This is a genomic window from Micromonospora sp. NPDC049275 (genome assembly GCF_043197115.1).
Taxonomy (GTDB): domain Bacteria; phylum Actinomycetota; class Actinomycetes; order Mycobacteriales; family Micromonosporaceae; genus Micromonospora.
On the sequence record NZ_JBICSN010000013.1, the window covers coordinates 111,748 to 169,292 of the forward strand.

At 70.9% G+C, this 57,545-nt stretch carries 47 protein-coding genes and 2 pseudogenes (2 of these 49 only partly in view); 27 read left to right on the forward strand and 22 right to left on the reverse strand.

Annotation, left to right across the window (positions count from 1 at the left end; translation table 11 throughout):
* From ACGFIE_RS27915 to ACGFIE_RS27950, 8 genes and pseudogenes are all read left to right on the forward strand, one after another.
* On the forward strand, positions 1-4,559 hold the 3' portion of the coding sequence (locus ACGFIE_RS27915; protein WP_393300047.1) for an RHS repeat-associated core domain-containing protein. 2,407 nt of this gene lie to the left of the window's left edge; 4,559 of the gene's 6,966 nt are visible here — the last part of the coding sequence; its start codon lies off the left edge, out of view; its stop codon occupies positions 4,557-4,559.
* Positions 4,560-4,917: 358 nt separating this feature from the next.
* A complete protein-coding gene (locus ACGFIE_RS27920; protein ID WP_393300050.1) occupies positions 4,918-6,381 on the forward strand; it encodes an efflux RND transporter periplasmic adaptor subunit in 1,464 nt (487 codons plus the stop codon).
* Positions 6,378-7,217: pseudogene (locus ACGFIE_RS27925) on the forward strand (ABC transporter ATP-binding protein); the annotation flags it as partial. The gene ACGFIE_RS27920 and the pseudogene ACGFIE_RS27925, both read left to right, overlap by 4 nt.
* Positions 7,218-7,336: 119 nt before the next feature.
* Entirely contained in the window at positions 7,337-8,521 is a 1,185-nt protein-coding gene (locus tag ACGFIE_RS27930; RefSeq protein ID WP_393300053.1) for an ABC transporter permease, read from the forward strand.
* A 210-nt stretch (positions 8,522-8,731) separates the two neighbouring features.
* Complete coding sequence (locus tag ACGFIE_RS27935; protein ID WP_007465625.1) at positions 8,732-8,941, forward strand: helix-turn-helix domain-containing protein; 210 nt, start codon at positions 8,732-8,734, stop codon at positions 8,939-8,941.
* A gap of 214 nt (positions 8,942-9,155) precedes the next feature.
* Positions 9,156-9,257: a 30S ribosomal protein bS22 gene (locus ACGFIE_RS27940; RefSeq protein WP_007465623.1), complete on the forward strand. Its 102-nt coding sequence runs from the start codon at positions 9,156-9,158 to the stop codon at positions 9,255-9,257.
* Positions 9,258-9,378: 121 nt separating this feature from the next.
* Positions 9,379-10,455 (forward strand): NAD-dependent epimerase/dehydratase family protein, encoded by a 1,077-nt coding sequence (locus ACGFIE_RS27945; RefSeq protein ID WP_393300056.1) that lies wholly within the window; start codon positions 9,379-9,381, stop codon positions 10,453-10,455.
* 259 nt (positions 10,456-10,714) lie between these two features.
* Positions 10,715-11,572 carry a lysophospholipid acyltransferase family protein gene (locus ACGFIE_RS27950; RefSeq protein ID WP_393300169.1) on the forward strand — a complete coding sequence of 286 codons (858 nt, stop codon included), beginning with the start codon at positions 10,715-10,717 and terminating at the stop codon, positions 11,570-11,572.
* A gap of 1 nt (position 11,573) precedes the next feature.
* Here ACGFIE_RS27950 and ACGFIE_RS27955 read toward each other — a convergent pair whose 3' ends face one another.
* The 3 genes from ACGFIE_RS27955 to ACGFIE_RS27965 form a co-directional block, all read right to left on the reverse strand.
* On the reverse strand, positions 11,574-12,443 hold the full coding sequence (locus tag ACGFIE_RS27955; RefSeq protein ID WP_393300059.1) for an HAD family hydrolase: 870 nt from the start codon (positions 12,441-12,443) through the stop codon (positions 11,574-11,576).
* 134 nt (positions 12,444-12,577) lie between these two features.
* The gene (locus tag ACGFIE_RS27960; RefSeq protein ID WP_393300062.1) at positions 12,578-13,465 is read right to left on the reverse strand and encodes a DUF5667 domain-containing protein; all 888 of its coding nucleotides are present in this window, start codon (positions 13,463-13,465) and stop codon (positions 12,578-12,580) included.
* A 281-nt stretch (positions 13,466-13,746) separates the two neighbouring features.
* Positions 13,747-14,709, reverse strand: a complete 963-nt coding sequence (locus ACGFIE_RS27965; protein ID WP_393300065.1) for an ECF subfamily RNA polymerase sigma factor, BldN family — start codon at positions 14,707-14,709, stop codon at positions 13,747-13,749.
* A 575-nt stretch (positions 14,710-15,284) separates the two neighbouring features.
* Here ACGFIE_RS27965 and ACGFIE_RS27970 point away from each other — a divergent pair.
* From ACGFIE_RS27970 to ACGFIE_RS27980, 3 genes are read left to right on the forward strand one after another with little or no spacing between them, the layout of a single operon-like run.
* Positions 15,285-15,905, forward strand: a complete 621-nt coding sequence (locus tag ACGFIE_RS27970; protein ID WP_393300068.1) for an AMP-binding protein — start codon at positions 15,285-15,287, stop codon at positions 15,903-15,905.
* On the forward strand, positions 15,895-16,149 hold the full coding sequence (locus ACGFIE_RS27975) for a glutaredoxin family protein (protein ID WP_234582371.1): 255 nt from the start codon (positions 15,895-15,897) through the stop codon (positions 16,147-16,149). Before ACGFIE_RS27970 ends, ACGFIE_RS27975 begins: the two co-directional genes overlap by 11 nt.
* Before the next feature lie 20 nt (positions 16,150-16,169).
* On the forward strand, positions 16,170-16,835 hold the full coding sequence (locus ACGFIE_RS27980; protein WP_363684467.1) for an HAD hydrolase-like protein: 666 nt from the start codon (positions 16,170-16,172) through the stop codon (positions 16,833-16,835).
* On the opposite strand, the gene ACGFIE_RS27985 is transcribed toward ACGFIE_RS27980, so the two are convergent.
* Positions 16,816-17,469, reverse strand: coding sequence for a response regulator transcription factor (locus tag ACGFIE_RS27985; protein ID WP_030329744.1), 654 nt, complete (start codon positions 17,467-17,469; stop codon positions 16,816-16,818). The genes ACGFIE_RS27980 and ACGFIE_RS27985 overlap by 20 nt on opposite strands.
* A 58-nt stretch (positions 17,470-17,527) precedes the next feature.
* Positions 17,528-18,823: a sensor histidine kinase gene (locus ACGFIE_RS27990; RefSeq protein ID WP_363684465.1), complete on the reverse strand. Its 1,296-nt coding sequence runs from the start codon at positions 18,821-18,823 to the stop codon at positions 17,528-17,530.
* Positions 18,824-19,205: 382 nt separating this feature from the next.
* Between ACGFIE_RS27990 and ACGFIE_RS27995 the strand changes: the two genes are divergently transcribed.
* From ACGFIE_RS27995 to hemB, 5 genes are read left to right on the forward strand one after another with little or no spacing between them, the layout of a single operon-like run.
* A complete protein-coding gene (locus ACGFIE_RS27995; protein WP_363684463.1) occupies positions 19,206-19,976 on the forward strand; it encodes a redox-sensing transcriptional repressor Rex in 771 nt (256 codons plus the stop codon).
* The gene (locus ACGFIE_RS28000; RefSeq protein WP_393300074.1) at positions 19,973-21,370 is read left to right on the forward strand and encodes a glutamyl-tRNA reductase; all 1,398 of its coding nucleotides are present in this window, start codon (positions 19,973-19,975) and stop codon (positions 21,368-21,370) included. The genes ACGFIE_RS27995 and ACGFIE_RS28000 overlap by 4 nt, the downstream gene beginning before the upstream one ends.
* The gene (hemC, locus tag ACGFIE_RS28005; RefSeq protein ID WP_393300077.1) at positions 21,367-22,335 is read left to right on the forward strand and encodes a hydroxymethylbilane synthase; all 969 of its coding nucleotides are present in this window, start codon (positions 21,367-21,369) and stop codon (positions 22,333-22,335) included. Before ACGFIE_RS28000 ends, hemC begins: the two co-directional genes overlap by 4 nt.
* The gene (locus tag ACGFIE_RS28010) at positions 22,332-23,912 is read left to right on the forward strand and encodes a uroporphyrinogen-III synthase (RefSeq protein ID WP_393300080.1); all 1,581 of its coding nucleotides are present in this window, start codon (positions 22,332-22,334) and stop codon (positions 23,910-23,912) included. Before hemC ends, ACGFIE_RS28010 begins: the two co-directional genes overlap by 4 nt.
* 22 nt (positions 23,913-23,934) lie before the next feature.
* Positions 23,935-24,918 (forward strand): porphobilinogen synthase, encoded by a 984-nt coding sequence (hemB, locus tag ACGFIE_RS28015; protein WP_393300083.1) that lies wholly within the window; start codon positions 23,935-23,937, stop codon positions 24,916-24,918.
* Here hemB and ACGFIE_RS28020 read toward each other — a convergent pair.
* Both ACGFIE_RS28020 and ACGFIE_RS28025 read right to left on the reverse strand, forming a co-directional pair.
* On the reverse strand, positions 24,869-26,395 hold the full coding sequence (locus ACGFIE_RS28020; protein WP_393300086.1) for a DHA2 family efflux MFS transporter permease subunit: 1,527 nt from the start codon (positions 26,393-26,395) through the stop codon (positions 24,869-24,871). The genes hemB and ACGFIE_RS28020 overlap by 50 nt on opposite strands.
* 8 nt (positions 26,396-26,403) lie before the next feature.
* A complete protein-coding gene (locus ACGFIE_RS28025; RefSeq protein WP_393300089.1) occupies positions 26,404-26,979 on the reverse strand; it encodes an NADPH-dependent FMN reductase in 576 nt (191 codons plus the stop codon).
* Positions 26,980-27,036: 57 nt separating this feature from the next.
* Between ACGFIE_RS28025 and ACGFIE_RS28030 the strand changes: the two genes are divergently transcribed.
* Entirely contained in the window at positions 27,037-27,384 is a 348-nt protein-coding gene (locus tag ACGFIE_RS28030) for a MerR family transcriptional regulator (RefSeq protein ID WP_393300092.1), read from the forward strand.
* 141 nt (positions 27,385-27,525) lie between these two features.
* Here ACGFIE_RS28030 and ACGFIE_RS28035 read toward each other — a convergent pair whose 3' ends face one another.
* From ACGFIE_RS28035 to ACGFIE_RS28045, 3 genes are all read right to left on the reverse strand, one after another.
* Positions 27,526-30,804, reverse strand: coding sequence for a lamin tail domain-containing protein (locus ACGFIE_RS28035; protein ID WP_393300095.1), 3,279 nt, complete (start codon positions 30,802-30,804; stop codon positions 27,526-27,528).
* 92 nt (positions 30,805-30,896) lie between these two features.
* Positions 30,897-31,913 (reverse strand): GNAT family N-acetyltransferase, encoded by a 1,017-nt coding sequence (locus ACGFIE_RS28040; RefSeq protein ID WP_393300172.1) that lies wholly within the window; start codon positions 31,911-31,913, stop codon positions 30,897-30,899.
* A gap of 72 nt (positions 31,914-31,985) precedes the next feature.
* The gene (locus ACGFIE_RS28045) at positions 31,986-33,494 is read right to left on the reverse strand and encodes a lytic murein transglycosylase (protein ID WP_393300098.1); all 1,509 of its coding nucleotides are present in this window, start codon (positions 33,492-33,494) and stop codon (positions 31,986-31,988) included.
* A 38-nt stretch (positions 33,495-33,532) separates the two neighbouring features.
* Between ACGFIE_RS28045 and ACGFIE_RS28050 the strand changes: the two genes are divergently transcribed.
* Together ACGFIE_RS28050 and ACGFIE_RS28055 are read left to right on the forward strand one after the other, a co-directional pair.
* Positions 33,533-33,742 (forward strand): zinc ribbon domain-containing protein, encoded by a 210-nt coding sequence (locus tag ACGFIE_RS28050; protein ID WP_393300101.1) that lies wholly within the window; start codon positions 33,533-33,535, stop codon positions 33,740-33,742.
* A gap of 153 nt (positions 33,743-33,895) precedes the next feature.
* Complete coding sequence (locus tag ACGFIE_RS28055; RefSeq protein ID WP_393300103.1) at positions 33,896-36,733, forward strand: ATP-binding protein; 2,838 nt, start codon at positions 33,896-33,898, stop codon at positions 36,731-36,733.
* Positions 36,734-36,848: 115 nt separating this feature from the next.
* On the opposite strand, the gene ACGFIE_RS28060 is transcribed toward ACGFIE_RS28055, so the two are convergent.
* Entirely contained in the window at positions 36,849-37,388 is a 540-nt protein-coding gene (locus tag ACGFIE_RS28060; protein ID WP_393300106.1) for a phospholipase, read from the reverse strand.
* 174 nt (positions 37,389-37,562) lie between these two features.
* Positions 37,563-39,221 carry a glycoside hydrolase family 10 protein gene (locus ACGFIE_RS28065; RefSeq protein ID WP_393300109.1) on the reverse strand — a complete coding sequence of 553 codons (1,659 nt, stop codon included), beginning with the start codon at positions 39,219-39,221 and terminating at the stop codon, positions 37,563-37,565.
* Positions 39,222-39,516: 295 nt separating this feature from the next.
* Between ACGFIE_RS28065 and ACGFIE_RS28070 the strand changes: the two genes are divergently transcribed.
* Entirely contained in the window at positions 39,517-41,013 is a 1,497-nt protein-coding gene (locus ACGFIE_RS28070; RefSeq protein WP_363684436.1) for an amino acid permease, read from the forward strand.
* A gap of 42 nt (positions 41,014-41,055) precedes the next feature.
* Here ACGFIE_RS28070 and ACGFIE_RS28075 read toward each other — a convergent pair whose 3' ends face one another.
* Genes ACGFIE_RS28075 through ACGFIE_RS28095 form a run of 5 tightly spaced genes read right to left on the reverse strand, consistent with a single transcriptional unit; the run spans position 41,056 to position 46,824 of the window.
* Positions 41,056-42,081, reverse strand: a complete 1,026-nt coding sequence (locus tag ACGFIE_RS28075; protein ID WP_393300112.1) for a glycoside hydrolase family 43 protein — start codon at positions 42,079-42,081, stop codon at positions 41,056-41,058.
* Entirely contained in the window at positions 42,078-42,935 is an 858-nt protein-coding gene (locus ACGFIE_RS28080; protein ID WP_393300115.1) for a carbohydrate ABC transporter permease, read from the reverse strand. Before ACGFIE_RS28080 ends, ACGFIE_RS28075 begins: the two co-directional genes overlap by 4 nt.
* 10 nt (positions 42,936-42,945) lie before the next feature.
* Entirely contained in the window at positions 42,946-43,914 is a 969-nt protein-coding gene (locus ACGFIE_RS28085; RefSeq protein WP_393300117.1) for a carbohydrate ABC transporter permease, read from the reverse strand.
* Between the two features lie 6 nt (positions 43,915-43,920).
* Complete coding sequence (locus ACGFIE_RS28090; RefSeq protein ID WP_393300120.1) at positions 43,921-45,249, reverse strand: ABC transporter substrate-binding protein; 1,329 nt, start codon at positions 45,247-45,249, stop codon at positions 43,921-43,923.
* A 60-nt stretch (positions 45,250-45,309) separates the two neighbouring features.
* Positions 45,310-46,824, reverse strand: coding sequence for an alpha-N-arabinofuranosidase (locus ACGFIE_RS28095; RefSeq protein WP_393300123.1), 1,515 nt, complete (start codon positions 46,822-46,824; stop codon positions 45,310-45,312).
* 147 nt (positions 46,825-46,971) lie between these two features.
* Here ACGFIE_RS28095 and ACGFIE_RS28100 point away from each other — a divergent pair, with 147 nt between their 5' ends.
* Positions 46,972-47,997: a LacI family DNA-binding transcriptional regulator gene (locus tag ACGFIE_RS28100; RefSeq protein WP_393300126.1), complete on the forward strand. Its 1,026-nt coding sequence runs from the start codon at positions 46,972-46,974 to the stop codon at positions 47,995-47,997.
* An 82-nt stretch (positions 47,998-48,079) separates the two neighbouring features.
* Here ACGFIE_RS28100 and ACGFIE_RS28105 read toward each other — a convergent pair whose 3' ends face one another.
* From ACGFIE_RS28105 to ACGFIE_RS28115, 3 genes and pseudogenes are all read right to left on the reverse strand, one after another.
* Positions 48,080-48,805 carry a methyltransferase domain-containing protein gene (locus tag ACGFIE_RS28105; protein WP_393300129.1) on the reverse strand — a complete coding sequence of 242 codons (726 nt, stop codon included), beginning with the start codon at positions 48,803-48,805 and terminating at the stop codon, positions 48,080-48,082.
* Between the two features lie 145 nt (positions 48,806-48,950).
* Positions 48,951-49,196, reverse strand: a pseudogene (locus tag ACGFIE_RS28110) (hypothetical protein); the annotation flags it as partial.
* A gap of 38 nt (positions 49,197-49,234) precedes the next feature.
* On the reverse strand, positions 49,235-50,872 hold the full coding sequence (locus tag ACGFIE_RS28115; RefSeq protein WP_393300131.1) for an ABC-F family ATP-binding cassette domain-containing protein: 1,638 nt from the start codon (positions 50,870-50,872) through the stop codon (positions 49,235-49,237).
* A gap of 62 nt (positions 50,873-50,934) precedes the next feature.
* Between ACGFIE_RS28115 and ACGFIE_RS28120 the strand changes: the two genes are divergently transcribed.
* The 4 genes from ACGFIE_RS28120 to ACGFIE_RS28135 all read left to right on the forward strand — a co-directional run bounded on the left by ACGFIE_RS28120 (position 50,935) and on the right by ACGFIE_RS28135 (position 53,188).
* Complete coding sequence (locus ACGFIE_RS28120; RefSeq protein ID WP_393300134.1) at positions 50,935-51,705, forward strand: ROK family protein; 771 nt, start codon at positions 50,935-50,937, stop codon at positions 51,703-51,705.
* 89 nt (positions 51,706-51,794) lie between these two features.
* Positions 51,795-52,163 carry a tetratricopeptide repeat protein gene (locus tag ACGFIE_RS28125; RefSeq protein ID WP_393300137.1) on the forward strand — a complete coding sequence of 123 codons (369 nt, stop codon included), beginning with the start codon at positions 51,795-51,797 and terminating at the stop codon, positions 52,161-52,163.
* Positions 52,164-52,284: 121 nt separating this feature from the next.
* Positions 52,285-52,539, forward strand: a complete 255-nt coding sequence (locus ACGFIE_RS28130; protein WP_007465523.1) for a Smr/MutS family protein — start codon at positions 52,285-52,287, stop codon at positions 52,537-52,539.
* Positions 52,540-52,621: 82 nt separating this feature from the next.
* Positions 52,622-53,188, forward strand: a complete 567-nt coding sequence (locus tag ACGFIE_RS28135; protein WP_393300140.1) for an NUDIX hydrolase — start codon at positions 52,622-52,624, stop codon at positions 53,186-53,188.
* Here the strand turns inward: ACGFIE_RS28135 and ACGFIE_RS28140 are convergent, their stop codons facing one another.
* Positions 53,189-54,598, reverse strand: coding sequence for a helix-turn-helix domain-containing protein (locus tag ACGFIE_RS28140; RefSeq protein ID WP_393300143.1), 1,410 nt, complete (start codon positions 54,596-54,598; stop codon positions 53,189-53,191).
* 148 nt (positions 54,599-54,746) lie between these two features.
* Between ACGFIE_RS28140 and ACGFIE_RS28145 the strand changes: the two genes are divergently transcribed.
* Positions 54,747-55,073 carry a hypothetical protein gene (locus ACGFIE_RS28145; RefSeq protein ID WP_393300146.1) on the forward strand — a complete coding sequence of 109 codons (327 nt, stop codon included), beginning with the start codon at positions 54,747-54,749 and terminating at the stop codon, positions 55,071-55,073.
* Between the two features lie 20 nt (positions 55,074-55,093).
* Here the strand turns inward: ACGFIE_RS28145 and ACGFIE_RS28150 are convergent, their stop codons facing one another.
* Positions 55,094-55,243 (reverse strand): hypothetical protein, encoded by a 150-nt coding sequence (locus ACGFIE_RS28150; RefSeq protein WP_393300149.1) that lies wholly within the window; start codon positions 55,241-55,243, stop codon positions 55,094-55,096.
* Between the two features lie 1,465 nt (positions 55,244-56,708).
* Between ACGFIE_RS28150 and ACGFIE_RS28155 the strand changes: the two genes are divergently transcribed.
* On the forward strand, positions 56,709-57,545 hold the 5' portion of the coding sequence (locus tag ACGFIE_RS28155; RefSeq protein ID WP_393300152.1) for a pentapeptide repeat-containing protein. 114 nt of this gene lie beyond the right edge of the window; 837 of the gene's 951 nt are visible here — the first part of the coding sequence; the start codon lies at positions 56,709-56,711; the stop codon falls past the right edge of the window.

Below are 57,545 nucleotides of genomic sequence, written 5' to 3' on the forward strand. Positions count from 1 at the left end.
ACTACCGGGGCATGAGCAGGAACAACAGCACCACGGTCGTCAACGTCACCGACAGCGCCGGCGGGGTCCACGAGGATGTGGACCAACTCGCCGGGCGTGCCCTTGAGGCAACCTCCTACCTGGGCGACGGCGGCCCGATCGACGGTTCGTCGATCACCTCGTACTGGGTGTCGGACGCGACCGCGACCCGTACCCGCACCGGCCTGCCGGCGCTGACCGCGACCTTCACGGCGCCGGTACAGACCTGGCGGCGACAGGCGGTCACATCCGGCGCCAGCACCACCTGGCGCTACAGCCAGACCGACATGTCGTACGACGCATCGATCACCTCGCCGACCTTCGGTCTGTTGCAGCACTCGTACGACCACACCGTGCCGGCGAACACCACCTATGACCGGTGCACCAGCACGACGTACGCTCCGGCCAACACCGATCTCAACCTGGTCGGCCTGACCAGCCAGGTCGAGACCGTGTCGGTTGCCTGCGCTGGTTTCCGCGCCGGCTCGCCGACGTCTGTGCCGGGCAGCACGAACACGCTTACCGCTCCGAGCACGGTCAGTCGGCCGGCGCAAGTTGTGTCGCACGTTCGGACCTACTACGACGACACGCAGTTCGCGACCACGTTCCCGCAGACCGCCCCGACCAGGGGCAACGTCACCATGGTCCGCAAGGCGTCCGACTGGGTCTCCGGCGCTTACGTCTACCAGACCACCGACCGGGCCGAGTTCGACCCGTACGGGCGCGTGACCGGCAGCTGGGACGGCAACGGCAACAAGTCCGTCACCAGGTACACCGACAACGCCGCCGGCCTGACCACCGGTATGACGTTGGAGAATGCGGAGGGCCACGCCTCCTCCACGACCATGACCACGCTGCGCAATCTGCCGGTGAGCAGCACCGACGCCAACAGCGTGGCCACCAGCACCCAGTACGACGCGCTCGGTCGGCTGACGGCGGCCTGGGTGGCGTCCCGGCCGACCAGTGCTCCGGCGAACGTCAAGCACAGCTACACGGTGTCGAAGACCGGAATAACCGCCACGACGACCGAGACCCTCAACAAGAACAACTCGTACAGAACCTCGACGACCATCTACGACGCCCTCTACCGGGTGCGGCAGACCCAGGCAGACACCAACCTGGGTGGCCGGATGGTCACCGACTCGTTCTACGACAGCCGGGGGTGGGTGCGGGCGACCTACAACGGCTGGTGGGACGCCGCCAGCGGACCGAACACGACTCCCGTCTACACCGACACGCTGCTCAAGAAGGCTCTGAACCAGACGTTCAACACCTACGACGGGCTGGGCCGGGTCATCCTGGCCGAGAGCGCCCGCGACGGCGTGGTCAAGTCGTCGACCAGGACGGTGTACAACGGCGACCGCACGACGGTCATTCCACCGACCGGTGGCACCGTGACCGCGACGGTCAATGATCCGATGGGCCGGCTGGAGAAGCAGCTCCAGTACACCGTTGCACCGACGCTGGTCTCGCCATCCAACCCGTTCACCGGCATCTACCGGCTGACCGGCGGCACCACGGTGGACAGCAGCTACGGCTACGACGGCCACGACAACCAGTCGACCCTGACCGACACGGCCGGCAACGTCTGGACCAGCACGTTCAACCTGCTGGGACAGGTGGTCGGCAAGGACGACCCGGACGCCGGAACCAGCACCATCCGCTATGACGGCGCGGGCAACGTCATCGAGTCGACGGACGGCCGTGGCAAGACCGTCTCGTCCACCTTCGACAAGATCAGCCGTCGTACGGCCAGCTTCGCCGCGTCGACCTCGGCGCAGTCGACCAGCAACCAGTTGGCCGCGTGGGTCTACGACAACGACAACAACGTCGCGCCGATCACGAACGCGATCGGCAAGCTGACCACCGCGACCGCCTTCCGCAACGGTGCGGCTTACAGCACCCAGTGGATCAACTTCGACGCCTACGGCAACTCGAAGGGCGAGACGATCACCATCCCCGCCGCGGAGGGGGCCCTCGGCAACACGTACGCGTTCGGGCACACCTACTCGGCGACGACCGGAATTCTCCTCAGCGACACCTATCCGGCGCGCGGTAACCTGCCCGCCGAGACCGTTATCCACAGCTACGGCGGAGTGCTGGACCTGCCGACGATCGTCGGTGGACTTGCCGGCTACAGCGCGTCCGTCGACTACGACGCGTGGGGTCGGATCACCCGCAACGTCGTCGGTTCGCCGACGAGCCTGGCCTCGATCGTCAACATCTACGACGACCACGACGGGCGACGCAAGCAGCAGCTGGTAACCAAGACGACGGCCACCACGACGGACGTCGACAAGCAGGAGTACGAGTACGACGTCTACGGCAACATCACCAAGACGATCAACACCCGGTACGAGCCGACGACGGTGTCCGAGACAGAGTGCTACCGGTACGACTCACTGCGGCGACTCACCAAGGCATGGACGGCGAAAGACGCGTGCGCGGTCGCCCCGACCGTCGGTAACCGCGCCATGGTCGGCAGCGGCATCGGCGCCACCAGCGCCTACTGGACCGAGTGGGACGTCGACTCGCTCGGCAACCGGAAGAGCCAGACCCAGTACTCCACGACCGGTGGGACCGACACCACCACCACCTACGCCTACGACGGCAACGGCAAGGGCCAGCCGCACACGTTGACGGGTACGACCACCACCGGTGGCCTGACCGGCAGCACCTCGTACGGCTACGACGACGCGGGCAACATGACCGCCCGCAAGGCCGGGCAGGGCACCCAGACGCTGAACTGGGACGACGCCGGCGAGCTGGCGTCGGTGACCGGCGGCACGGACGGGAACAGCTCGTTCCTGTACGACGCCGACGGCAACCTGCTGATCCAGAAGGACCCGCGGGTCACCACCCTCTACCTGCCCGGTCAGCAGATCACCCTCGACACCGCCACCCAGGCACTGAGCGGCACCCGCTACTACCCGCTGCCGGGCGGCGCGATGGCCTATCGCACGGGGAGTGGCAGCGCGTACGGGTTCACCATTCCGGACCACCAGGGCACGCCCAACCTCTACCTGAACAACACGGCCCAGGTGCCGACCTGGCGGCAGTACACCCCGTACGGCGCGCCCCGCGGCGCCACCGTGACGGCACCGGACAACCGTGGCTTCCTGAACCAGCCGCTCAACACCAACACCGGCCTGACCCAGGTCGGCGCCCGGAACTACGACCCGACCATCGGGCGGTTCGTCTCGGTCGACCCGTTGCAGGACCTGACCGATCCGCAGCAGTGGAATGGCTACTCGTACGCCAACAACTCCCCGGTCACGATGAGCGACCCGGACGGCCTGATTCCGGCCGACTGCATGGAGTATGACTGCTACGGCTACGATCCGCGGCCCCTCAAGGAGGGCGACGGCCGTGGTGCCGGCGGCTGCCCGGGCGGCTGTGGCACCGAGGCGAACAAGGACTGGGGCAAGAAGAACGGCAAGACGACCACCAGGAACGGGAAGCGGACTCACCCGCGGATCCTCGGGAACGTGATCTTTGTCCCCGAGACGGTGCCGCTGGAGGAGTTCACCCGTCGGTGGAACGACCAGCGCGCCGAGTGGCTCTCGGCGTCGGCCTTCAGCAACGACCTACTTGAGGCCCAGGACGAACGCGCCCTCGCCATGAACATCTGTCACGAGATGGGGCGGCCGGGCGGTTGCCAGGAGTGGATCGAGCAGCTCTACAGCCCTTACATCGATACTTTGGCAGCGACCCTGCCGGCAGACGAGATGTTCCAGAGCGGTGCGATCGCCGCGGCCAGCGGCGCGGCAGGTGCGGCGCTGAAGGGTGGGCGTCCTACCGGCGGCGGTGGCTGCAACTGTGGCTGCAAGAGCTTCAGCGGTGACACCGAGGTCCTCATGGCCGACGGCACCACGAAGCGATTCGACGAGATCAAGGCCGGCGACGAGGTCATGGCCGCGGACCCGGAGGCCGGCGAGCAGGGCCCCCGAGTCATCACCCATGTGTGGGTCCACCAGGACGACCTCATCGAACTCCAGCTCGTTGGTGCGACAATCACAACGACCGAGGATCATCCGTTCTGGAATCAGACCGACCGGGAGTGGCAGCGGGCTGATGATTTTGATCCTGGCGACATGGCTCTTCTGGCGGGAGGCGGCACTCGATCGGTCGTCGGCATTCGTCCGAATACCGCTCATCTAGCGCTCGCTTACAACCTCACCGTGGATGGCATCCACACATATTATGCGCTGGCCGGAACTTCCGCCGTTCTAGTTCACAATATCGGGCCTGGTGGCTGTGTCCCGGGACCGTCGTCGTGGAAGGAGGACTACACTAAGTTGACGCCGGGCGACAGTACTGGCGTCAAGGTAGTCCGTACCGAAGCTGAGTTGAAAATACTCTTCAGGCGCTGGACTCAGGGTGCAGAAGCGCTCCCTGCTCGTGGCCCGAAGATTCCGGAAGTTTATAAAACGTCCGACGGCACGGTCGTGCAGTGGCGGACTTTCTCGGGGAGCGGCGGAAATACGATCGACATCAACCCTCCCGGCTCGAGAGGTTACAAGGTTCATGTCCAGCAATGACGAGATAATTCGGGACCTGTTGGATGAGGGGCTAGACGATGTGGTGCCCCTCGGTCGAATCATTGGTTCCGCCCGAGAGGCATGTGGGCCGAGGTCTGACCTCGTCCGAGAAACAGCCATTTCCCTGATCTCGCAGCTTATCGAAGGTGAGCTGATGATCCCAGGGGATCTTGGCCATAGCGGGTTCGAAGCTTGGTCGGGGTCAAGGGATGAGCTGGTTAAGCGTGTAGTCGAGGAGTCCGAGCGACTGGATTGGGAACCTCTCGGTGCTGGTTGCTGGTGGTCCAATACCGAGAAGGGAGATAGATTGGCGCAGGCCTGACTAGCGTCGCTCAATGGGTTGGCGGACCTATTATTCATGGCCGCCAACCCATTGACCTTAGGGCCACTATCCGTCGGGTGCCTACTCCCCGGTCAAGCTCGCCCGTACGATCGATGGGTGCGCCGCCCCCACCCGCTGCGGCCCGCGAGCGCCACGCGGCCCCGCCTGCTCATCGCCCTGACCGCCGTCGCCGTCCTCACCGCCACCACCGCCGCGTCCTGCGGCGACGAAGATCCGGATCTCGCCTTGGCCTCGGCCGCCCGCAACCCGGTGACCGAGGTGATCGACGCCCCGGCCACGGTTACCGCCCGCGCCGCCGCCACCCTCACCGCGCCCGCCGACGGCACCCTGGCCAGCCTGCGCGTCCAGCCTGGACAGCGGGTCAAGCGCGGTCAGGTGCTCGCTGTGGTCAACTCACCGAGTGCCCAGCAGCGTCTCCGCCAGGCGAAGGAGGCGCTGACCGCCGGGAAGCGCGCCGGCCGCGGCGTCGGAGCGGGCAACCTGAGCAGCAGCCGGCGGGGCACCGACAAGGCCGCCGAGGAGGCGTTCGACGCCGCCCGCAAGGCCGCCGAGAAGATCGCCGACCCGCAGTTGCGCGACGCGCTGCTGACCCAGGTGACGTCCGCGCAGCGGCAGTACGCCGCCGCCGCGCGCAGCGCCGACCAGGCGGTCCGCGCGGTGCAGCGGGGGATCAACGGGTTGAGCTCCGCCGTCGGCTCGCTCGCCGCGGCGCAACGGCTCCAGGCCCAGCAGGCGTACGACCTGGCGAAGGCGACGGTCGACGCGCTGACCCTGCGCGCTCCGATCGCCGGAGTGGTGCAGCCTGGCGGCACGCGGGCCGGCGGCGGTGCCAACGGTGGGCTGGCCGGCTTGCTGGAGCAGGCCGGTGGGGCCGGGATCGACCCGTCCGCGCTGGCCCCCGCCCAGGGCGGCCCGCCCGCCGGGGTCGACGACGCCGTCGCGGTCGGCGGTCAGGTCACCGCCGGCACGCCGGTGCTGACCGTGGTGGACACCGGGCAGTTGGGGCTGCTCGCCGACGTGGACGAGACCGACGTGCTGCTGGTCAAGGCCGGTGTGAGCGCCACCGTCGAGCTGGACGCGGTGACCGGCGCAAGCTACGACGCCACCGTCCGGTCCGTCGACGTGCTTCCCACCAGCTCCGCGCAGGGCGGCGTCACCTATCGGGTACGCCTCACACTGGGCGCGGGGAAGCTGGTCGAGGACGCGCCCGCCCCGACGCCCCGCCCCGGCATGAACGCGATCGTGCATCTGCGCGTACGCGAGGCCTCCGACGCGGTGACCGTCCCCGCCTCCGCGGTGTTCTCCGCCGACGGCCGGGACGCGGTGTGGGTGGTCCGCGACGGCAGGGCGGACCGGGCGCCGGTGACAGTTGGCGTCCAGGGGTCCGACCTGGTGCAGATCCTCAACGGCGTCCAGGCCGGCGACCGGGTCGTGGTGCGCGGCACCGACCAGGTGCGCGACGGCCAGGAGGTCCGGTGACCGACACCCCGCCGGCCATCGAGGCGGTGGACGTGTCGCGGACGTATGAGTTGGACGGGGTGTCGGTCGAGGCGCTGCGCGGGGTGTCGTTGACCGTGCAGCCGGGTGACTACGTGGCGCTGGTGGGGCCGTCCGGCTCGGGCAAGTCCACGCTCATGCACCTGCTGGGGGGTCTCGACCGTCCGACAGGTGGCCGGTTGGTGATCGGCGGGCGGGACGTCAACGCCCTCTCGCCGCCGGAGATGGCCGCCCTGCGCAACGAGACGATCGGTTTCGTCTTCCAGGCGTTCCACCTGCTGCCGCGTACGTCGGCGGTGGAGAACGTGGCGTTGCCCCTGGTCTACCGGGGTGTGTCGGCCCGTCAGCGCCGGGAGCGGGCGGCGGCGATGCTTGGTCGGGTCGGTCTCGGGCACCGGCTGGACCACCGGCCCAACCAGATGTCCGGTGGCGAACAGCAGCGGGTCGCCATCGCCCGCGCGCTGGTCACCGAGCCGACGGTGCTGCTGGCCGACGAGCCGACCGGCAACCTGGACAGCGTGACAGGCGCGGCGGTCCTGGAACTGCTGGAGCGGTTGAACGCGGAATCCGGGGTGGCGTTGGTCATGGTCACCCATGACCAGGAGGTGGCGGCTCGGGCCGCCCGGCGGATCACCATGCGCGACGGTGTGGTGGTGGCGGAGAGCGCCGCCGACCTTCATGATCGACCGCTGTCCGTCGATCACGGTCGACCTGAGACACTGGTCCCCGCTCCCAGCGCGGAGCCCCGGTCCGTTTCCGGAAGCGGCCCGGGGCACCCGTCCGGTGGCTCCGGTGGCGCCGCCGGAGCCACCGGGCGCCTTCCGCAGCCGCCGACCGGCGACGGCACCTCCGATCAGGCCGTCGGAGCCAACGCGACGCACGAGCCGACAAGTGCCGAGGCCGTGCAACAGTCGTCCGCCGACAACCGGAGCGAGTCGTGAGGGTCGCCGAGGCGTGGCGGGTCGCGTTGGACGCGCTACGGGCCAACCGGCTGCGCAGCTCGCTCACAATGCTCGGCGTGATCATCGGGGTGGCGTCGGTGGTGCTGCTGGTAGCGATCGGCACCGGCACCAAACAGAAGGTGGAGCAGCAGGTCGAGGGGCTCGGCTCCAACCTGCTCCTGGTCGTCCCCGGCAAGATCGAGGTAGGCACCGCGCCCGTCGTCTCGCCGTTGACGCTCAAGGACGTGGACGCGGTCTCCCGGGTCGTCGGCGATCCCCAGCGGGTCGCGGTCACCGTCGCCTCCGGGGCGACCGCACGGGCCGGCGTCCACTCCGACTTCACCACCGTGCAGGGCGTGCTGGAGACCACCCCGACGGTGTTCACCCGGTCGCTGGCCCGGGGCCGCTACCTCACCGGCACGGACGTGGACACCAGCCGGCGGGTCGCGGTCCTCGGTGACTCGGTGGCCCGCGCGTTGTTTCCCGACCGTGATCCGCTGGGTCAGCAGGTGACCCTCGCCGGGGTGCGGTTCCGGGTCATCGGCGTGTTCGCGCCCCTCGGGCAGAGCCTCGGCGTCGACCGGGACGACGAGGTGCACGTGCCGGTCACCGCCGCGCAGCGACTGTGGGGCACCCAGCGGGTGGACGGCATCGCCGTGAAGGCGCCGGACCGGGAGCGGATCGACGAGTTGGGCGAGCGCATCGTCGCCGAGCTGAACCGCCGCCACCCGGACACCGAGTTCAGCGCGGTCACGCAGCAGCAGATCCTCGGTGTGCTCGGCGACATCCTCGGTGTGCTCACCGGTGTACTGGCCGCCATCGCCGGAATCTCGCTGCTCGTCGGCGGCGTCGGCGTCTCCAACATCATGCTGGTGAGCGTCCGGGAGCGGACCCGGGAGATCGGGCTGCGCAAGGCCGTCGGCGCCCGCCCCCGCGACATCAGCGTGCAGTTCCTGCTGGAGGCCGTGCTGCTCACCACGATCGGCGGGCTGACCGGGATGGCGCTGGGCGTGGGCACCGCCCTGCTGGTGGACGCGCTGTCCCCGATCCCGGCGGCGATCACCTGGTGGTCGCTGGCGCTGGCCTTCGGGGTGTCGGCCGCGGTGGGAATCATCTTCGGGGTGGTTCCCGCGCAGCGCGCAGGTCGCCTCGACCCGGTGGTGGCGCTTCGCGCCGAGTGAGACCGGCCGGCCAACCGGACGACCGACGCAGGCGGGGAGATAGCGGGAGCACGGATCGGGTGAACCGACGATCCAGGCATGATCAGTTGTACGAAGGGATCGCGCCGGTCACAGCCGCCCCGCTACCGTACTGGTAACACGCGCGTCGCCGCCCGACCCGGAGCATCCGTCGGGTTGGCACGCGCCGGGCATGGGATGGGTCGGTGAGCCATGGCCGGGTCGCAGTCCGATGGACGGCTGTCGGAGGTCAAGTTCCTGACCGTCGCGGAGGTGGCGACGGTCATGCGGGTGTCGAAGATGACCGTCTATCGCCTCGTGCACAGCGGTGAGCTCACCGCTGTCCGGGTGGGGCGGTCGTTCCGGGTGCCCGAGCACGCGGTGCACGAATACCTGCGGGGCGCGTTTCAGGAAACCGCCTGAGCCACCGGTCCGCCGGTCGAGTGCCACGTAGGCGGCATGGACGGGGGCGCGTTGGTCCTGCTGACGCTCTCCGGCTACCCTGGAGCCCGACCGAGACCCCACCGGTGCGCCCCGCCACCCAGACCGGTCCGGTCCGTTGTCCGCATGCGGTCGCCGTCGCCACCTGCGTGGTGTCATCCGGCCCGCCCCGCACGTTGTATCGAAAGGCTGTCGTATGGGCTCGGTGGTCAAGAAGCGCCGTAAGCGCATGGCTAAGAAGAAGCACCGCAAGCTGCTGCGCAAGACCCGCGTCCAGCGTCGCCGTCTCGGCAAGTGATCGTCGCCGGGCGCAGCCCGGCACTTCGACGTCACTTGCCAAACAGTCGACCTTCGGAGGCTCAGGTGATCAGGCCGTGGTTCTCCCGGCTCGATCCCTCCTGTCGGCGTAGGTGCGTCAGATGACCCCCGGTAGCACCCCAGGTGCTCCGGGGGTCGTCGTCGTCACCGGGGTCGGCCGGTACCTGGGCGCGCACGTGGCGGCCCGGCTGGCCGCCGACCCCCGCATCGAACGGGTCATCGGCGTGGACGCGCCGGAGCCGGGCGCGGAGTTCACCGATCTGCTGGACCGGGTCGAGCGGATCCGCGTCGACCCGGGGTCGCTCGGCGGGCTCCTCGCCGACCTGGAGGTCGACGCGGTGGTCCACCTCGCGTTGGTAAGCGCCCCCGACCAGCAGCATGGCGGCCGGTCGGCCATGAAGGACCAGAACGTCATAGGCACCATGCAACTGCTCGCCGCCTGCCAGCGGGCGCCCCGTCTGCGCAAGCTGGTGGTCCGGTCGTCGACCGCCGCGTACGGGGTGTCGTTCCGCGATCCGGCGGTGTTCACCGAGGAGACCGAGCCACGCGAGGTGCCGCGCGGCGGTTTCGGCCGCGACATCCTCGACGTCGAGGGGTACGTTCGCGGCTTCCGCCGTCGCCGGTCCGACGTGACCGCGACGGTGCTGCGCTTCGCCCCGTTCATCGGTTCGACAGCCGACACGACGTTGACGCGCTACTTCGCGCAGCCGTTCGTGCCGACCGTCTTCGGCCGCGATCCCCGACTGCAGTTCCTGCACTTCGACGACGCGTTGGAGGTGCTGCACCTGTCGATCGTGGAGGATCACCCGGGCACCTACAACGTCGCCGGTCCGGGGGTGCTGTCGCTGTCCCAGGCGATCCGGCGGGCCGGTCGGGTGGCCGTGCCGGTGCTGGAGCCTGGTCTCTCCGGCGCCGCGGCGCTGGCCCGCACCATGGGCTTCGGCCGCTACGGCCTGGACCAGGTCGATCTCTTCGTGCACGGGCGGGTCGTCGACACCACCCGACTGGAGCAGGAGTACGGCTTCACACCCCGCTCCACCGCCGCCGCGTTCGACGACTTCATCCACGCCCACCACGGTGGGGTGGTGCTCAGCCGGGGTCAGTTGGCCGCTGCCGAGCAGTTGGTCCTGGACGGCATCCGGCAGGTCCGAGCAGCCGTGCGGGAGCGGACGCCATGAGCGCCAGGCGTACGCCTGTCGTGCGCGTCGCCGAGGTGCCGTCGTGACCGGGCCGGCGCACGGGCGTGAACCGGCGGGTCTGGGGCCGTTCGACGTACCGCCGGGGCCGCCCGTGCCGGACGCGGAGCCGGCGCGGCGCAACGGCCACCGACCGGCGAGCCGGCTCGCGCCCGCCGCGACGTCGGGCGACGAGGTCGACACCGCGACCGACGACCCGGTGAGCGCGGGCGACGACCCGACCGCCGGCGGCGGTCCGGCGGTGCGGGATCGGCCCGGGGACCAGTGGGACCGCCGGGTCGCGAACGGGCTGGCGTTCCTGCGTCGGCGGTTGGCCGGTGACTACGAGGTCGACGAGTTCGGGTTCGACCCGGAGCTGACCGACGCTGTCTTCCATCCGCTGCTGCGGCTGCTCTATCGGGACTGGTTCCGCACCGAGGTCAGCGGGGTCGAGCACGTTCCCGTCGACGGGCCCGCGCTTGTGGTCGGCAACCACTCGGGCACCGTGGCCCTGGACGCGTTGATCCTCTCGGCGGCCTTGCACGACAAGCACCCCGCCCACCGCTACCTGCGCCTGCTCGGCGCCGACCTGGTCTTCCGGATGCCTGTGGTGTCGGAGATCGCCCGCAAGACCGGCGGCACGGTGGCCTGCAACCCGGACGCCGAGCGGCTGCTCGGCGGTGGCGACCTGGTCGGCGTGTTCCCCGAGGGGTTCAAGGGCATCGGCAAGCTCTACGCCGACCGGTACAAGCTGCAACGGTTCGGCCGGGGCGGTTTCGTCTCGGCGGCGCTGCGCACCGGCACGCCGATCGTCCCGGTCGCCATCGTCGGTGGCGAGGAGATCTATCCGATGCTCGCCGACATCAAGCCTCTGGCGCGGCTGCTCAAGCTGCCATACTTCCCGGTCACGCCGACGTTCCCCTGGCTCGGGCCGCTGGGCATGGTGCCGCTGCCCAGCAAGTGGCTCATCGAGTTCTGCCCGCCGATCCCCACCGCGCACCTGACCGACTCGGCGGACGATCCGCTGGTGGTCTTCAACCTGGCCGACCAGGTGCGGGAAACCATCCAGCAGACCCTGCACTCGCTGCTGGAGCGGCGACCGGACCCGTTCGGCCCCTGAGTCAGCCGGCGCGGCGGCGGCGTTGCAACGCCAGGCCGGCGGTGACCGCGCCGGCGACCAGGCCGGCCGCCGCCGTCGACGGTACGGCGATCTTGACGGCCCGACGGCCGGTGCGAAAGTCCCGTACCTCCCAACCGTGCTGGCGGGCCTGGCGCAGCAGGGTGCCGTCCGGGTTGACCGCCACCGCCCGGCCCACGGCGGAGAGCAGCGGCAGGTCGTTGGCCGAGTCGCTGTAGGCCGCGCAGCGGCTCAGGTCCAGCCCTTCCACGGCGGCGAGCTGCGTGACCGCCTCGGCCTTCGCCGGGCCGTGCATGAGGTCGCCCACCAACCGCCCGGTGTACGCCCCGGCCCGCACCTCGGCCACCGTGCCGATCGCACCGGTCAGGCCGAGTCGGGTGGCGATCACCCGCCCGATCTCCACCGGGGCGGCGCTGACCAGCCACACGCGCTGACCGGCGTCGAGGTGGCGCTGGGCGAGCTGCCTGGTGCCGGCCCAGATCCGGGGCGCCATCAGCTCGTCGAAGATCTCCTCCGAGAGGCGTTCCACGTCGTCCACCCGCCAGCCTTCGACGAAGGCCAGCGCGGTCTCCTTCGCCTGTGACATGTCGCCGGCGTGCTCGCGGGCGAGCAGCCGGAACCGGAGCTGCTGCCAGGCGAAGCGGGCCAGGTCGGCGGTCGTGAGGTAGTTCCGGGCGGCGAGCCCGCGGGCGAACCAGTAGATCGACGCGCCCTGCATCATCGTGTTGTCGACGTCGAAGAACGCCGCGGCGGCCCGGTCCGGCGCGGGTGGGGTCACCGGCGCGAGCTCGGTCTCCGCCCACCCGGCGGTGTGACCCAGGGCGTCGGTGCTGACCGTCACCTTGCGGCTCACGCGACTCCCTTCTCACCAGGTACGACGGATGCCTCCAGCGAGGGTAGCCGGAGCACACGGTCGAACGGCCGGGCCACAGGGAACTGTGGTCCGGCCGGTCAGGCGTGCGGTATGGGGAGTGCCGGGCGGGCGGGTCAGCGGTCGCCGGGGCAGGTGGTCGGTGTGGGTCCGAGCGCGTCGCTGCCGGTCGGAGCGGGCAGGCCGCAGGCGATCGCCGCCCGAACCGAGTCCGAGCGCTCCCGGATGGTGTCCAGCAGGGCCAGGGAACGCCGGGTCCGTTCCCGGTCGGCTCGGCTGGCGCCGTCGAGCAGGTTGGTCACCGCCCGACGCTGGCTGGTGACGAACGTGTTGACGGTGTCCAGGCTGGCCGGTTCGGCCCGCTGGACGGCGGCGGCGGTGAGCAGGCGAATGCCCTGCCGGGTGTCGGCGTCCATGTCGTCGAGGACGGCGCTGTAGCCGATGCGGTCACCGCGCAGCTCGGCGGCTTCGCCGAGCCTGGTCCGGGCGAAGTCCAGGAACAGTTGGCCGCGGCTGATGTCCGAGCTGGCCAGGGCGAGCTGGGCTCGCTCGGTGGAGCGCTTCATGCCGTACAACGCGTCGCCGGGGACGGCGTTCTCGCTGGCGGCGGAGATCCCGGAGACGGCGATGGCACCGGCAGCGATGCCGACCAGGATCGCGCCTCGGGCGCGGGCCCGTCGGGCGGTGACCGCGGGTAGCAGCGAGCCGCGGCTCGTTGCTGCGGCCCGCGGGGCAGCCGGCTCGGCGGTCGCCGGGGTGGTGCCCATCCCCTCGCGCTCGGCGGTGGCGAGCAGCATCGCTCGCAGGCCGGTGCGGAAGTCGGGGTTCACCTCGGCCGTGGGGGGATCGACGCTGAGTCGCTGGCCTACTGCGACGAGCGGTGCCAGCTGGCTGTCCACTCGGGACCGCACGTGGTGCCGCCGGCCGCCGTTGGCCTCGTCGAGAAGCTGCGCGAAGCGCTCGGCGCGCCGGCGGGAGAAGAGGATGTCGTCCACCGCAGGCACCTCCTCTCGCTGGTCACGGCCGGTCGGCCGCCATCGTTGCCAGCGACCGGGCGGCTCTGTGACACCACGGAGGTGAGGCCCCGTCCGGCGTGCCGGTCGGACCTCGGTGCCCCGGGCCTGCCGGGACAACCACCGGTCGCACCCGGAGAAACGCGGCGGACCGGGCACGGGTTACGGGCCTGGCGGGGCGGAAATCACACAAAGTGATCGACGTCACCGGGCAGCACCCACCCTGAGCTGCCCGGACATTGATCGACGCCCGTCGGTTCCCGCGGCGAGAATCACGGTTGGAAGCCGTCGGGCAGGAGCCGGGCGAGCGCGCGAACGGCCCGGTACTGCAGGGCCTTGATGGCACCCTCGTTCTTGCCCATCGTCCGGGCGGTCTCGGCGACCGAGAAGCCCTGGAGGAACCGGAGCACGATGCACTCCTGCTGCTCCGGGTTGAGCTGCTTGACGGCGGTGAGCAGGGCGACGTTTGTGATGTGTTCGACCACCGCGGCTTCCGGGCTGCCCTCCGGGCCCCGGTCCTCGCGGTCGGCGTCGAGCACGTCGCCGGTGGTGACCTCCAGCCGGTACCGGCCGGACTTGAAGTGGTCCGCCACCAGGTTGCGGGCGATGGTCACCAGCCAGGCGCCGAGATCGCGGCCCTGCCAGGTGAAGCTGCCGATCCGCTTGAGGGCGCGCAGGAACGTGTCCGAGGTGAGGTCCTCGGCGAGCTGGCGGTTACCGACCCGGAAGTAGACGAACCGGAAGACGGTGTCGACGTACCTGTCGTAGATGAGGCCGAACGCCTCGGACTCGCCTGCCTGTGCCCGCTCGACAAGCGTCCAGACCTCGGTGGCCGGGTCAGACGGGTCCGGGCGGCTGGGGAAGCCGGTCGGGGTGATCGGGGCGGTCGGGGTGTCCGCCGGGACCGCCGGGATCACCGCCGTCTCGCCAGCCGCCGGATCGGTGACGGGCGCCGGCGCGTCGCCGACCCGACGGCCCTGGGAGGGCATGGTCGGCCGGGCCGGTGCGGCGACACGGCCACCGGTCGGCATCGCGTTGCCACCGGGGGCCGCCGGTCTTGGTGGGGGCTCGTTGGTGTGCGGGCGATTGCGAGTGCGCTGGGCGGCGTTGTCACCGCGCGTAGCGCCGTGCGGGTCGCCCAGCGGCGCACGGGCCGCCTGTCGTTCGTTGACGGGGGAGCGGGGCGTCTGGCCGGTCAGGCCGACCGGGCGGTCCGCGTATCCGAAGGTGGTCACCGCGCGGCCCCCGTCCCGTTGGTCACCGGGCGGGCCGGTTTACGGGTCGTCGGTGCGGACCGACCGGGCAACCGGTCGGGCAGGACGGTTCCGGGGTGTGCCGACGGGCGGCAGTTCCCCTTGAGGTGCTGGTCCAATGCGCTGACAGGCACGGGGGCCTCCTCGGGCTGAGGGGTGTCGACTCACGGCAAATGGGGTGAGCCGACCCGAGTGATAATAGGGCCAACGTCACCCGCGCGTGGCAAGTCCGTTACACAGGGCGGAAGTATTTCCCGCTGTGTCGCACCTGTGGCGGACCGGTTGTCCGTCGTGTGCGTTTGACATTCGCCTGGGCCGGTGTTCCAGGATGGATCCCCAGGTCGGGGCCAGTTTGGCCGATCGGGTGCGCCGCCTCGGCCGGCCGCCGGGCGAGCCGGTCCGAAGCGTCCGTCGAGCACGCCGGTCGTCCCGCCGACCGGACCGGATGGGATCACCCGCGGCACGGCGACTGTCCCGTTGGCGGGACAGTCGACAGTCCTCGCCGCCCGACCGTCGGACGTGGCCTGTCGACCGCCGCTGTGCCAGACTCGACCACCGTGCAGGACCACTCGGCAGACCCCGCGCCGAACCTCGCCGCCCGGGTCCGTCGGGCGGCTCTCGACAGTGGTGACCGTCCCGCGCTGCATTGGCGGGAGGGGCGCGTCAGCTGGTCCGAACTGGACGCCGCCGGGACCGCCGCCGCACACGGCCTGGCCGCCGCCGCGCCGCCGACCGCCGCCGCGCGTCCCCTTCCGCGCCGGGGCGGCGACGACCTCGCCGTACTGCTCTATACGTCCGGGACCGAGGGGCGTCCGAAGGGCGCGATGCTCTCCCACCGTGCGCTGCTGGCCGACCACGTACGCGGACTCGACGCCTATCCGCACGAGGTCGAGCTGGTGCTCGCCGGGCACCCCGGGGTGGTCGAGTCGGCGGTACCGGGTGTGCCGCACCCGCGAACCGGCGAGACTGTGCGGGCGTACGTGGTGCCGGCACAGGGCCGACCGGTGACCAGCGAGGAGCTGCTCGCCCACTGCGCACGCAACCTGGCCCGGTTCAAGTGCCCGACCGCAGTCGAGTTCGTCGACGCGCTGCCGCACTCGTCGATCGGCAAGGTACGCAAGACCCAGCTCCGGTCGGCGACGCCGACCGCCCGCACGGAGGTAACCGATGGCCAGTGACGCCCGACTCGCCCTGATCACCCGACCCGGCTGCCACCTGTGCGACGACGCCAAGGCGGCGCTCGACCGGGTGGTCGCGGTCACCGGCGACAAGTGGGTCGAGTGGGACGTCACAGGCGACGAGGGGCTGGAACGGGAGTACGGCGACCGCCTCCCGGTGGTGCTGCTCGACGGCAAGGAGCACGGCTACTGGCGGGTCGAGGAGGACCGGCTGCTGCGGGACCTGACCACCCCGCAGCTCTGAGCGGTGCCTATGGTGCTCCGATGACCCCTGCGCACCCCCACCTCGTCTGGGACTGGAACGGCACCCTGCTCAACGACCTCAGCCTGGTGGTGGCCGCCACCAACGCCGCGTTCGCCAGCGTGGGCGGGCCGGTGGTCACGCTCGACGAGCACCGGACGCGGTTCCGTCGGCCGATCGCCGACTACTACGCCGAGGTGCTCGGCCAGGCCGTGGACGACGACGCGTTCGGCCGCCTGGACCGGATCTTCCACGACGCGTACCGCGACGGGTTGACCACCTGCGAGCTGGCCTCGGATGCGCAGACCGCGATGGCCGCCTGGGAGGGCAGCCAGAGTCTGCTCTCCATGTGGTTCCACGAGGAGCTGGTGCCCACCGTGCACACCTACGGGCTGACCGGCCACTTCACCCGCGTCGACGGGCTGCGGGCCACCGTCGGCGGTGACCGCAAAGCCGAGTCGCTCCGGCGGCACCTGGCCGAGCTGGGCGTGGACGGCAGCGCTGTGGTGCTGATCGGCGACTCCATCGACGACGCGGACGCGGCCCTCGCCGTGGGCGGCCGGGCGGTCCTCTACACCGGCGGCTTCACCGACCCGGCCCGGCTGCGCGCCTCCGGCCACCCGGTCGCCGACACCCTCACCGACGCGGTGGCCCTGGCCGCCCGGGAGGTCAGTTCCGCAGGTAGGTGAGGACGGCAAGCACCCGCCGGTGCTGCTCGGTGTCCGGCGGGAGGGTGAGCTTGGTGAAGATGTTGCGCACGTGCTTCTCCACCGCGCCGTCGCTGACCACCAGGGCGCGGGCGATGGCCGTGTTGGACCGGCCCTCGGCCATCAGGGCCAGCACCTCCCGTTCGCGTGGGGTCAGCTCGCGCAGCGGGTCGTCGCGGCGGCGGCGGGCGAAGAGCTGGCCGACCACCTCCGGGTCGAGCACCGTGCCGCCGCCGGCCACCCGGCGCAGCGCGTCCAGGAACTCGTCGATCGCGGCCACCCGGTCCTTGAGCAGGTAGCCGATGCCACCGCCGGCGCCGCCGGTGGTCGCCAGCAGGTCATCGGCGTACGACACCTCGACGTACTGGGAGAGCACCAGGATCGGCGTACGCGGCACCAGCCGACGCGCCTCCACCGCCGCCCGCAGTCCCTCGTCGGTGTGCGACGGCGGCATCCGGACGTCGACGATCGACACGTCCGGCCGGTGCTCCACCACCGCCTCGACCAGAGCGTCACCGTCCCCGACGGCGGCCACCACCTGGTGCCCGCTCTCGGTCAGCAGCCGCACCAGCCCCTCCCGGAGCAGGACGGCGTCGTCCGCGATCACAATGCGCATGGCTGTGGTGTCTACCACGTCCGGCCCACCGTCCGGGCTCGGCGCGGTGTTCGGCGGCTCACAGCGGAAGCTCCGCGCGGATCTCGGTGGGCCCGCCGGTCGGGCTCACCACTGCCAGCTCCCCGCCGGCCGCCCGGACCCGGTCGGCGATGCCGGCCAGCCCGTGGCCCTTGGCGAGGTGGGCGCCACCCTGCCCGTCGTCGCCCACCCGCACCTGGAGCTGGGTCTCCTGGCGGGCCACGGCGACCACGGCCTCGGTGGCCCGACTGTGCTTGGCGATGTTCGTCAGCGCCTCGGCCACCACGAAGTACGCGGTGTTCTCCACCGCCGGGTCGAGCCGCCCGCCCGGCGTGCCGAGCTGCCGGTCGACCTGGAGCTCGATGGGGATGAGCCCACGGCCGGCGAGCGCGGCCAGGGCGCTGGGCAGGCCCCGGTCGACAAGGATCGGTGGGGCGATGCCCCGGGACAGCGCCCGCAACTCGGCCAGCGTCTCCCGGGTCTGGGTCACCGCCTCGTCGATGGTCCGGCCGGCGGCCTCCGGGTCGGAGGCGAGCTGCATCCGGGCCCGGCTGAGGTCCATCGCGAGCCGAACCAGGCGCTGCTGTGGGCCGTCGTGGATGTCTCGTTCCAGCCGGCGCAGCGCGGACGCCTCGGCGGACACCGCAGCCCGCTTCTGCTCCTCCAGCACGGTGATCCGGTCCCGCATCTCGGCCACCCCGGTCAGCAGGGCCTTGGCGAAGCTGCCCTGCAGGAGCGCGCAACCCCGAGCCACGATCGGCAGCGTGATCAGGAAGAACACCCCGATCGCGGTGGTCACCCCGATCCGGGCAGTGGTCGAGTCGCCCAGGCCGAGCAGCTGGGCCAGGTCGCTGTCGTCCCTGCCGTGCGGCAGCGCCCAGTCGTACACCCAGTAGAGGGAGCCGGCGGCAGCGGCGATCCACCAGGCCAGCGTCAGCACGAAGGTGACCAGCGCCACGATCACCCGCAGGATGCCGTGCGCCAGGTCGAGCCAGGACTGGGCGTCGCGCATCGGCAGGAAGATCCGCCGCCAGGCGTTCGCGCCCGCCTCCGGGAGTCGGTAGTGCGGTCGGATCCGGGGTTGTCGCAGCACGGCGGGCAGCCGCAGTCGCTCGATGTCGGCCAGCCCCCGGGCGGCGTACAGGGTGCCGCTGAGGATCGGCAGGCCGATCACGGTGACCACCAGGCCGACACCTGCCACGAGGCCCACGGCGAGGACGACGAAGCTGGCCACCGCCAGGGGGAGGCCGAGCAGCACGTAGCCGGAGTCGACGAAGAGCTGGCGGGGGATGCTCGGTGCCAGCGTCGGATGGTCGCTGGCGGCAACGGCGGTCATAGCCACAGGCTAGGCAGCCGGGCCCGCTGTCCCCATCCCGAAGCCCCGCCTCTCGCCCGTAGTGCTGTCCCTACCGCCGTCCTGACCAGGGCTTGACCGCCGTCGGAACCGGCCGACGCGGGATTGGTCAGAGAAGTCGGGATTGAGCAATAATCGCCCGGGCGGCGGGCGCAAAGGGCCGCTCAATCGATCTTGTGGAATGGAGGGGCTGGTGGGGTCGCGTCCCGGAGCGACAAGATCGCGATTTGTGCACGTCTTCACAAGCGCCTACTCTGTAGTTCCGACGCGCCCTGCTAGCACAGCCGGCAACCTCGGTCGCCAGCGGGAGTCCATAAGCGGCCGACCAGCGGAGTTGGCCGAGGATCGCACCGCACGGAGTCTCATGAGTCAGCACCGTCAGCCAGGTGCGCCCGGCCGCGCCGGTGCCGTACCGGCGCTCCCGGATCTTCCCGAGGCGACAGTCGCTCGGCTCCCGGAATACCTGCGCGCGCTGCACAACCTCGCCGACGCCGGGCACGAGACGATCTCCAGCGAGGGTCTCTCGGCCGCCGCCGGGGTCAACTCCGCCAAGCTCCGCAAGGACCTCTCCCACCTCGGCTCGTACGGCACCAGGGGCGTCGGCTACGACGTAGCGCTGCTGATCGAGCAGATCGAGTACGTGCTCGGGCTCACTCAGCGTCGTGCTGTCGCCCTGGTGGGCGTGGGTAATCTCGGTCACGCTCTGGCCGGCTACGACGGCTTCGCCAGCCGGGGCTTCCGGATCGCCGCACTGCTCGACGCCGATGCCTCCCGGGTCGGTGAAGAGATCAACGGCCTGGTTGTCAGGCATGTCGACGAGCTGCCGGCGGTCGCCACGGAGGAATCCATCGCGATCGGCGTGATCGCCACCCCGGCCGCGGCGGCCCAGCGGGTCGCCGATCAGCTGGTCGCGGTCGGCGTGACGAGCATCCTCAACTTCGCGCCGTGCGTACTCTCTGTTCCGGAGGGGGTCGACGTGCGCAAGGTCGACCTCGCCATCGAGCTGCAGATCCTGTCCTTCCACGAGCACCGCAAGGCGTCGCTGACCGCGCTGCCCGCCACCGGCGGGTCCGCTCTCACCGCCCTGCCCGGCGGGCTCTCGGCCACCGACACCCAGGAGGCGATCGGCACGTGAAACTGCTCGTCGTCGGCGCGTCCTACCGGACCGCCCCGGTCGCCACGCTGGAGCAGCTGGCCGTGCCCCCCGCCGACCTCACCCGCACCCTGGACCGCCTGGTCGCCCAGCCGTACGTGAGCGAGGCGGCGCTCGTCTCCACCTGCAACCGGGTGGAGGTCTACGCCGCCGTGTCCGGTTTCCACGGCGGGCTCGGTGACATCTGCGCCGTCCTGGCCGAGCAGGCCGGCAGCTCGCCGGCGTCGCTCGCCAGCCACCTCTACGTGCACTACGACACCGCCGCCGTGGACCACGTCTTCCGGGTCGCCACCGGGCTGGACTCGATGGTCGTGGGCGAGGCGCAGATCCTCGGCCAGCTGCGCGACGCGTACCACTGGGCCACCGGCGCCGACTCGGCCGGCCGTCTGCTGCACGAGCTGATGCAGCAGGCGCTGCGCGTCGGCAAGCGGGCCCACGCCGAGACCGGCATCGACCGGGCCGGCCAGAGCGTCGTCACCGCCGCGCTGGAGCTGGCCGCCGGGCACCTCGACGGCGACCTCGCCGGCCACCCGGCCCTGGTGATCGGGGCCGGCGCGATGGGGTCGCTCGGAGTGGCCACGCTCTCCCGGCAGGGCGCCGGGCCGCTCACCGTCACCAACCGGGGCGCCGACCGTGCCGTCCGGCTCGCCGAGTCGTACGGGGCGGCCGCCGCGCCGATGACCGAGCTGGCCGCCACGCTCTCCACAGTGGACATCGTAGTGGCCGCCACCGCGTCCACCGAACCGGTCCTCACCCGGGCGGTGGTCAGCGCCGCGCTCGCCGAGCGGGGTCCCTCGCGGGGGTCGCTGGTCCTGCTCGACCTGGCCGTTCCCCGCGACGTCGAGGAGGGCGTCGCCGACCTGCCCGGCGTCGAGGTGATCGACATCGACCGGATGGCGGCGCTGCTCGCCGACGGTCCGGCCGCGGCCGACGCGGCCGCCGTCGAGCGGATCGTGCTCGGCGAGGTGGAGGGTTTCCTCACCTGGCTGCGCGGCGCCGACGTGGCACCCACCGTGGCGGCGCTGCGCGGTCGCGCCGACGACGTCGTGGCCGCCGAGCTGCGTCGTCTGGCCCAGCGCCGCCCCGACCTCGGCGACGACCTGCGAGCCGAGGTGGCCCGTACGGTGCACCGCGTGGTGCAGCGACTGCTGCACCAGCCCACCGTCAAGGTCCGCCAGCTCGCGGCCGAGCCCGGCGGCGACCAGTACGCGGCCCTGCTGCGCGAGCTGTTCGACCTCCAGGTGCCGCAGACCTCGCCGGTGGACACCGTCCCCGACGTGTTGAGCCCCGACCTCGGCATGGCACTGCCCGGCGCCGAGCCGCCGTCCGACCCCGACACCGTCGAGCCGACCCCGCCCGCCGGAGGTGCGCGATGACCACCCCCCTGCGCCTCGGCACCCGGGGCAGCGCCCTGGCGATGGCCCAGTCCGGCCAGATCGCCGAGGCGTTGACCGCCGCCACCGGCCGCCCGGTCGAGCTGGTGGAGGTGGTCACCGCCGGTGACCGCTCCAGCGCTCCGGTGCACCGGCTCGGCGTCGGGGTCTTCGTCTCCGCGCTGCGCGACGCGCTGACCGCCCGGACCATCGACTTCGCGGTGCACTCCTACAAGGATCTGCCCACGGCCGCCGCCGCCGGGCTGCACATCGCGGCCGTGCCGGCCCGTCAGGACCCGCGCGACGCGCTGATCGCCCGGGGTGGCCGCACGCTCGCCGAGCTGCCACCGGGAGCCACCATCGGCACCGGCGCGCTGCGCCGCATCGCCCAGCTGCACGCGCTCGGCCTGCAGCTGGAGGTCACCCCGATCCGCGGCAACGTGGACACCCGGCTGGGGCGGGTACTCGGCCCCGAGGCCGACCTGGACGCCGTCGTACTGGCCCGGGCCGGCCTGGCCCGGCTCGGCCGGGCCGATGTGATCACCGAGACGCTGGACCCGATGCTCATGCTGCCCGCGCCCGCCCAGGGCGCCCTGGCCGTGGAGTGCCGGATCGACGACCAGGATCTGGTCGAGCTGCTCGCGGTGCTGGACCACGCACCGTCGCACACCGCGGTCACCGCGGAGCGCGCGTTGCTGGCAACCCTGGAGGCCGGGTGCAGCGCACCCGTCGCCGCCTATGCCGAACTCGCAGAAGGCGAGGACGGCGATGAGATCTACCTGCGCGGGGCGGTGATCAGCCCGGACGGCACTCGTGACCTCCGGCTGTCCCGCACCGGAACGCCCGCCGACGCGGCGGAGATCGGTAAGGCACTCGCCGCCGAACTCCTCGAACTCGGCGCCGACTCGATCCTCGGCCACGAAGGACACACCGGCCCGGGGACCCAGCAATTTGGGAGCACAGAATGACCCGCACCCGTAAGCCCGTCGGCCGTATCGCGTTCGTCGGGGCGGGCCCCGGCGACCCGGGCCTGCTGACCCGCCGGGCGCACGACGCCCTGGTCGACGCCGACCAGGTGATCTACGACCGGGGAGTCCCGGAGTCGTTGCTCTCCGTCGTCCGCGCCGAGGCCAGAGACGACGCCGAGTTCACCCCGGCCGAAGGCGCGCCGGGGGATGTGGCGAAGGTGCTGATCTCCGCTGCCCGGTCCGGGCTGAACGCGGTGCACCTGGTTGCCGGTGACCCGTTCGGCCACGACTCCGTGGTCAAGGAGGTGCAGGCGGTGGCCCGCACCGCCGCCCACTTCGAGGTGGTCCCCGGCGTCGGCCAGGCCGAGGGCGTCGCCACCTACGCGGGGGTTCCGCTGCCGGGTGTGCGTACCGCCGCCGACGTCGAGGACGTCAGCACGCTGGACTTCGACGCGCTGGCCGCGGCCGTGGGCCGGGGTTCGCTCGCGCTCGCGGTCGACGCCGGTGACCTCGCCGCCGTCCGGGACGGCCTGCTGGCCGCCGGGGTGGACGGCACCACGGGTGTCGGGGTGACCGGCGACGGCACCGGCGAGACCCAGTACACGACCACGTCGACCGTGGACAGCTTCGTGGCCGCCGCGCTCGGCTTCACCGGCCGGGTGGTGCTCACCGTCGGCGCGGGCGTGGGCCAGCGCGACAAGTTGAGCTGGTGGGAGAACCGCCCGCTGTACGGCTGGAAGGTGCTGGTGCCCCGCACCAAGGAGCAGGCCGGCGCGATGAGCGCGCGGCTGCGGGCGTACGGGGCGATCCCGTGCGAGGTGCCGACCATCGCGGTCGAGCCTCCGCGCACCCCGGCGCAGATGGAGCGGGCCGTCAAGGGCCTGGTCGACGGCCGGTACGCCTGGGTGATCTTCACCTCGGTGAACGCCGTCCGCGCCGTCTGGGAGAAGTTCGCCGAGCACGGTCTGGACGCCCGGCACTTCGGCGGCGTCAAGATCGCCTGCATCGGCGAGGCGACCGCGGACGCGGTGCGCGCGTTCGGCATCCAGCCGGAGCTGATCCCCGCCGGGGAGCAGTCCTCCGAGGGCCTGCTGGCCGAGTTCTCGCCGCACGACGAGATCCTCGACCCGGTCGGCCGGGTGCTGCTGCCGCGCGCCGACATCGCCACCGAGACGCTCGCCGCCGGGCTCACCGAGCGCGGCTGGGAGGTCGACGACGTGACCGCGTACCGGACGGTGCGGGCCGCGCCGCCGCCCGCCGAGATCCGGGACGCGATCAAGTCGGGCGGGTTCGACGCGGTCCTCTTCACGTCTTCTTCCACAGTGCGGAACCTGGTCGGCATCGCCGGGAAGCCGCACGCGCGGACTGTTGTTGCCGTGATTGGGCCCAAGACGGCGGAGACCGCGACGGAGTTCGGCCTTCGGGTCGACGTCCAGCCACCGCACGCCTCGGTGCCCGACCTGGTGGAGGCGCTCGCCGCCTACGCCGTCGAGCTGCGCGAGAAGCTGGCCGCCATGCCGGCCAAGCAGCGCCGCGGCTCGAAGGTGCAGGGGCCGACCGCCCTCCGCTTCCGGTAGTCGTCTTCAGGAGGGCCCTTCCATGTCGTACCCCGAGATCCGGCCCCGCCGCCTGCGCCGCACCCCGGCGATCCGCCGGCTGGTGTCCGAGACCCGGGTCGACCCGGCCGAGCTGGTCGTGCCGATGTTCGTCAAGGAGGGGCTCACCGAGCCGCGGGCCATCGGGTCGCTACCGGGGGTGCTTCAGCACTCCCGGGACTCCCTGCGCAAGGCGGCCACCGAGGCGGTCCAGGCGGGTGTCGGTGGGATCATGCTCTTCGGGGTGCCCGAGCGGCGTGACCCGACCGGGTCCGGCGGCATCGACCCGAACGGCATCCTGAACGTCGCCATCCGCGACGTGGTGGCCGAGGTGGGCGACAGCACGGTCGTGATGAGCGACCTGTGCCTGGACGAGTTCACCTCGCACGGGCACTGCGGTGTGCTCACCCCCGGCGGTGAGGTGGACAACGACGCCACGCTGGCCGCGTACGCCGAGATGGCGGTGGCCCAGGCCGCCGCCGGGGTCCACATGGTCGGGCCGTCCGGGATGATGGACGGCCAGGTCGGCGTGGTCCGCCGGGCGCTCGACGCCGCCGGCCACCAGGATGTGTCGGTGCTGGCGTACGCGGTGAAGTACGCGTCGGCGTTCTTCGGCCCGTTCCGGGATGCGGTGGAGTCGGCGCTGGAGGGCGACCGGCGGGCCTACCAGCAGGACCCGGCCAACCTGCGGGAGTCGCTGCGCGAGGTGGAGCTCGACGTCGCCGAGGGCGCCGACCTGGTGATGGTCAAGCCGGCGCTGCCCTACCTCGACGTGGTGTCGGCGGTGCGGGCCGCGGTGGACGTCCCGGTCGCCGCCTACCAGGTCTCCGGGGAGTACGCCATGGTCGAGGCGGCCGCCGCGAACGGCTGGATCGACCGGGAGCGGGTCATGCTGGAGACGCTCACCTCGATCAAGCGGGCCGGCGCGCAGATCATCCTCACCTACTGGGCGGTCGAGGCCGCGGGTCTGCTCCGCCAGCGCTACTGACCGACTCCACGGATCCCGGCGGGTCGACCGCCCCGTCGGCACCCGCGACGGCGGCCGGAAGTCGCCGGCTGGTCAGCCAGGCGAGCGCCAACAGCACTGCCGACACCGCCAGCGCGAGTCGGGTGGCCTGCGCCAGCTCCGGGGCGAGGTCGAGCCGGCTGGCCGGGTCGAGCCGGTTGGCGGCCGTGATGCCCCCGCCGCCGAGGCTCGGGGCGAGCCGGTCCGTCAGCCAGGACAGGGTTGCGGCGATCAGGGCGGTGCCGGCCGCCACCGAGGTGTGCGACACGGTGGTGAGCAGCGTGGAGCCGGACGGCAGGTCGTCGGGCGGAAGCGACCGGCTGGCCGCCGTCATCGTCGGCATCAGCGTCGCACCCATGCCCAGGCCGATGACCGCACCGAGCGTGGCCAGCAGCGGGTACGACGTGTCGGCGTCGAGCACCAGCACCCGGGCCACCGTGCCGGCCACCGCGGTGGCGATGCCGAACCCGACGACCCGTCGCGCCGACACGCGGTCGACGAGCCGGGTCGCGACCTGGAGCATCAGCCCGGTGGTCAGCGCCTGCGGGATGCCGATCATCCCGGCGAGAGTGGCCGAGTCACCGCGTACCACCTGCACGTAGGCCGGGATGATCAGGAACGAGCCGAAGTATCCGGCCGCGAAGAGGGCCACCGTCGCGGCGCCCGCGGCCATCCCCGGGAAGCGCAGCACGGTCAGGCGCAGCAGTGGCTGCCGGATCCGGCCGGCCCGCCAGGCGAAGGTGACCACCAGCGCGGCGCCGAGGGCGAGCGGCAGCAGCACGGACGCGGTGACGACCCCGCCCCGCTCGCCGGTGACGCTGAGCCCGTAGACCGCCAGCGCCAGGCCGGGGCTGAGCAGCAGGAGCCCGACGACGTCCAGCCGGACCGGTGGGCGTCGCGGGTTGGCGACCGGCAGCACCGACCGGCCGAGCCACACCGCCAACAGCCCCACCGGCAGGTTGATCCAGAAGATCCACCGCCAGGACGCGTGATCGAGCAGCAGCCCACCCAGCACCGGCCCGATCAGGGGCCCGATCAGCACCGGAAGGCCGAGCAGGCTCATCATCCGTCCGCGCCGCCCGGGCGGCACCGCAGCGAGCGCGACGGCCATCCCGACCGGGTTGAGCAGTCCGCCACCCAGCCCCTGGAGCACCCGGAACGCGATAAGCGACTCGACGTTCCAGGCGGCCCCGGCCAGCACGGAGCCGGCGGTGAACAGCAGCAGCGCGGTCAGGTAGGTGCGGCGGGCGCCGAAGCGGCCGATCGCCCAGGCGGCGGTGGGCATCACCGCGACGAGGGCGAGCGCGTAGCCGCTGGTGACCCAGCCGATCGTCGTGAGGTCGGTGTCGAGGTCGTCGACCAGGTTCGGCAGGGCCACCACCGTGACAGTGGTGTCGATCACCGCGAGCAGGCCACCCAGGGTCAGGTACCAGCCGAGCCGTCGTGCGGACGCGTCCATGTCGCGGCTCAGGGCCGGACCCGGCGGGCGGCGCGCAGCGCCTCGGCCCACCAGGCCAGCTCGCTCAGGGTGGCGTCGGCGGCCTGCCGCAGCGGCTCGTCGTCGACCAGCCGACCGGTGGCGTCGAGCCGTTCCCAGGGCGCCCGGAGCACCACCCCGGAGCGGGTCGTGGCGGCCTGCACCTCGGCGAAGACCAGGCGGAGCTGCTCGACCGCGCGGATGCCGCCGGAACCGGCGCCGTACGACACGAAGGCCACCGGCTTGCGGGCCCACTCCCGGTAGTGCCAGTCGATGGCGTTCTTCAGGGCGGCCGGGAAGCTGTGGTTGTACTCGGGTGTCACCACCACGAACGCGTCGGCAGCGGCCAACCGGGCACTGATCGGGCTGGCCGCATTGCCGCCCGGAGGGGTGTCGGCGAAGGGCAGCGGCACCTCGGCGAGGTCGACGAGGTCCAGGTCGAGGTCCCCGCGGCGGCCCGCGTGGGCGACGAACCAGTCGGCGATCGAGCGGCCCACCCGAGGTTGACGGACGCTCCCGACGAGCACGGCGACGGTCGGCGGTGCGGTGTCCTCTTGCGTAGTCATGTCTCGGACGCTAGGACTTGAAGTAATGGTGAAGTCAATGGCGGCGGGGGAGTGGCGATGGGCACGTTGACGGTCGGCGAGGTGGCCCGGGAGAGCGGGGTCAGCGGCTCCGCCGTGCGGTTCTACGAGCGGCAGGGCCTGATCTCGGCTGCCCGCACCGGCGGCAACCAGCGGCGCTTCGACTCCGACGCGGCCTGCCGGATCAGGGTGGCGCGAGTGGCCCAGCGCATCGGCCTGACCGTCAACGACATCCGCGACCTACTCGCGGCCCTGCCACCCGACCCCCAGCCGGCCGACTGGCAGGGTCTGCACGATCGGCTGACCGCCGAGGCCGAGCGGCGCATCCGCGCCCTGCACGAGGCACTTGACGACATCGGCTCCGGCCGCCGCCTCTGCGACCTCTGACCCCCTGGTGGCCGCGGCCCACGGCAAGATCGCCCGGGGCCCACGGCAAGATCGTGCCCAAACACGGATGTAGTGGCCTCCTGGTCGCCGGAAGCCACTACATCCTGGATCGAGCACGATCATCCGAGCACGAGCGGGACCTCAGTCGTCGTTGCCGATCGTGCCGACCGCCAGCGGATCGGTCAGCCGCAGGCCGGGCACACCGGCCACCAGCAGGGTCAGCTTCTCGTCCGACTCGCGCCTGCGGTCACCCCGCACCGTCACCGGGAACGCCACCGCCGTCTGACCGGCGGCCAACACCCGGCAACCGGTGTACGAGTCGAAGTCCGAGCCCGCCTGCGCCGTGAGCCCGACGGTTGCGGCGCAGAGCAGCACGGGCTGGGACAGCGGCCGGGACACGGTCGCCGTGAAGGTGAGCTGCCGGGTGCCCTGGTCGCCCTCGACGACTGTGACATCGGCGACGGTCAACGACGCCCGGGACCGGAAACGGGCCACCTGTGGGTCGTGGTCGCTGGACCCCCGCGACCCGTCACCTGTGAACTCGGCCGGCCAGTCGGCGTTGACGTGCGCCGCCCGTACCTGCACCAGGTCACCGTAGAGCGCGTCGTTGACGAACAGGTGGTCGAGCGTCTGCGCCTGCCCCTCGAAGCTGTACGAGTAGGCCGACGCCGGCACCTGGGCGACGAGGGTGTCCCACAGGTTGTGCAGGCCCGCCTCGTAGAGCGGGGCGAGTTGGTCCGACGGCGTCGGCAGGCTGCCGGTGGCGATGGGATCGTCCGGGCGGGGGAAGACGTTCAGGTCCCCGCCGTAGACCACCCGGGCGCTCTGGTCGGTCGCCTCGATCGCTGTCACGATCGCCGCGCCGTACGCCGCCTGCTCCCGCCGCTGCCCGATCCGACCGTCGGGGCCGGAGGAGTAGTGGTTGCTCAGCGCGTACAGCGTGAACCGCTCGGTCGAGCCGGGTGCCGCGGCCACCGAGAACTTGCCCAACTGGGGTGCGCGGGTGAAGACGTTGTTCCCGTCCTTGCCTGTCGACGTGTCCACGTCGGCCGGCAGCACCGCGTTGAGGGCCTTCGGGTTCTGCACGTCGGCGTTGCCCGGCAGCCCCGCAGCCCGGTACTGGACCGCCGGCGCCGAGCCCAGCAGCGGGTCGCCAGCCGTCGCGGCCGCCAACGACAGCCGGTCGGTGCGGTACAGGAACGCGGCGGTGATACCGCGGGCGTCCGCACCGGTCCGGTCATAGGCAGCGGCGTACGCCGGCCCGCCGGCCGTCGCCACCGCGAGCGCCAACTCCTGGATGCTGTCCGGAGCGCCGTCGGCGTTGTTGGTGTCGCCGCAGGCCAGCGCCGCCCCGGATACCGTGCAGATGTCCTGGTCCTCGGCCTCCTGCACCAGGATCAGATCGGGCGCGTGCAGATCGGAGACGATCTGGTCGGCGAGCGACGTCAGGTGCTCCCGGTAGTCCGCCTCGCTGCTCGGCACGTAGTCGAACGGGGGGTCGACACCCGGGCAGCCGGCGTTACCGGTGAAGTCGCAGCCGTCGAACGGGTCGTCACGGTAGTCGTACAGGTTCTCCACGTTGTACGTGGCGACCGCGACCTCCTGGGAACGGTCGGCAGGCTTCGGCGGGTTGTTCTTCGACGGGTCGGCCCCGGCGTCGAACTCGGCCCGCTCGACCTGCACGCCGTACTTCTCGAACGAGTAGTAGACGCCGCCCACCGCGTCCGCGCGCAGCGTGTCGAAGGTGTGCGCCGGCGGGAGCAGCGCGGTGCTGTCCCCGGTGGTGCCCTTCACTCCCATGCTGCCGAGCAGCACGCGCTGACCGTTGCCGTCGTCGAAGCGCCGGGTCGGGTCGTTGTCCAGCGGGTGCGAGTCCCGGAAGACCCGCCGGGCGTACGGGTCGGCGCGGTCCAGCAGCGGATCGTCCCGGTCGACCACCCACAGCTCCGCGTCCGCCGTGGACGAGAAGACGTCCCGGCCGCTCACCGCGCCGCTGCCCGCCCGTACGCGTAGCCGGGCGCCCTCGTGCCGCTCCCAGAAGCGCTGCGCGTCGGCCAGCTCGACCGGCGGCACCGCGTCGGTCACAGTGACCGTCGTGTCCACGTCCAGGCCGGTGGCGATCCGGCGGACCAGCGACGCCCCGGAGAGCTGGGTGAAGGTGTAGTACTCCGACACCCGGGCCCGCAGCACGACCTCGTCGCCGACCGTCGGGACGTAGCCGCCGATCAGCGAGGTGAACGCGCCCATGAACACGAAGATGCCGTCGGAGCTGGTCGGGTCACCGTCGGTGTCACCGCTGCGGCTCTGCAGGAAGAACCCGTGCTGCTCCGCGCCGGCCGACGTACGGGCAAGCGTCAACTGGGTGATCACGCCACGGACGTCGTACATCGTGCTGCTGGTGCCGTTGCCGCTCGCCGGTGCGAGCGGCGACCTGTCGGCGGGGCCGGACTCGGTGTCGGTGGTCGGACCCTGCACCTCGCCGACGGTCAGCTCCCGGGTCACCTGCACCGCAAGCGCGCAGGTGGCGGTGCCACCGCCCGCGTCGGTAGCGGTCACGGTGACGGTGTACGCCCCGGCGGCGAGGTCGGCGCTCGCGCCGATCGTGGCGCGAGCGGTGCCGCCCACCTGCTCGGCGGGGGTGAGGGCGGTACGGGTGATCGAGCCGGAGGTGGGGCTCGGGCTGACCGCGGTCACCGCCAGGTCGACGATCGTGTCGTCGGGGTCGGTGGCGGTCACCTCGCGGCTCGCCGCCGTTCCACCGGCGGTGACCAGGGGACCGCCGCAGGTAAGCGTGGCCGGCACGTCGGCCGGCCCACCGCCGTCCACGGTGTGCGAGCCGAGGCCGTCGAAGGTGTCGACCGGGAGACCGGCCCACTGCGCGGCGGGGTCGAACGCGTCCGACGGGTCGGTGTCGCCCGCCGTCACCGAGGGCAGCCGGCGCAGCGTGTTGTCGGCCGTGCTGGTCGCCCCGGCGCCCCACTCGGCACCCGGGTCGACGCCCACCTGGCCGATCGAGTCGAGCACCGTGGTGCCCCGGCGCAGCACGATCGCGTCGTCGCCGTTGAACAGGCTCGCCCCGGTGGTCTGGTCGGCCTGGGCGAGGATGGCCGCCCCCGCCGAGGCGCTGGCGAACACGAACGCGTCCCCGGCGGCCACGTTCCCGGTCAGCGCGATGGTGGTCGCCGTGGTGGCGCCGTTGAAGTAGAGCTGGAGCTGGTAGCCGCCCGCGGTGAGGTCGACGGCGGCGCCGGTGCCGTTGAACAGCTCGATCGCCTTGTTGTTCGACGAGCCTTCGACGTACTCCGAGATGAACAGGTCGGTGGGCGCGGCGCTGGCCGCGGTGGGTGTGACGCCGAGGGCCGTGACGGTCACTGCGGCGGTGGCGATCGCGAGCGCTGCTGTCGTGCGGCGCGGACGCATAGGGCCTCCACGATGGGTGGATGGGAGTCAACGCACGTTAAGGTGCGTAACCGTCCATCGTCCATCCCCCACCGGACAGTTTCGTGAATTCCTCAGCGGGACTGGTCGAGCCGGTGTACCAGCTCGGCGACGTCGACGCTGTATTCGCACCAGTCCCGGTCGGGCCGGTAGCCCAGCTCCGCGTTGACCTTGAGCATCGCCTCGTTGGCCTGAGCGTTCCAGGTCTGCACCTCGGCCAGCTCCGGCTCGGCGGAGCGCAGCTCCAGCAGCATCCGCGCCTTGATGGCTCGGTCGATGCCGTAACCCCTGTGGTCCTGCGCGACGATCGTGTCGTACTGGTCGGCGCGGGTCGGATGCTGCGCCGGCACCACGACCTCGGTCAGGCCGGCCACCTCGCCGCTCTGCTCGTGCCGGGCCAGGACGATGTACGGCTTCATGCCCCGCCGATGCAGGGTGTCCAGGCTGTCCCGCAGCCGCTCCGGGTCGTACGAGCTGGGGCGCAACTCGCCGTCGTCGACGTCACGCACCTCGGCCTTGGCCCGCGCGTACGACTCGATCAGGTCGTCCGGTGGCCCACCGGGGTAGAACTCCAGGTGGTAGCCCGCGCCGATCCCGCTGGCCATGTCGGTCAGCTCGGCCCAGTCCACCGAGGTCAGGTCGAGCACGCTGCGAGTCTCCACGTACTCCCGGCTGAAGCCGAGCGACTCGTAGAAGCCCACCGCCGGCGTGTCGCCGACCACCTCGACCCCGATCGACTGGAAACCCTCCTGGTAGACGCGCCGGGCGGCGCGCAACACCAGCTCACGGCCGAGACCGCTACGTCGGACGGAGGGATGCACCAACACCTCGAGCACCCCGATGTCGCCCAGGAGCAGCACGTGGACCTGCCCGAGAACGGTGCCCGGCTCGCCGGGATCGCTCGGCTCGGCCTGGGCGAGCCAGGAGATCCGCCGCTCACCGGGCATCACCTCGGCGAGATACTCCCGCAGGGAGGTCTCCCGCCATGGTGGGTCCTGCGGTAGATCTGCCGCCAGCACCGCGTTCAGCGCGGTCAGCAGCGACGCGATCTCGGCGGACGAGGCGGTCCTGGGGTCCCACTCGCGCACCATCACCCGTCTAGCTTGCCGCTAACGGCTGCTTGGGGGAAGTGTCCAGTTCTCCAAAGTACGCGGACGATCACATCAGGTGCGGCTGGCCCGTCCGTACCGGTCAGCGGTGTCGTAGACGGCCTGGGCGTACCGGCGCACGTCGTTGTACGACAGGATCGCGTTCCACCAGTCGCCCGGAATGCTCAGATTGCGGCCGCCCTTGCACAGGTAGTTGCCGGCCGCCAGAGCGGCGTCGTCCAGGTCGTGCGGGTCCTTGCGGCCGTCGTTGTCGGCGTCCGCGCCGATCTCCTCCCAGGTCGTCGGAATGAACTGCATCGGCCCGATCGCGCGGTCGAAGACGCTGTCATTGTCGAGGGCCCCGCGATCGGTGTCGATGATCCGCATCCGGCCGCCGTTGCCGTCCAACGGCGGCCCGAAGATCTGGGGCAGCGCCTTGCCGTCCGATCCCAACCGTGCGCCGTTGACCGAGCCGTGCCCGGACTCGACCTGGCCGATCGCGGCCAACGTCGTCCAGCTCAACGCGCAACTGCGGTTGGTCTGGGCGAGCACCAGCTCGGCGTACCCGTACGCCTGCACGGCCGTCGCGGGAATGTTGAGCCTGGCCCCGACCTGCTGCGCCCAAGCGGCCAGGGCGTCCGAGGGACGACCGCCGACGGTCGGCCCGGTCGGCATGCCGCCGCTCGGGAACGCTCCGGTGGGAAGCGGCCCGGTCGGCAGGGGGCCGGTCGGACGCGGGTCGAGCGGCAACGCCGACGGTACGGCCACGGTCGGCGCGGTCGTGACGTCGGCCGCCGCCGGTCGGGACCCGCGGATGGTCGCTGGGACGAGCAACGCCCCCGCCGCGGCGGTCGCGGCCACCAGGGCCAGCAGGAAGACCCCCGGAACCGTGAGCCGACCGCTGGGCCGGCGGGACCAGGCGCGGGTCGCCCGCGCGGCGGTCACCGCGGCCTGACGTGGCGGTGGCAGGCGTACGGCGTGCGCGAACGGCATTCGCCGCCGCCGGCCACGCTCGGCTGTCGGCACCACGGCGACACCGTCCACCCTGGTCGCCGTCAGGTCGGCGGCGGCAGCGTCCACCGCGCCCGGGGCTGTCGCGGTGTCGGTCTTCGCGTTGTCGGTCTTCGCGTTGTCGGTCTTCGCGACGTCGCCCTCGGCGTCGGCGCGTTTCGGGCTCCCGGCCTTCGACTCGTCGGCTGCCGCGTCGGCGCTGCCAGCTTCGGCGTCGTCGGCGTCCACGGTTGAGGCGTCCGCGGCGGCGGTTGGTGCGGCGGCGGTGGTGTCCGAAGAGGTCCTCGCTGCGGCGAGATCGCCAGTGGCGGACTCTTCCGGCCGGTCACCGGTCGCGGCATCGAGGCTCGGCGAGACGGCCGGCGTGGTGGTCACCGACGCCGCGGGCGCCGCGGTCTTCGCGTCGGGTGTGCGGCCGCCCAGCCACGGCCGGCGGGGGCGGGGCACGGCCGAGGGCACCGGATCCGGCGCGGCGCCCGACTCGGCCAGCGGCCCGTCCAGCGGCGCGGCCGGTCGAAGCGGTCGCACACGCGTCTTGTCCTCGCCGTCCACCACCCGTCGAGTATCACTCATCTCCCCGGCGGGCGTCAGGCCCACGTACCCTGGTCGCCATGCCCCGGTACGAGTTCCGCTGCCGCGCCTGCGGCGACACGTTTGAGGTCAACCGTCCGATGGCGGAGGCCGGCGCGCCGGCCACCTGCCCGCAGGGCCACGTCGACACGGTCAAGCTCCTCTCGGCGGTGTCGGTCAGCGGCCGGAGCGCGGGTGGCGCGCAAGCTCCCGCGGGCGGCGGCTGCTGCGGTGGCGCCTGCGGCTGCTGAGCCTGTCGTTCCGGTGGCCAGCTGGTGGGCTGGCCTTGCCGGGAGCGGGTTCTAGTGGCACTTTGAGGCGGCACGTGCCCGGCCGTTCTCACGATGCGTGACCGCCCGGAGTCAGGCAGCATGAACCCGACGTCACGGGCGGAGGTTCCACGCATGTCGCCACGGATCCAGCTCCCGAGCGGTTGGGTGACCTTCGTGTTCACCGACATCGAGGGCTCGACCCGGCTGGCCCAACTGCTCGGCGCGGACTACCGCCCGGTGCTCGCCGAGCACCGCCGGTTGCTGCGCCGCACCCTGGCCGCCACCGGTGGCGCGGAGCTGCTGACCGAGGGCGACTCGTTCTTCCTGGCCTTCGATGACGCGGCGGCGGCGTTGACCGCCTGCCTGACGGCCCAGCGGGCGTTGGCAAGCCACGACTGGCCCACCGCGGAGGCTGCGCCCCGGGTACGGATGGGCCTGCACACCGGCTACGCCGAGCCCCGCGACGGGGAGTACGCGAGCCCCGAGGTGCACCGGGCGGCCCGGGTCGCCGCGGCCGCGCACGGCGGGCAGGTGCTCTGTTCGGCGTCCACCGCCCGCCGGGCCGATCCGCTGCCACCGGGTGCCACCCTGCTGGACCTGGGCCTGCACCGGCTGCGGGGCTTCGACGACCGGGAGCGGCTGTTCCAACTGGTCGCCCCCGGCCTGGAGCGACAGTTCCCCCGCCCCCGCACCGCCGACGCGGTGGCGCACAACCTGCCGACCCAGGTGACGTCGTTCGTCGGGCGGCAGGTGGAGCGCGCCGAGCTGGGCCGGCTGCTGGAGCAGCACCGGTTGGTCACCGTGCTGGGCGCGGGCGGCGCCGGCAAGACCCGGCTCGCCGTGGAGTTGGCCGGTGGCGTGGTCGAGGCGTACCCGGATGGGGTGTGGTTCGTCGACATCGCCGCGGTGACCGACCCGGGGTTGGTGGCGTTCGCCATCGCCGCGGTGCTCGGGCTGCGACCCGAGCCGGGCCGCCCGATGCTGGACACCCTGGTCGAGTACGCGGCCGCCCGCCGGATGCTCGTCGTGCTGGACACCTGCGACACGCAACCGGCGGCCTGCGGCGAGGTCATCTCGCGGCTCCTCTCCGGCGGGGGCGGTGTGCGCGTGCTGGCGACCAGCCGCGAGTCCTTCAGCCTGCCCGGCGAGGTGGTGTGGCGGATTCCGCCGCTCTCGGTCGACCCCTGCCCGGACGGCGCGGAGAGCGACGCGGTCGCGCTGCTGCTGGACCGTACGGCCGCCGCCCGTGGCGGTCGGCGGCCGGACCCGTCCGAGTCGGCCGACCTGCGTCGTGTGGTGCAGCGGCTGGACGGGCTGCCTCTCGCCATCGAGTTGGCGGCCGCCCGGCTGCGGGTGCTCTCCGTGGGTCAGCTCGCCGAGCGGTTGGACGACGTCCTCGGCACGCTGGACGCGGGTCGTGAGGATCCGGATCCGCCGCCGGTGGAGCGGGGTTGGTCCGGCAACCAGCAGGACACCGTGGACCTGGTGGCCGCGGCGATCGGGACACCGCCGCCCACCCCGGCGAGCAGGGCCGTGCAGCGCTCGGCCACCGAACGGCACCTGACCATGCAGGCCACCGTCACCTGGTCGTACCGGACGTTGGGGCCACGGGCCGCGCGGCTGTTGCGCTGGCTGGCGGTCTTCGCGGGGCCGGTGGATCTGCCGACGGTGGAGTGGTTGCTGGGCGACGATCCGCTGGATCCACTGTCGGTGCTGGTGGACAAGTCGATGGTGTTGGCCGAGCCGCGCGCCGCTGGCAGCTCGTACCGGATGCTCGACCCGATCCGGGCGTACGCGGCGCGGCGGCTGGCCGAGGCGGGTGAGGAGCAGGCTGCCCGTAACCGGCACGTGGCCTGGTCGGCGCACGCGCTGGAGCGGGCGCACCTGGGCCCGGACGGCCGTCCGGTGACGTTGTCGCTCTACTCCCTCGACCCGCTGGCCGACGAGCTGCGGGCGGCGCTGCGGTGGTGCGCCACGGGTGGCAGCGCCCGTGCCGGTCTCCGTCTGGCCGGTGGGCTGGACCAGTGGTGGCGCGAGCGCGGGCTGGCCCGGGAGGGTCGGCTCTGGCTGTTCCGGCTGTACGGGCGGATCGCCGAGACCGGCGAGCGCATCCCGGACGCCGAGCTGGCGGCGGCGTACCACATGCACTCGCTGCACGCCGGCGCCGACGGCGAGTTCGCCGAGGAGTTGCGCTACTCGCAGCGGGCGGAGGCGGCCGCGCGGCAGGCGGGCGACTCCGGGCTGCTGGCTCGGGTGCTCGCCGGCCGGGCCGCGCCGCTTGTGGACATGGGCCAGTTCTTCGAGGCCGAGCGGGTCTGTCGGGAGGTCATCGACTGGGCGCACGGGCAGGACGTGGTCGGTGAGGCGCTGTTCGCGGTGTTCAGCCTGGCCGAGCTGCTGTGGCGGCGTGGCGCGTTGGACGAGGCGGCGGAGTTGCTGGGAGCGGCGCGTCCGGTGGAGGCCGCCCGGCCGGTCGAGCGGGGTCGGCGTTCGGTGGACATGCTGCTCGGGATGGTCGCGCTGGCCCGGGGCGACGTGATCGCCGCGCACGAGCACCTGCTGGTGGCGCTGCGCTCGCGGATGGGTCACGGCTACCACGGCCGGGCATGCGACACGCTCAACGCGATCGCGGTGCGCTGCGCTCTCAGTGGGGACCGGTTGACAGCCGCGCGGCTGTTCGGGGCGGCGCAGGCCACCCGGGCGAGCATGCGAGCGACGCCGGGCATCTACGGCGGCTACTGGGCCGAACAGCAGGCGGAGCTGCGGTCGATGGCGGGTGACGCGGCGTTCGACGACGCGTACGGGGAGGGCGCCGAGATGGGCCTGGACGAGGCCGTTGCGCTGGCGCTCGACGTGGAACACCCGGATCTGGCAGCGGATTCGACTCGCTTCAGCACCGACCTGTCCCCCCACCACGCACAACCCCCCGCCCACCCCGCCCACCCGGCGACCCGAACGGAACGCGCCTGACCTCTCGCCGTTGATCATGAAGTTATTGCCGCGACACGCCGGGCGGACGGGCAATAACTTCATGATCACCGCGTGGGGGTTGGGGGTGGGGTGGGGGTGGGGGGGTGGGGTGGGGTTAGTGGGTGCGGGCGCGGGCTTCTGCTTCGGTCTTTAGGCGGGCGGCGCGGTCTATGTCGGCTTGTTGGACCGCCGCTACCGAGCCGAAGATGTGGACGGCCTGGTAGTACGTCCAGGCCAGGCTGTAGCAGGCCGGGCGGACGACCGCGTTGTACGTGACGCACACCCGCTTCAGGTCTGCGTAGAAGGCGTTGTCCAGGCGGGCTTTGTTGGCGGAGAACTGGCCGGCCGCCTTGTAGTTGCGGTAGCCGAAGTCGTGCCGGTAGCAGCCCAGGTTGAAGGTGAACCCGAGCGGGTTGTCCGGGCTGGACGAGCAGTAGTCGGTGGACCAGTTGAAGGCGTACTCGACCCAGGGTGCCCGGTTGACGCGGGCGTTGTTCCACGAGTTGTAGCTGGACGCGCTGGTCTGGGTCCAGCTCGACAGCACGGACAGTTTCTCTGCGGGGGTGACGGCGGCGGCGGCGGGGGAGGCGACGGTGAGGGTGGCGAGCAGCGCGAGCGCGCCCGAGGCGAACAGGGTGGCGATACGTCGGGGCACAGGTGACCTCCGCGGGGTGAGCGGTGGGACGGAAGTTACCGGCGGGTTACCGGATGTCGACAAGTTTCGATCAAGGGGTCGACCAGCGGGAATGCGCCTCGCGAACTATTGGTGACATGTGTCGAAACAGGCGAATGCCCCGGACGTGCGGGACGTCCGGGGCATTCGGGCGGGTCAGCGCAGAACGAACGCCGGCAGGCTGGCCGGGCTCTCGTTTGCGCTACGGTCCAGCGCGGTCACCCGATAGGTGTAGCGCCGGCCGGGCTCGGCCGACGTGTCCACCCAGGACTGGCCGCCGCCGAGGGTGGCCCGGACGGTGTCGACCAGGTGTGCGGCGTCCGCGGTGCCGCACCGGCCGGGCACTGTGGTGCCGTCGAACCGGTAGATCGCGTACGACGTGGCGGTGCCCAGCGGGCCCACGCCGTCGGCGGGCTGACGCCAGGTCAGCCGTACTCCGTCGGCCTGTCGGGCCGCCCTGGTGACCACCGGGAAGAGCAGCGGCTTGGCCGGCAGGTGCGGCATTGTCGGCACGAGGGCCGGGCGGGAGTAGTGCTCGGCCGCGTAGATGTCGGTGGCGCCGAGCCGGTTGGCCCGCACCTGGACGGCCGAGAAGTGCACGTTGCCCTGCACCTCGGGGTACGACCGGTTGAGCGTCAGGTGGTCGGACAGCTCACGCGGGTTCTGCCAGTACGGCCCGTACGCCGGATCGCCGCTCTTGTAGTCGGCCTGGCCGATGTAGAGCTGGACACGGGTGCCGCGCACGGTCTCGGCCCACCACGGGACCAGCCGCGCGTAGTCGGCGGCCGGGTACTGGCCGATGTACCAGTAGAGCTGCGGCACCACGTAGTCGATCCACTCCTGCTTGATCCACTTTCGGGTGTCGGCGGAGATGATGTCGTACGACTGGCTGCCGGTGGTGTCCGAGCCGAGCGGGTCGGCGGTCTTGTTGCGCCAGATGCCGAACGGGCTGACGCCGAACTTCACCCACGGCTTCGCCGCCTTGATCTTGCCGTTCATCTCCTGGATCAGCAGGTTGATGTTGTCCCGCCGCCAGTCGGCCCGATCCGTGAAGCCCCGGTTGTACGCCGCGAAGGTGGCGTCGTCGGGCACCTGGTAGGTGCCGCTGGGGTAGGGGTAGAAGTAGTCGTCGAAGTGCACGCCGTCGATGTCGTACCGCTTGACCGCGTCCATCATCGCGGTCTGCACGAACTCGCGGACCTCGGGAATGCCGGGGTTGTAGTAGAGCCGGCTGCCGGCCACGCCGGCCGGCGGGTAGGCGAAGGTCCAGTCGGGGTGCTGCCGGGCCGGGTGGCCGGGGGCGAGCTGGGCGAGGTCGGTGCCGGCACCGCCGGGGGCCGGCATGGAGACGCGGTACGGGTTGAACCAGGCGTGGAACTCCAGGTTGCGCTTGTGCGACTCGTCGACGAGGAAGGCCAGCGGATCCCAGCCCGGGTCCTGGCCGCGTACGCCGGTCAGGTACTCCGACCACGGCTCGTACGGCGAGGGCCAGAGCGCGTCGGCGGTCGGTCGGACCTGCACCACGACGGCGTTGTGGTGCAGCCGTTCGGCGAGGTCGAGCAGTTCCCGGTACTCGGCCTGCTGGGCGGCGACCCGGTCCGGGCTGGTCTGGGACGCCTTGCTGGGCCAGTCGATGTTGACCACCGACGAGATCCACATCGCCCGGAACTGTCGTTTCGGCGTGGCCGGGTCGGTGACGCAGGTGGTGGTGGCGGCATCGGTCGCGGCGCTCGCGGGGTTGGCGGGCGCGGCGGCGACAAGCGTGCCGAGCAGGGCTGCGACCAGCCCGGCCGCTCCGAGTCGAGGTGCCTTCATGCGGTGTGTCCCTTCGGTGGGGCTCCCGGTGCGCAGGGGCGGCAGGGATCGGCAAGATTCGCCGCTGCCTATCTGCGCCTAGAAGGAAATTTTCATACTCCGGGTCCTCGCCGCAAGGGTCTGGCACCAGATCGACGCGGCAGTCGGCTACCGGGCCGATCGTCCGATTGCTCCCCGTGACCGGTCTCGCACACCTCGTTGTTGCGCCGGCGCGATTGGCCCAACCCGCCGCTGGGTAGCAACCCCGATCGCCGGCCGCTGCGGTGGTGGCCGCACGGTGGGGAGGGGTGAGCGCATGTCGGTGCTGCGAACCAAACCGATCAAGGACGTCATAGCCCAGGGTGATGCCGACGGCAGCGACGGCCGGCTCGGGCTCAAGCGGCGACTCGGTGCCATCGACCTCACCGGGTTCGGCATCGGCATCGTGATCGGCACCGGCATCTTCACGCTCACCGGCATCGAGGCCCGCGACAGCGCCGGTCCCGGCGTGGTGATCTCCTTCGCCATCGCCGGCGTGGTCGCCCTGCTCGCCGCCCTCTGCTACGCCGAGCTGGCGTCCAGCGTGCCGACCGCCGGCAGCGCCTACACCTACGCGTACGCGACGATGGGCGAGATCGTCGCCTGGATCATCGGATGGGACCTGCTGCTGGAGTTCGCACTCGGCGCGGCGGTGGTGGCCCGCGGCTGGTCCGGCTACCTCGCCGAGCTGCTCGACCTGCCGACCCGGTGGTTCGGTGAGGAGGGCAGCACCGTCAACATCGGCGCTATCGCCATCGTGCTGATCCTCGGCATCGTGGCGATCGTCGGCATCCGGGAGTCCGCCCGGGTCACCAACCTGCTGGTGCTGGTCAAGGTGGCGATCTGCGTGTTCGTGGTGGTCGCCGGCCTGTTCTTCGTCAAGGCGGCAAACCTCAGCCCGTTCATCCCGGCGGCCGAGCCCGCCGGCAGCGGCGACGACGGCATCAAGCAGCCCGTCACGCAGGCGCTCTTCGGGTTGGAGCCGTCGGTCTTCGGCTTCGTCGGGGTGCTCAGCGCCGCCGCCGTGGTCTTCTTCGCGTACACCGGCTTCGAGGCCGTGGCCAACCTGGGCGAGGAGACGCGCAAGCCCAAGCGGGACCTCACGCTGGGTCTGCTCGGCACGTTGCTGATCTCCACAGTGCTCTACATCGGCGTCTCCCTGGTGGTCGTCGGCATGGTGCCGTACACCGAGATCGACAGGGGCGCCCCCATCGCGTCGGCGTTCGAGTCGGTGGGCGCCGGCTGGGCGGCGACGCTCGTGTCAATCGCCGCCGTCGCCGGCCTGACAAGCGTCATCCTTGTCGACCTGGTGGCGATGGGCCGGATCGGTTTCGCCATCGCTCGGGACGGCCTGATCCCGCCCGCGATCGCGGCAGTGCACCCGCGCTGGGGCACCCCGTACCGGATCTCGGCGATCATGACGGTGGCGGTCGCGCTGCTGGCCGGCTTCCTGCCGCTCTCCGCGCTTGCCGACCTGGTCAGCATCGGTGCGCTCTGCGCGTTCGTGCTGGTGTCGATCGCGGTGCCGATCCTGCGCCGCAAGCGCCCGGACCTGGAGCGTCCGTTCCGGGTGCCGTTCTCCCCGGTGCTGCCGATCGTCTCGGCGCTGGCCTGCTTCTACCTGATGCTCAACCTGTCGGTGGAGACCTGGCTGCGGTTCCTGGCCTGGATGCTGCTCGGCGGGATCATCTACTTCGGCTACGGCTACCGCCGCAACCGCCTGGCCCGGCACGAACCGGCGGTCGCCCCGGCGCCGCGCGAGCCGAGCGCCTGACCGAGGTGCGGAGGGGCCGCGCGCCCCTCCGCACTCGTCAGCTCAGGGGCGGGGTTGCGGCTCCGCCGTCGGGCCCTTGACGACAGGCTTGCCGTCGACCCAGGTCACCTCGTCGAGCCACACCTGACGGCCCGGGTCGGTGCTGCCCTCCTGGCCGGGAGGCCAGGCGTGGTACAGCAGCCAGGTGCGCCCGTCCTTGACGACCATCGACGCGTGGCCCGGGCCGGAGGCGGCCGCGTTGCTCTTCAGGATCGGGTTCTCGGCGGCCTTCACGCACGGGCCGGTAGGGCTCTCGCAGACCGCGTAGCCCTCCGCGTACTCGGCCCGGTCGTAGGCGTTGGCGGCGAAGAAGAGCAGCAGCCGACCGTCCTGACGGTGGAAGAACGGCCCCTCGATCAGGGTGCCCTCCCACGGCTCGGTCTGCTTGAGCAGCTTCGTCGGCTCACCGAGGAGGGTCAGGCCGTCGTCGGCGAGGCGCTGCGACCAGAGCCAGGTGTCCACCCCGATGGCGTTGCCGTCGTTCTTCCACAGCAGCCAGAGGCTGCCGTCGGTGTCCCGGAACGGGCTGGCGTCGATCGCCCCGCCGAGGTCGGCCTGGCAGATCAGCGGCCCGCCCGTGTCGTCGGAGTACGGCCCCTGCGGCGCGCTGGCCACCGCCCGCCCGACGCACTGCCGACCGGACTCCCGGCCCGCGACCGTGTAGTAGAGCAGGAAGCGGTCGGGTGTGAGCTGGATGGCCTCCGGCGCCCAGGTCTTGCCGGCGTCCGCCCAGTCCGGCAGCGTCGGCAGGGCGTCCCCGGCCTCGGTCCAGTCGACCAGATCCGTCGAGGTCAGCACCGGGACGTTGCGGCCGCCGGAGTTGGTGTGGAACAGGTACCAGGTGTCGCCCACCTGGATCGCCTGCGGGTCGGGGGCGTCGGTACGCACCACCGGGTTGGTGAACATGCTGGAGTCGCTCCCGCTGCTCGTGGGGGTGGGTTGGCTGTCGCCGGTGCAGCCCGCAACGAGCAGCGCGGCGGCGAGAATGACCGCCGCCGCGCCGACCCGTCGGGGGAACGCCCGCGTCATCCCTTCAGACCGCTGCGGGAGACGCCCTGGATGATGTGCCGCTGCGCCAGCACGAACAGGATCAGCACCGGCAGACTGGCGAGCACCGCGCCCGCCATGATCACCGGATAGTCGGTGACGTACGAGCCCTGGAGCAGGCCCAGGCCCGGAGGCAGCGTCAGCTTCTCCGGGCTGAACAGCACGAAGATCGGCCACAGGAAGTCGTTCCAGTTGGTCAGGAACGACAGCACGGCCAGGGTGGCGAGCGCAGGCTTGGACAGCGGCAGCACCACCTTGTAGAAGATCTGCCACTGGTTGGCGCCGTCGAGGGTGGCGGCCTCCTCCAGCTCGCTCGGCAGCGAGAGGAAGAACTGCCGCAGGAAGAAGACCCCGAACGCGCTGGCCGCGCCGGGCACGACCACCACGGCGAGGGTGTCGATCCAGTTGAGCTGGTCGACGATCAGGAAGTTCGGGATGATCAGCGAGGTCGGCGGGATGAACAGCGTCCCGACGATCAACGCGAAGGTCACCCCGCGTCCGCGGAACCGCAGCCGGGCCAGGGAGTACGCGGCCATCGAGGCCGTCACCAGCACCAGCAGCGAGTGCAACGTCGCGGCCACCATGCTGTTGAGGAACCAGCGCAGCACCGGGTTCGCCGAGTTGTTGATGATCTGCTCGTAGCCGTAACCCGCGAGCGGGTTCGGCAGCCAGCTCGGCGGAATCTGCTGGGCGGCCGTGTAGGTCTTCAGCGAGGTGATGACCATCCACACCAGCGGAACCAGGAAGACCAGGGTCAGCGCGACCAGGATGGCGTAGAGCCCGACCCGGCGCAGCCCCGATCCGGAGCCGTTGGTGGTCGGCGTGGGCGTCGTCATGGCGGTCCCCTCAGTCTTCCTTGTAGCGGAAGAGGCGGAAGTTGGCGATGCTCACGACCGCCAGCAGCAGGGCGAACACGATGCTCATCGCGGCGGCGCGACCGGCGTTGTTGTTCCGCAGGCCCTCCTCGACGATGAACCACACCACCGTGCGGGTCTCCGTGCCGGGCGTTCCCTGGGTGATCAGGAACGACTGGCCGAACATGTTCGCCGAGGCGAGCACTGTCGTCGTGATCACGAAGAGCAGCACCGGACGCAGCCCGGGCAGTGTGACGTTGCGGAACCGCTGCCACGCGCTGGCCCCGTCCATCCGGGCCGCCTCGTACAGCTCCGGTGAGATGTCCTGGAGGCCGGCCAGGTAGATCACCGCGTTGAAGCCCGAGGTCCACCAGACGGTCACCCCGACCAGGGAGATCCACGCCCACGGCATGTTCGTCACCCACGGGGTGTCCGACGGCAGCCCGACGACTCCGAGGAGCCTGTTGACCAGGCCCAGGTTGGCGTCGAGCAGGAACCGCCAGAGCAGGCCGATCACCGCCACGCCCAGCACGTACGGGGCGAAGTAGACAGCCCGGAAGAACGTCCGGCCCGGAAATGAGCGGTTCAACAGCAGCGCCAGCCCGAGTGGTACGACCACCAGCAGCGGCACCGACAGCGCCGTGAAGATGGCGGTGGCCCGGATGCTCTGCCACCAGTCGCCGTAGACGGCGGAGTCGCTGGAGAACAGCTGCTTGTAGTTGTCCAGCCCGACGAAGGGTCGGTTGGGCAGCTGGAAGTCCCACTGGTGCACGCTCAGCCAGAGGCCGAGGATGATCGGCAGGAGGCCGAAGACCCCGAACAGGACCAGGTACGGGGCGAGGAACAGGTATGGCGTCGCCCGGCCGGTCCGGCGCGCCGAGGCGCCCCGGCGGCGGGCTGCGTTGGCCGCCGGGGGCGGCGCGTCACCGCGCGCCGCCCCGACCTCGATCACGTCCGCCACGGGTTATCAGCTCCCGTACTTCTTGCGGTTGTCCTCGAGCTGCCTGTTGGCCTTCGCCACACCGTCGTCGAGAGCCTGCTTGGGCGTCTTCTTGCCCAGCGCGGCCTCGTTGAACGAGTTGTAGAAGGTCGTCATGGCCTCGCCCAGGCCCGGCGCCGCCGGCGGGAAGGCCGCGTACTCCAGCTCGGGGGCGAGCGACGAGATCTCCGGCAGCGCCTTGAACTCGGCGCCCTCACGGACCTCCTTGCGGGCCGGGATCTGCCCGCCCTTGGCCCAGTCCAGTGAGTGCTGGCTCAGCCAGTTGATGAAGACCTTCGCCCCGGAGACCTTGTTGGCGTCGTTGGCCCGCTGCTTCACGATCGTGAAGTTGTGCGAGTTGGCCCACGCCGCCGGCTTGCTACCGATCTGGGGGAGCGGGGCGACGCCCCACTGCACCTCGGGGCTCTTCTTGAGGTCGTTGATCTGCCAGATGCCGTTCCAGGTGAAGGCGTTCTTGCCGCTCTTGAACGACAGGTAGTCGGCGTCCTGGCCGACGTTGGCCGGCGAGTAGCCCTGCTTGATCATGTCGACCAGCCAGGTGCACGCCTCGATCGCCGGGTCGGAGTTGAACGTCGCCTTGGCGACCTCGGCGTCGAAGAGGGTGGCGCCCCACTGGTTGAGCAGGGAGTAGAACGTCATGCCGCCGGTGAACTGGAACGGGCTGACCCAGAAGCCCTGCACGCCGGCCTTCTTGAGCTCGACCAGGGCCGACGTGTACTCGTCCTTCGTCGTCGGCGGCTTGTTCGGGTCGAGGCCGGCCTTCTGCATGACGGTCTTGTTGTAGTAGAAGCCCAGCGGGTGCATGTCCAGCGGAATGCCGTACCGCTTGTTGTTGTAGATCCCGCCCTTCCAGACGGTCGGGGCGAAGTCCCCCTCGGAGAGCTCCAGGTTCTTGGCCACGTCGTCCAGCTCGGTGATCACGCCGCGGGCGGCGAAGGTGGCGAGCTGGTCCATGTGCATGACCGCGATGTCCGGGCCATTGCCGCTGGAGGCCGCACCGGGGAGCTTGTTGTAGTAGTCCTCCCACTGGTACGTGGCCACCGACACCGCGATGTTCTTGTGCTCGGTGTTGAACTGGTTGACAAGCGCCTTGAAGATGTCGCCGTCGCCGCCGGTGAACCCGTTCCACAGCTTCAGGTCGACCTTCGGGCCGGTGTACTCCTTGCCGCCGTTACCGGCGGCCGGCCCGGAGGTGCTGTCGCCACCGCCGCAGCCGGCGAGGGTCAGCGAGGCCGCGGCACCGATTCCGAGACCGAGGCCGAGCAGGCGCCGCCGGCTCATATCGTTCTGGATCATGCTTTATCTCTCCTTGGAGGGGGACGGGATGAATTGTGCCTGCTCAGAACCGGTACGACATCAGACGCCGGTCGGGCCGAAGCGCAGCACGCTCCACGACACGGCGGGCAGGCGCACTGTGCACCGGCCGCCGTCGGGGGTGGGGGTGGGCAGTTCCCGTGGCGTCACCCGGTCGGGCTCGGCCTCGGTGTTCGTCGCCGACGGGTCAGACCCGGCAGCGATGCTTTGGAACGACAGACCGGACATACCCGGCAAGCCGCGCAGGTCCAGGTCGAGGGGGAGGTCTTCGGAGCCCCGGTTGACCGCGAAGACGGTCAGCTCGCCGGTCTCCTCGTCGTGCACGGCGACCGTGTCGAGCACCGGCACGTCCCCGTACTTCTTCGTGTCGTAGCGCGGCGACACCGGCTCGGTGCGCAGCACGGTGCCCCGGGCGTACCGGGCGGTGAGCGCGAACGGGTGGAAGATGCTCTGCCGCCAGGCGGGGCCGCCGTTGCGGGTGCGGATCGGCGCGATCACGTTGGCCAGCTGGGCCTGGGCGGCGACACCTACCCGGTCGGCGTGCCGGAGCAGGGTGATCAGCAGGTCGCCGACCACCACGGCGTCCACCGCCGTGAAGTCGTCCTCGATCAGGGCGGGCGCCTCGACCCAGCCACGCCGGTCCAGGTCGGCCTGGAGGCGGGACTCGTACCAGACGTTCCACTCGTCGAACGAGATCTTCAGCTTGCGCTTCTGCCGCTGCTTGGCTGCCACGTGGTCGGCGGTCGCCACGACCTCGGTGATGAAGTTGTCCATGTCGACGGCCGAGGCCAGGATGCTTGCCTGGTCGCCGTCGGACGGGTCGTAGTAGGTGTGCGCCGAGATGTAGTCGACGTGCTCGTAGGTGTGCTCCAGCACTGTCGCCTCCCACGCGGCGAACGTGGGCATACGCCGGTTGGAGCTGCCGCAGGCGACCAGGCTGATCGACGGGTCGATCATCTTCATCGCGCGAGCGGCCTCGGCGGCCAGCCGCCCGTACTCGTCGGCGGTCTTGTGGCCCACCTGCCACGGGCCGTCCATCTCGTTGCCCAGGCACCACAGCTGGACGCCGTACGGGTCCTCCGCGCCGTGTTTGCGACGCAGGTCGGACAGCGCGGTCCCGCCCGGGTGGTTCGCGTACTCCAGCAGGTCGAGTGCCTCCTGGACGCCCCGGGTGCCCAGGTTGACGGCCATCATCGGCTCGACACCGGCCTCGGCGGCCCAGGTCATGAACTCGTCCAGCCCGAACGCGTTGGTCTCGATCGTCTTCCACGCCAGGTCGAGCCGGCGCGGCCGGTCACCGACCGGGCCGACGCCGTCCTCCCAGCGGTAGCCGGAGACGAAGTTGCCTCCCGGGTAGCGGACCACCGTGACGCCCAGCTCGCGGGTCAGGTCCAGCACGTCGCGGCGCAGGCCGCGGGAGTCGGCGTTGGGGTGGCCGGGCTCGTAGATGCCGCCGTAGACGCACCGCCCCATGTGCTCGACGAACGAGCCGAAGAGACGTCGGTCGGCCGGCCCGATCGAGAAGGCCGGGTCGATCGTCAGCTGCGCGGTCCGCAAGGGATGTCACCTTTCCTCGGTGCTGGAAACCGGGTGACCGCAGTCACCGCCCACCCGGCGTCCCTCGTTTCTACAACGTTGTAGGCAACGTTGTAAAGAGCTGGTGACGAGGTATGGTGCGCTGGGTTACATCGGGGAGGTTGCGGCGTGCGACACAGGCTCAAGGACGTGGCCGAACGGGCGGGCGTCTCGGTGAAGACCGTCTCGAACGTGGTGAACGGGTACGTGCACGTCCGTCCGGACACCCGGGCCCGGGTCGAGGAGGCCATCGCCGAGCTGAACTACCGGCCCAACCTCTCCGCCCGCCACCTGCGCAAGGGGCGTACCGGGGTGATCGCCCTGGCAGTGCCGGAACTGGACATCCCGTACTTCGCCGAACTCGCCCGCTACGTGGTCACCGCCGCCGCCGACTACGGCTGGACGGTGCTCATCGACCAGACCGGCGGCCGGCGTGAGCAGGAGCGGGTGGTCGCCTCCGGCATCACCGACCACCTCATCGACGGGCTCATCTTCAGCCCGCTGGCACTCACCGCGGAGGACCTGGCCGGCCTGGACGGCACCCCGATGGTGCTGCTCGGCGAGCGTGTCGACCACGGCCCGGCCGACCGCGTGGTGATCGACAACGTGAGTGCCGCCCGCCAGATCACCGAGCACCTGATCCAGCTCGGCCACCGCCGGATCGCGGCCATCGGCTCGCAGCGTACCGACGAGGGCGCCAGCGCCCGCCTACGCCTGGCCGGCTACGCGGAGGCACTGCGCGCCGCCGGCCTGGCCTACGACGAAACCCTCGTGGCGCCCGCGCCGGCCTGGCACCGCGCCGACGGCGCGGCCGCGATGCGCGGCCTGCTCACCACGGGGGTACGCCCCGACGCCGTCTTCTGCTTCAACGACACGCTCGCCCTCGGTGCCCTGCGCGCCCTGCACGAGGCCGGCCTGCGGGTGCCCGAGGACGTGGCGGTGGTCGGATTCGACGACATCGAGGACGGCCGGTTCTCGATTCCGACCCTGAGCACCGTCGCTCCGGACAAGGAGCAGATCGCACGGCTGGCGGTGGAACTCCTCGCCAACCGCCTGGACGGCGACCGCACCGCCCCGGCGAAGGAACTCAAGGCCCCCCACCACCTGGAACTCCGCGAATCAACCCAGACCCCACCAAACCCCACACCCCGGTGATCAAGAGGTTTGTGTCAAGAATGGCGCTCATCTTGACGCAAACCTCTTGATCACCGGGGACAGGTGGGTGGGTGGGGGGGGGTTAGTCGAAGAAGCGGGCCAGGTGGGTGGGGGGTGCCGGGTCCACGTCCGGGGGGAGTGGGGTCAGGTCGGCGAAGATGGAGGCACCGTCGCAGCCCGCGTGCAGCGGGTACCAGCGCGGGGTGCCCGGCGGGCGGAGCTGGCAGATCCCCTTGAACGTCTGCACGTCCATCAGCCGGACGTGGGTCGGGTCCGCCACCGCGTTGACATGGCCCCACCAGGGGCTCATGACGTGGAGGACGCCGCCCGGGCGAAGCACCCGGTGGCACTCGTCCACCAGGGGCAGGAAGTCGATCAGGTGCTCCAGGATGTGCACGGCGAACAGGACGTCCACCGAGTTGTCGGCAAGCGGTAGCGAGCCGGAGAGGTCCGCCACCGCGTTTACCCCCGGCGCCGGGTAGATGTCCAACCCCAGGTTGCCGGACCACTGCTTGGTCGGCCCGCAGCCGAGGTCCACCACCACCGGCTCCCGCCCACCGACGCCGACCCGGCACCAGACGCCGTAGACGCCGGCCAGCCGTCCCACCAGGTCGCGTACCAGCCGGAGTTCCCCGGGCTCGGCCACCTCGCCGTTGAGATGGGCGACCCCCCGGTCGAAGCGCACCTCGACCGCCAGAGCGCGCAGCCGGTCGTCGTGCCGGACCTGGTCCGCCCACGCCTGCGCGAGGGCTTCGTCGATCAACCGCAGCCGGTCGGCCGAGGGCGGAGTCTGTGCCAAAGCGACCATTCGGGCCACCTCCCGCCGCGCGTTACCCGCAATCCCGCCCGGTATGCCGCGTTCGGGTAGCGAGTCGGGATCAGCCCGAGAGGGTACGGCGGCCCGGTCGGCCCCCGCCGCGCATCCGCTGCCGGGGCGGGGGAGCTGCTGCCTTCGGCCGCTTGAGGTGGTAGCGGTGCAGTTCGTGGTGGCCGGGCAGCGAAGGGTCCTCGCTCATCGCGACCAACTCCCAGCCCTGGTCACCGGCCCGGTTCAGGTGGGCCAGCGAGGTGTCGCCGTACGGCGTCACGTCGACCATCGAGCCGTCCGGGCCGTACCAGACGAAGACGACCTCCCAGCCGAGGTCGTTGGTCGCCGCCTGGCGGCGGCGGACCAGCAGGGCGTACTCCCACTTGAGCATGGCGTCATTCTCACCCCGCGCCGGCGCGGGGGCACGGATCAGTCCTCGGCGATCCGCCCGGCGTCGACCCGCAGCCGACGGTTCGTCTCGATGGCCGCCAGCATCCGCCGGTCGTGGGTGACCAGCAGCAGCGTGCCGGGGTAGCTGGCCAGCGCCGATTCGAGCTGCTCGATGGCGGGCAGATCCAGGTGGTTGGTGGGCTCGTCGAGCACCAGCAGGTTGACCCCGCGACCCTGGAGCAGGGCCAGCGCCGCGCGGGTCCGCTCGCCGGGGGACAGGGTGGCCGCCGGTCGCGGGACGTGCGCCGCGCGCAGCCCGAACTTGGCCAGCAGGGTCCGCGCGTCCGCCGGCGACAGGTGCGGTACGGCCGCGTGGAACGCGTCGATAAGCGGCGCGTCACCGAGGAACAGTCCCCGCGCCTGGTCCACCTCGCCGACCACCACGCCCGGCCCGAGCGAGGCGGTGCCCTCGTCCAGCGGCAGCCGCCCGAGCAGCGCGGCCAGCAGGGTGGACTTGCCCGAACCGTTCGCCCCGGTCACCGCGACCCGGTCCGCCCAGTCGATCTGGAGGTCGACCGGCCCGAGGGTGAACCCGCCTCGGCGTACCACCGCACCTCGCAGAGTGGCCACGACGGCGCCGGCGCGGGGGGCGGCGGCGATCTCCATCCGCAGCTCCCACTCCTTGCGAGGCTCCTCGACCACGTCGAGCCGTTCGATCAGCCGTTCCGTCTGCTTGGCCTTGGCGGCCTGCTTCTCGCTCGACTCGCTGCGGAACTTGCGGCCGATCTTGTCGTTGTCGGTGGCCTTGCGGCGGGCGTTCTTCACGCCCTTCTCCATCCAGCCACGCTGGGTACGGGCCCGCGCCTCCAGGCCGGCCTTGGTGTCGGCGTACTCCTCGAAGTCCGCGCGGGCGTGCCGCCGCGCGACCTCGCGCTCCTCCAGGTAGGCCGCGTAGCCGCCGCCGAAGTGATTGACCTGCTGCTGCGCCAGGTCCAGCTCCAGCACCCGGGTCACCGTGCGGGTGAGGAACTCCCGGTCGTGACTCACCAGCACCGTGCCGGCGCGCAGTCCGGTGACGAACTCCTCCAGCCGCTCCAGACCGGCCAGGTCCAGGTCGTTCGTCGGCTCGTCGAGCAGGAACACGTCGTAGCGGCTGAGCAGCAGCGACGCGAGCCCGGCACGGGCGGCCTGGCCGCCGGAGAGCCCGGTCGTCGGGTGGTCCAGGTCGACCGCGAGCCCCAGGTCCGCGCTCACCTGCTCGGCGCGCTCGTCCAGGTCCGCGCCGCCGAGGGCGAGCCAGCGCTCCAACGCGTCGGCGTACGCGTCGTCGGCACCCGCCGCCCCGGCGGTAAGCGCCTCGGTCGCCGCGTCCAGCGCCGCCTGCGCGGCGGTCACCCCGGTCCGGCGGGCCAGGAAGTCGCGTACCGTCTCGCCCGGCCGCCGTTCCGGCTCCTGCGGCAGGTGCCCGACGCTCGCGGTGGGCGGGCTGAGTCGCACGCTGCCGGCCTCGACCGGCAACAAACCGGCGAGGGTACGCAGCAGCGTCGACTTGCCGGCCCCGTTCGGCCCGACCAGGCCGATCACGTCGCCCGGGGCGACGACCAGGTCCAGCCCGGAGAAGAGTGGGCGGTCCCCGTGCCCGGCGGCCAGGTCCTTGACGATCATCGTGGCGCTCATCAGGACGGCAGCCTATCCGGCTGCTCGCATAAGAGCCGACGGCAGCGGGCAGACTCAACGACGTGGTGACCACTCTCGCGATCGACTGCGGTGGCGGCGGCATCAAGGCGTCGGTCCTCGACGAGGCCGGCACGATGCGGGCCCGGCCGCTGCGGGTGCCGACCCCGTACCCGCTGCCTCCCGCCCTGTTCGTCCAGACGCTGCGGGAGCTGGGTGGGCGGCTGCCTCCGGCGGACCGGCTGACGGTCGGCGTGCCCGGCATGATCCGGCACGGGGTGGTGGTGGCCACCCCGCACTACGTCACCCGCAGCGGGCCCCGCTCACGCGTCGACCCGGACCTGCAGGCCGAGTGGTCCGGCTGGGACGCGCGGGGCGCGCTGGCCGACGCGTTCGGGGTGCCCGCGCTGGTGCTCAACGACGCCGAGGTGCACGGTGCCGGTGTGGTGGCGGGTACCGGTTGTGAACTGGTGTTGACCCTGGGGACCGGCCTGGGCAGCGCCCTCTTCGACGGCGGGGTGCTCGCACCGCACCTGGAGCTGTCGCACGCGCCGGTGCGCTGGGGCACCACCTACGACACGTACGTGGGTGAGCCGGAGCGTCGGCGGCTCGGCGACGCCTTCTGGTCCCGGCGGATCCGACAGGTGGTGGACGGACTGCGCCCGGTGTTCCGGTGGGACCGGCTCTACCTGGGCGGGGGCAACTCCCGGCTGATCCGGCCGGAGCAACTGACCCGGATGGGCGACGACGTGGTGGTGGTGCCGAACACGGCCGGGATCGTCGGCGGCGTCCGCGCCTGGGAGCTGGCCGCAATCCGCCGCGACGCCCGCACCTGACCCCAATTCGACCCGGGGAACAGTCGCCAAACGCCGAGCGTTGTGCCAGCGTCGGAACAGGTGACGGCGCGACCCGAGGAGGTGGGCAGATGGATCTTCTGGCGGACTACCGGCGGGCGACCATGTTCTTCGAAACCGGTGACCCGAGCGGAGCGGCCCGACTGCTGGAGCCGATCCTGGACGCCGAACCCGGCAACGCCGCCGTCCGGCAGCTGCTGGCCCGGGCGTACTTCCAGACGGCCCAGCTCAGCCGGGCCGAGGAGCAGCTGCGGGAGCTTGTCGACCGGAACCCGAGCGACCACTACGCGCACCACGTGCTGGGCCGGACGCTTGAGCGGCTGAACCGGCACACCGACGCGCTGCGGCACCTGCGGATCGCCGCGGCGATGTACGCGGCCAACGACGACTATCGGATCGCGCTGCAGCGGGTCGAGGCCCGCGTGGGCGGCACGCGCTGAGCGTGGAACGGTGACGTGGCAGGGGCGGTCCTCCGGGGCCGCCCCTCCGTCGTCCGGCGGGTGGGCCGCCGGACGTGCCTAGGATGGCGGACATGGGACCTGACCGGCCGGGGGCTGCGGCATGAAGCTCAAGCTGGACCTGCACGAGATCTTCAACAAGGGGCAGGACATCGACCGCGCGCTGCGCGGGATCATGGACGAGGCGGTGGCGAAGAAGGCCACCCTCGTGGAGATCATCCCGGGCAAGGGGTCGGGTCAGCTCAAGAAGCGCGTGCTGCGATTCCTCGACCAGAAGGACGTCAAGCAGCTCTACCACCGCGTGGAGAAGGACTCGAAGAACTTCGGCCGCCTCTTCGTCCACTTCCGCTGGAAGTAGCGACGGCGCAGCATGGGGCGGAGCCGAATCTTCGTGATGAGACGCCGCAATGCGTCCGCGCCACTGGCCGGATACTGGGCGGGTGACGGAGGAGCAGGTTACCGAGTCGACGCAGTGGAAGATTCACGGTGAGCGGGTGGTGGACGGCAGCCGGCGGGCGCGGTTGAGCATTGCCGACGTGGAACTGCCGGATGGGGTCCGTTTCGAGCAGTACGTGATCAGGGCGCCCCGGTCAGCCATGGTTGCGGTGCTCGACGAGCAGGAGCGCCTGCTGCTGATGCGGCGGCACCGGTTCGTGTTCGACCGTTGGGTGTGGGAGCTGCCCGGGGGTTACGTCGACGACGGTGAACAGCCGGCGAGATGCGCGGTCCGGGAGGTCGAGGAGGAGACCGGATGGCGTCCGGGTGCGGTGGAACCAATGCTGTCGTTCCAGCCGTGGGTGGCGACTGCGGACGCGGAGAATCTGCTGTTCCTTGCGCGCGATGCGATACACATCGGTTCGCCGGTGGACGTCAACGAGGCCGAGCGGGTGGCCTGGATGCCGTTGGCGGAAGCGCGGGACCTCGTGTCCCGGGGTGAGATCGTGGGATCCGGCACAGTGATCGCGGTGTTGGAGCTGGTCGCGCGCAAAGCCCGGGGTGAGCTGTAGTCAGCGGCGTTGACCGAGGGTTACGTCGACGCGGTTGATGAAGTGTCGGACGGCTGGCCGGCGGCGGTGCGCTGTGAGGTCGGTTTGCAGGTCACGTAGGTACCGGACGGCTCGGGCTGACCGCAGTTGAGAGGTCAACGTGAGCGCTTTGGCCCCGATGGCGCTGGCGCGATCGGGCTCGCCGTGGTGGGCGTAGATGGAGGCGAGGAGAGTGAGGTTGAAGGCCTTCCCGCGTATGTAGCGCTCGTCCATCCGCAGCGAGCGGACGGTGAAGCGTTCGGCCTGCTGGTAGTGGCCGAGGGCATGGAAGCAGTGGCCGAACTTGGCCGACAGGTATGCCTCGTCGAAGTAGCCGAGCCATTGCGGGTCGCTGCTGCGGTCGGCCCGGTCGAGGGCATGTTCTGCCTGGTGCAGTGCGGTGGCGCAGGCGCGTTCGTTGCGCGCGGCGGCGTGGGCATGAGCTTCCATGACCAGCGCCTCGGCCGTCAGCACCGCGAGGCCGGCGCGTTGTGCCGTCTGCCGGGCGGCGCGGGCGAGATCGACGCCGGTGGCATTGTGACCGAGGTAGGTGGCTTGGTGGCTCATCGCGGCGAGGATTTCGGCGCCGAGCCCAGCATCGTCGGCAGCTCGGGCGAGGTCGAGGGCATGGGTGAGGTAGCGCTGGGCGAGGCCGTGTTCGGCCGTGTCGTACGCCTGCCAGCCGGCGAGCTGAGTCAGCTCGGCGACGGCGACGAGTAGCTTTCGGCCGGTCGCCGGATCGTAGCGGCCCTCGGTTAGCAGGGGCGTGACCTCGTGGTTGAGGTAGCGGGCGAGGGTTTCGCGGGCGTGGCCGCCTCCGTGCTGGTTGTCGAGTCGCCGGTAGATGGAGGTCATCTCGCGGATGGTGTCGATGTCGGGTTGACCGACTGAGCGGTGACCTCTCTGTGTGACGGGTTGTGTCGTGGGGGCGGTGAACCAGCGCAGCGCGGGCAGGGTGTAGCCAGCGGAGCTGAACACTGTCTGACGGAACAAATCTCGGCGGTTCACGTCGCCTTCCCACAGTTGCGTGGCGGCGCGGACGTCTTCGCGCCAGGATCGGTCGTTTGGCACATCACCCCGCGGGCTGCCGGGGGTGGGGCGACGTGCTTGGTGGCGCGGTGCAAGGCCGAGCGACATCCGGGTCTCGTCGGGCATGCCGCAGCCGTCGGCGATCCGCTCCAGCACGTCGATGGAGGTCACCTTCCGGCCGGCGATCACCCGGCTGACGTAGCCCTGTTCCAGGCCGACCACGGCCCCGATACGCGTCTGACTCGCCCCCGTATGCCGGGCAAGCAGCCGGAACAGAGTGCCGATGTCGCGGACACGCACTGCGGTCCTGACGTCCTCCCGCGCCCAGAAGCCGTCCGGAGTCCGAAGATGGTCGAGTAGCACAACCGCCTCCACCGTCGTCGAATGACTACGCATCGTGCTCAACCTGGAGCCTAAGTCCGGTGTCCGTGCAGGTCGAGCCCGCTCATGTCACCGTGACATGGCTAGTGGACATGGCCGCGAGACCGCAGCCGGCAGGACCGTCTTGGGCATGTTGTTCGATGTTGATAACCCACCGGTCGAGCCGCCTGACGGCTGTCGCCATCGGCTGCTGTGGCGTCTGTGCCGAGCGCTGTGGGAAGACCACCATTCCGGCCACTACCTCATCGTCGGCTGCGTGCACGACGACCAACTTGTGTCGTGCCGCCTGGCACGCCTCGCCGTAGAAGGCATGCGAACCGCTAGCGGCGAACAGGCTGTCGCGTCATCGCTGTGGCTCGATGTGGCCCGGAGCCGCATCGCCACGCGCGACATCAACCTCGCCGCCGTCATGGCGGAGGCACGCTGGCATCGTCGCCGTGCAGGCCTGACGGGGTGAGGATGGCTGCTATTCACGGCCTAGAGGCCCTCATCGACCACGCCCAGGCTCAAGTCGACGCCGCCGATGAACTCCTGACCCGCCACGACGAGATCGGACTCGGCCTGTGCCGGTGCGGCCGGCCCCACCCCTGCCCAGAGCGACTGCGGTGGCTCCAGAGGCGGGCGCACTTCGTACACCTTGTCGGCGACCCGCGGTGACCACCCACGGCCCGGTGATGCCAATCTGGACCTGCGGAGGCTGCGACGCGCCCTGGCCCTGCCGGATCCGACAGCAGGAACTACGCGCAGAGTACGAGGGCGCATCCGTTTCCTTGGCGCTCTACATGAGCGCTCAACTGGTCTGCGCCTCGCGGGACCTGACCTGGGTGCCGGCAGGGGTCCTGCACCTTCGCTTTCTCGGTTGGACCCGATGAGCATCCTTCGACGGGGCGACGAAAAGTTCCATTACAGCGATGGCTCCCACAAGTGGATCCCACCGGACCCGGACTACGACCAAACGGTCTGGGACGAACAGGTCCGCCAGCACAAGCAAGCCCACCTGAGAGGCGAGCACTCGAAGGTACGCAACCAGCGTCTCGTCTGAGCCCAGCGATTGTGCAACTCGTGCCAGCAGAAACGGACCGAGATATGCGCGAAAAGACGGATGGCCTTGAGCGTTACAGTGCAACTCGGATCGACAAACTCCGCGACGTCGGCCAGGGCCGCCGGACGGCCTGGCTGCTAGCGGCTGCCGTCCCTCATGCTGTCGTCCCTGCATGTAATCCGAGTAGTTCCTCTGCGAGAACTCTCTGTACAAGATCAAGGCGGCCCGCTTCGCAGGCCGCTCGCGCCGCCGACCAGGGGCCGACCCAATGGGTCGCCGATCGGGGACCCCGCGCCTCTTAGCGCAAGCGCACGAGGCGCACCCCGAACGGTTGCAGCCCCGCCGGCGGCGCGACATACGAAGGAAGCCCCGGGCCGCCGTGGTGAGTGGCAGATCCGGGGTTTTGATGTAGATCGCGACGACCAGGGCGTGCCTCCGGCGGGCGCTCAGGCACTCCAGGATGGTTGGCGCCATCCCGACAACCTCTGTCCGGGCAGAGCCGAGCAGGTGGGGCCTGCCCGGTCAAGGTCGTTCAGACGGTGGGGTGCTCCACCTTGACCGGGCAGGCCCCACCACTCCACGGGGTGCGGACGAAGGCCGACGGGATGGCTAAGGAGGCGAAGGGCTGGCAGGCTGACGAGTCTGCTGCGGGTGAACGTGGAGGGGGCAACCTTGGTGAAGACACATAGACGCTTCATTAAGGCCTTGCGGAGGCGATGGTCACTGATGATTTGGTGGCTGCGGCGGAATTCCGTGGGCAAGCGTCGAACTCGTGTGGCTGGCGCTATTCTTCTATCATTCCTCGCTGCATCCGGGGCGCTCGGACTGGTTCTCGGCCCGTTGGCATGGCTTGCTACTCCGGCGAAGCACTTGCAGGGTATGGAAAAGGTGGAAGCCCGGAACGCGACTCGGCAAATGCTCTTGACCGGCTTAGGGGGGCTCGCGCTTATCGCAGGGTTAGCGTTTACCGCGCGCACCTTCCAACTAACCCGGCGTGGCCAGATTACGGATCGCTACAATAAGGGCATAGCTTTATTGGCGTCAGAAAAGATGACGGAGCGGCTCGGTGGAATCTACGCCCTAGAACACGTGATGCTCGAATCAGAGAGCGAACACGAAACGATCGTCGCCGTCCTTTCGGCATTCATCCGGGAGGGCGTTCCGCTCAGTTCTGCCGAAATCGAACCTAGAGCGGAGAGCGGACGTCGATCTGAGGTGCTAGCGACAGACGTCCAGGCGGCGCTTACGGTCCTCTGTAGAAGGCCTGACAGATTAGAGGCCTACCCGATCGATCTTTGCTTTACCGATCTGAGGGGCGCGCGTATGGCACATGCTCGCCTAGACGGAGCGCTATTTGAGGGATCCTTCTTGAGGGGGTGTGACTTTTTTGAAGCTAAGTTGCGAGGCTGCGAGATGAAAGACGCTGATCTGCAAGGGGCAATTCTTGAAAGGGCCGACTTCAATAAGGCCTATATGGGCAGAGCGAATCTTGCTGACGTGAATGCTCCAGGGGTTAACTTCGATCACGCTACTCTGAACTTCGCGGTCTTGTCTGGCGGGTCGCTGTGGGATGCTAAGTTCCGCTCGGCGAGAATGTGGAAGTGCGACTTGGAAGACGCAAATCTGATGAGGGCGGACCTGTCGAGCGCACTGATGTCATCTGCAAGCCTGAAAAGCGCATTGCTTGCTGGTGCCAACCTGACTCAAGCGGAAATTGGGGAAGTAGACCTTACTGGGGCGAGCTTCGTCGACTGGGCCGGAGATTCGGAGCTGCATGCCCTAGGGTTGACAGTGGACCAGTTGGCGGAAGCAAAGCTCGATGAGATCGGCGAGATTTCGGCCGATTTGCTGCGCAAAGCGAGAGAGCGGCGCGTCGTAGTGCTGAAG

Bases quoted from the DNA above. Each gene is read 5' to 3' on its own strand.
- ACGFIE_RS28075 (WP_393300112.1), bottom strand. From the start codon at position 42,081: ATGACGCGGGCGTTCCCCCGACGGGTCGGCGCGGCGGCGGTCATTCTC.
- ACGFIE_RS28105 (WP_393300129.1), bottom strand. From the start codon at position 48,805: ATGGTCGCTTTGGCACAGACTCCGCCCTCGGCCGACCGGCTGCGGTTG.
- ACGFIE_RS28010 (WP_393300080.1), top strand. From the start codon at position 22,332: ATGACCCGCACCCGTAAGCCCGTCGGCCGTATCGCGTTCGTCGGGGCG.
- ACGFIE_RS28145 (WP_393300146.1), top strand. From the start codon at position 54,747: ATGTTGTTCGATGTTGATAACCCACCGGTCGAGCCGCCTGACGGCTGT.
- ACGFIE_RS28115 (WP_393300131.1), bottom strand. From the start codon at position 50,872: ATGAGCGCCACGATGATCGTCAAGGACCTGGCCGCCGGGCACGGGGAC.
- ACGFIE_RS27935 (WP_007465625.1), top strand. From the start codon at position 8,732: ATGGCCGGGTCGCAGTCCGATGGACGGCTGTCGGAGGTCAAGTTCCTG.
- ACGFIE_RS28125 (WP_393300137.1), top strand. From the start codon at position 51,795: ATGGATCTTCTGGCGGACTACCGGCGGGCGACCATGTTCTTCGAAACC.
- ACGFIE_RS27975 (WP_234582371.1), top strand. From the start codon at position 15,895: ATGGCCAGTGACGCCCGACTCGCCCTGATCACCCGACCCGGCTGCCAC.
- ACGFIE_RS28070 (WP_363684436.1), top strand. From the start codon at position 39,517: ATGTCGGTGCTGCGAACCAAACCGATCAAGGACGTCATAGCCCAGGGT.
- hemC (WP_393300077.1), top strand. From the start codon at position 21,367: ATGACCACCCCCCTGCGCCTCGGCACCCGGGGCAGCGCCCTGGCGATG.
- ACGFIE_RS28065 (WP_393300109.1), bottom strand. From the start codon at position 39,221: ATGAAGGCACCTCGACTCGGAGCGGCCGGGCTGGTCGCAGCCCTGCTC.
- ACGFIE_RS27985 (WP_030329744.1), bottom strand. From the start codon at position 17,469: ATGCGCATTGTGATCGCGGACGACGCCGTCCTGCTCCGGGAGGGGCTG.
- ACGFIE_RS27980 (WP_363684467.1), top strand. From the start codon at position 16,170: ATGACCCCTGCGCACCCCCACCTCGTCTGGGACTGGAACGGCACCCTG.
- ACGFIE_RS28055 (WP_393300103.1), top strand. From the start codon at position 33,896: ATGTCGCCACGGATCCAGCTCCCGAGCGGTTGGGTGACCTTCGTGTTC.
- ACGFIE_RS28020 (WP_393300086.1), bottom strand. From the start codon at position 26,395: ATGGACGCGTCCGCACGACGGCTCGGCTGGTACCTGACCCTGGGTGGC.
- ACGFIE_RS28050 (WP_393300101.1), top strand. From the start codon at position 33,533: ATGCCCCGGTACGAGTTCCGCTGCCGCGCCTGCGGCGACACGTTTGAG.
- ACGFIE_RS28025 (WP_393300089.1), bottom strand. From the start codon at position 26,979: ATGACTACGCAAGAGGACACCGCACCGCCGACCGTCGCCGTGCTCGTC.
- ACGFIE_RS28045 (WP_393300098.1), bottom strand. From the start codon at position 33,494: ATGAGTGATACTCGACGGGTGGTGGACGGCGAGGACAAGACGCGTGTG.
- ACGFIE_RS27945 (WP_393300056.1), top strand. From the start codon at position 9,379: ATGACCCCCGGTAGCACCCCAGGTGCTCCGGGGGTCGTCGTCGTCACC.
- ACGFIE_RS28030 (WP_393300092.1), top strand. From the start codon at position 27,037: ATGGGCACGTTGACGGTCGGCGAGGTGGCCCGGGAGAGCGGGGTCAGC.
- ACGFIE_RS28035 (WP_393300095.1), bottom strand. From the start codon at position 30,804: ATGCGTCCGCGCCGCACGACAGCAGCGCTCGCGATCGCCACCGCCGCA.
- ACGFIE_RS27920 (WP_393300050.1), top strand. From the start codon at position 4,918: ATGGCCGCCAACCCATTGACCTTAGGGCCACTATCCGTCGGGTGCCTA.
- ACGFIE_RS28080 (WP_393300115.1), bottom strand. From the start codon at position 42,935: ATGACGACGCCCACGCCGACCACCAACGGCTCCGGATCGGGGCTGCGC.
- ACGFIE_RS27990 (WP_363684465.1), bottom strand. From the start codon at position 18,823: ATGACCGCCGTTGCCGCCAGCGACCATCCGACGCTGGCACCGAGCATC.
- ACGFIE_RS28090 (WP_393300120.1), bottom strand. From the start codon at position 45,249: ATGATCCAGAACGATATGAGCCGGCGGCGCCTGCTCGGCCTCGGTCTC.
- ACGFIE_RS28040 (WP_393300172.1), bottom strand. From the start codon at position 31,913: ATGGTGCGCGAGTGGGACCCCAGGACCGCCTCGTCCGCCGAGATCGCG.
- hemB (WP_393300083.1), top strand. From the start codon at position 23,935: ATGTCGTACCCCGAGATCCGGCCCCGCCGCCTGCGCCGCACCCCGGCG.
- ACGFIE_RS27995 (WP_363684463.1), top strand. From the start codon at position 19,206: ATGAGTCAGCACCGTCAGCCAGGTGCGCCCGGCCGCGCCGGTGCCGTA.
- ACGFIE_RS28130 (WP_007465523.1), top strand. From the start codon at position 52,285: ATGAAGCTCAAGCTGGACCTGCACGAGATCTTCAACAAGGGGCAGGAC.
- ACGFIE_RS27940 (WP_007465623.1), top strand. From the start codon at position 9,156: ATGGGCTCGGTGGTCAAGAAGCGCCGTAAGCGCATGGCTAAGAAGAAG.